This window comes from Modestobacter sp. SYSU DS0904 (genome assembly GCF_054051115.1).
Map to the genome: position 1 here is coordinate 1 of NZ_JBJHAQ010000019.1, position 57,671 is coordinate 57,671.

Here is a 57,671-nt window from a genome sequence, read left to right on the forward strand (position 1 = left end):
CGCCGCCGAGCCCGCCGCCCCCACCTCCTCCCGCCGGGCCACCCGCACCCCCCCCCGCCCGCCCCACCCGCGCCCCCCCCCCCCCCCCCCCCCCGCGGATCGATGCCCAACTGGTCCAGGACGGTGGTCAGCACCGCGAGGGCGTCGCAGCCGGTGGACAGGTGGCCGTCGACGCCGGCGACGTCGGCGGTGCCGGCCAGCCACACCTGGGTCGCACCGGCCGCCCGGAGCTCCTCGGCGAGGGCGGCGCCGGACTCGGCGTAGTCGCGGTCGGTGCCGCAGATGCAGGCCACCGTCGTCCCCGCCCCGGCGAACCCGGCGGCGCCGTCGCCGGACGGCGTCCGCAGCCCGCCGGCGGCGAACAGGTTGGTGGCGAAGCCGGCGCGGGCGGTGTGCCGGGCGACCGGGCCGAGCGTGGCCAGGTACACCCCCGGCCGGGGCTCGGTGGCCTCGACGGCGTCGCGCAGCGCCTCGAACCGCTCCGCGGTGCGCACCCGGGGCAGCCCGCCCGGCCCGGACGGCGGCCGCCCCGGGTCCGGCCGGCGGCTCGGCCGCACCTCCGCGGGGTCCGGGAACTCGGTGACGCCGGTGACCGCGTCGGTGCGGTGGGCGACGCGGTCCTGCCGGGCCGACCAGGCGGTGTCGATCCGATCACCGACCAGCCCGGAGGCCAGCGCGGCGGGCAGCCCGCCGGCCCGCTCCACCTCGGTGAACCAGGCCCAGGCGGCCTGGGCGACCGACTCGGTCAGCGCCTCGACGTACCAGGAACCGCCGGCCGGATCGAGGACCCGGCCCACGGACCCCTCCTCCAGCAGCAGGGTCTGGGTGTTGCGGGCGATCCGCCGGGCGAACGCGTCGGGCAGGCCCAGCGCGGCGTCGAACGGTTGCACGGTGACGACGTCGGCGCCGCCGACACCCGCGGCGAAGCAGGCGACCGTCGTCCGCAGCATGTTCACCGCCGCACCGTGCCGGGTGATCATCACGCTCGAGGTGACCGCGTGCTGGCGCATCGCCCGGTGCCCGGCGGCCACCCCGCTGGCCTCGCCCACCCGGTGCCACAGCCGGCGCGCGGCGCGCAGCGCGGCGATGGTGGTGAACTGGTCGACCCCGGCGGAGAGCCGGAACTCCAGCTGGCCGAACGCGTCCTCGACGCCCAGCCCGCCCTCGGTGAGCGCGCGCAGGTAGGCCACCCCGGCGGCGATCGCGCAGCCCAGCTCCTCCACCACCGACCCGCCCGCGTCGGCGAACACGGTGCCGTCGGCGACGACGGTGCGCCAGCCCGCGGGCGCGCGGCGGGCCAGCGCGGCCAGGCCGGTGAGGTCCTGCTGCTCCCCCGTGGCCGCCTGCACGCCCAGCGGGTCCAGCCCCAGCGAGCCGCCGGGGGCCGGCACCAGGCCGCTGTCCGTGCGCCCCTCGACCAGCGCCAGGAACGCCTCCGCCGCGGCCGCGCCGCCTTGCAACGTCACCGGGGCGAGGTCCAGGTAGACGTCGGCGAGCACCTCCCCGAGCGCCTCGACCGGGACGGCGCCCCCGCCCAGCACCAGCCAGAGCGAGGTGACGCCGTTCTCCAGGTCGGCGGCGATCGCCTCCCGGGTCCGCGCGACGTCGGGGTCGGCGTGCCGCTGCCGGACGTCCCAGCCGCCGGGCACGGTGAGCTCGCCGTCGGCGGCGGGCACCGAGGCGACCCGGGACCCGCGGACGAACGGCGGCAGCCCGGGCACCCCGACGGCGGCCGGCAGGTCGGCGACGTCCTCGGCGGTGTACAGCGGCGCGACCGACACCCCGGTGGCCACGGTCTGCCGCAGCGCGTCCTCGACCGGGTCGGGCAGCTCGCCGGCCCCGGACTTGCGCAGCACCCCGGCGACCAGCTCCCGCCACTGCTCCCGGGTGGCGTCCGGGAAACCCGCGGCGAGGGCGAGCTCCTCGGGTGTCTCCGGCTCGGCGGGGGGCGGCCCGGCCGGGCGACCCGCCTGCTGGTCGGGAGAGCTCATCGTCGGGTCCCCGCCTCTCGGGTGTGGCACAGCACGCGTCGACCCAAGCTCTACACGATCTACCGGGCCGGGTCACCCACGGGGACGGCGGCGTCGGCCGCGAGGGCGTGCAGCGCGGTGCGGCCCAGCAGCCGGATGCCGACGCCGATCGCCTGCTCGTCGACGTCGAAGGTGCCGCGGTGCAGGTCGAGCGGCGCCCCTCCGCCGTGCGTGCCCAGCCGGGCCAGCGCGATCGGCAGCACCTCGGCGAACCAGCCGAAGTCCTCCCCGCCCATGCTCTGCGGGGACAGCACGACGCCGTCGCCGCCCACGGTCTCGATCGCGGCCCCGCGCAGCAGCGCGACGCTTCGCGGGTCGTTGACCACCGGGGGGACGCCGCGCACGTACTCGATCGACACCCCGGCGCCGGAGCCGGTGGCCACCTCGGTGACCAGCCGGCGGACCAGGTCCTCCGCCTCGTTCCACACCGAGCGGTCCAGCACCCGCAGCGTGCCGCGGAGCGCGCCGGTCTGCGGGATGGCGTTCGCCGCGACGCCGGCGCTCACCGACCCCCACACCAGCGACAGGCTCGACCGCGGGTCGACCAGCCGGGAGAGCAGGCCGGGCACCTCGGTGACCACCCGGCCCAGCGCGTGCACCAGGTCGACGGTGAGCTGCGGGCGGGCGGTGTGCCCGCCCGGCCCGGTCAGGGTGACCTCGACCCGGTCGCAGGCGGCGGTGATCGCCCCGGTGCGCAGGCCCACCTGACCGACCGGCAGCGAGGGGTCGCAGTGCAGCGCGAACGCCCGGGTGGCGCCGGCCAGCACGCCCTCGTCGACGACCTCCAGGCCGCCGCCGGGCACCTGCTCCTCGGCCGGCTGGAAGACGCAGCGGACGGTGCCGGGCAGCCGGCCCTGGGCGGCGAGGGCCAGCGCGACGCCGAGCAGCACGGTGGTGTGCACGTCGTGCCCGCAGGCGTGGCAGAGCCCCTCGCGGGTGGAGCGGTAGGGCACGTCCTTGAGGTCGGCCAGCGGCAGGGCGTCGATGTCGGCGCGCAGCACGACGACCGGGCCGTCGGGGTCGCCGGGCACGTCGCAGACCAGGCCGGTGCCGGTGCGCAGCCGCCGGGGGCGCAGCCCGGCCGCGGTCAGCCGCTGCTCCAGGTGGGCGGTCGTCTCGTGCTCGGCGAACCCCAGCTCGGGGTGGGCGTGCAGGTGCCGGCGGACGGCGACCAGCTCCGGCTGGTGGTCCCGGGCCCAGCGGTCCAGCTGGGCGCCGGCGTCGTCCCGGGGTCGGGCCTCGCTCACCGCGGCTCCCCGGCGGCCGTCAGGCCTTCGGGGGTGGGCAGGCCGTCGCGCAGCTCGGCCACCAGGCTGTCGACGACCGGGTGCAGGTCGCCGCCGTGCGCCGCGGCGACCGCGCGCTGCCGCTGGTAGGAGGCGCCGGTGGCCAGCACTCGCCGGACGTCGAGCAGCTCGGCCTCGCAGTCCAGCTTGCGGGCGGTGGGCAGCAGCTCCTCGACCAGCTCGTCCAGCGCCTCCCGGACCGGCGCCACGGTGCCCTGCTCGTCGACGACGATCGAGGCGTCCAGGCCGTAGCGGACCGCGCGCCACTTGTTCTCCCGGACGATCCAGCCGGCCGGGGTGGGCAGGGTGTAGCCGCGGTCGAGCTGGGTGTCCAGCTGCTCGACCAGGCACTGGGCCAGGGCGGCGACCGCGCCGATCTCGTCGAGGGTGGGCAGCCCGTCGCAGATCCGCAGCTCGACGGTGCCGAAGTCCGGGTGCGGCCGCACGTCCCACCACACCTCGCGGACGCTCTCGATCGCGCCGGCGGCGACCAGCGTGCCCATGTACTCCTCGAATCCGGCCCAGTCGGTGAGCTGGTAGGGCAGGCCGGCGGTCGGCATGCCCTCGAAGACCTTGGTGCGCACCGAGGCCAGGCCGGTGTCGCAGCCGGACCAGAACGGGGACGACGCGGACAGCGCCAGGAAGTGCGGCACGTACTGCAGCAGCGCGTTGACGATCGGCATCGCCTTGTCCGGCGAGCGCACGCCCACGTGCACGTGGACGCCGAAGATCTGCAGCCGCCGGGCCGGCCACTGCATCCGCTCGACGAGCTCGGCGTACCGCTCCTTGGGCGAGATCTCCTGGGTGTCCCACCGGGTGTACGGGTGGCTGCCCGCGCACATCAGGTCCAGGCCGCGCCGGTCGGCCGCGGCGACGACCTCGGCGAGGGTGCCCGCGAGGTCGGCCTTGGCCTCGGCGACGGTGCTGCAGATCCCGGTGATGACCTCCACCGTCGACTGCAGCAGCTCGTGCTTGGCCTTCGGGTGCTCCTCGAGCCCCTCGGGGGTGATCTCGGCCAGGATCTCGGTGGCGCCGGAGGTCAGCTCGCCGGTCTGGCGGTCGACCAGCTGGAGTTCCCACTCCACTCCCAGGGAGGCGCGCTCGGACGAGTGGAAGGGGATCTGCACCCCGCGAGTCTAGGAGCGGGGTGGGCGGGCCGCCGGTCGTGCGAGCGGGTGCGGTGTCCGACCCGGTCCCTATGCTCGCGCAGGTGAGCGAGCCCACCGCAGCACTCCCGTCCGATCCCACCGCGCTGGCCGCCCGGGCCGCCGAGCAGCTGACCGCCGCCGTCGGCGGTGACCACGACGTCGCCGTCGTCATGGGGTCGGGCTGGGCACCGGCCGCCGACGCGTTCGGCGAGACGCTGGCCGCCGTCGCCATCGGCGATCTCCCCGGCTTCGCCGCCCCCACCGTCACCGGCCACGGCGGGGAGATCCGCTCGGTGCGGGTGGGTGACCGCAAGGTGCTGCTGTTCCTGGGCCGCACCCACCTGTACGAGGGCCGCGGGGTCGAGCCGGTGGTGCACGGGATCCGCACCGCCGCCGCCGCCGGGGTGCGCACCGTCGTGCTCACCAACGCCGCCGGCGGCCTGCGGCCCGAGCACCGGGTCGGCCAGGCGGTGCTGATCAGCGACCACCTGAACCTGACGGCGCGCTCGCCGCTGGTCGGCGCCACCTTCGTCGACCTCACCGACCTCTACTCCGCCCGGCTGCGGGCGCTGGCGAAGGAGATCGACCCGTCGCTGACCGAGGGCGTCTACGCCGCCCTGCCCGGCCCGCACTTCGAGACCCCGGCCGAGATCCGGATGCTCACCACCCTCGGCGCCGACCTGGTCGGCATGTCGACGGCGCTGGAGGCGATCGCCGCCCGGGCCGCCGGCATGGAGGTCGTCGGGCTGTCGATGGTCACCAACGCCGCGGCCGGGATCACCGGCGAGGCGCTGGACCACCTGGAGGTCCTGGCGGCGGGCAAGGCCGCGGCCGGCCGGCTCGGGGAGTTCCTCGTGCAGCTGATCGGGCGGAGCTCGTGACCGCGTCCTCCAGCGGGCCGGTGCTGGTGACCGGGGCCGCCGGCGGGATCGGCAGCGTGCTGCGCGGCGGCCTGCCCGAGCACGGCTGGGCGCTGCGCTGCCTGGACGTCGTCCCGGTGCCGGAGCCACGGCCCGGGGAGGAGCACCTGGTCGCCGACGCCGCCGACCTCGCCGCCGTCGCCGCGGCGGCTGACGGCGCCGGCGCGGTCGTCCACCTCGCCGGCGTGCTGGGCGAGTCGACCTGGGAGGCGATCGAGCGGTCGCACATCGAGACCACCCACGCCGTGCTCGAGGCCGCCCGCCGGGCCGGGGTCGGCCGCGTCGTGCTCGCCAGCAGCAACCACGCGAGCGGCTTCACCCCCCGGCCGGCCCACGGGCTCCTCACCGAGGCCGCGGCTCCGCCACGGCCGGACACGTTCTACGGCGTCGCGAAGGTGACCATGGAGGCGCTGGGCTCGCTCTACGCCGACCGGTACGGCCTCGACGTCGTCTGCCTGCGGATCGGCAGCGCCTTCCCGCGGCCGACGACGGTCCGCCAGCTGTCCACCTGGCTGTCCCCGGGTGACACCGTGCGGTTGTTCGACGCGGCGCTGCGCACGCCGTCCCCCGGCTTCCGCGTGGTCTGGGGCGTGTCGGCCAACACCCGCGGCTGGTGGGACCTGACCGCCGCCCGCGCGCTGGGGTACGCACCCCAGGACGACGCGGAGACGTACGCCCCGGCGTTGCTGGAGGTGCACGGCGAGCCCGACCCCCGCGACCCGGTGCACGGCCGGGTCGGCGGGGAGTACACCCTGCCGGACCTCGACGCCGACGTCGTCGCGGCGCAGACGGGGCCGGCCCAGCCGAGCAGTGGAGGACCCCGGTGACCCACTCCCCCGGCGTGCTGACCACCGCCCGCGACTGGGCCGACGACGACCCGCACGACGGCGACCGCGCCGAGATCGCCGCGCTGATCGAGGCGGCCGACACCGACGAGCTGGCCCGCCGCTTCGCCGGCCCGCTCACCTTCGGCACCGCCGGGCTGCGCGGCCCGCTGCGGGCCGGGCCGGCCGGGATGAACGCCGCGGTGGTCACCCGCGCGGCCGCCGGCCTGGGGGCCTGGCTGCGCGAGGCCGGGCACGCCGGCGGCGGGGTGGTGATCGGCTACGACGCCCGGCGCCGCTCCGACGAGTTCGCCCGGCTGTCCGCCGAGGTGCTCACCGGTGCCGGGTTCGCCGTCCAGGTGCTGCCCCGGCCGCTGCCCACCCCGGTGCTGTCCTTCGCCGTCCGGCACCTCGGCGCGGTCGCCGGGATCATGGTGACCGCGAGCCACAACCCGCCGCAGGACAACGGCTACAAGGTCTACCTGGGCGACGGCGCGCAGCTGGTGCCGCCGGCCGACCGGGAGATCGAGGCGGCGATCGCCGCCGTGGGGTCGCTGCGCGCGCTGCCGCGCGGCGACGACTGGTTCACCTGCTCCGACGACGTGGAGGCCGACTACGTGGCCGCGGTCGTCGACGCGCTGGAGCCCGGCCGGGTGGCGCTGGCCGACCGGCAACGGCTCACCGTCGCCTACACCGCGATGCACGGCGTCGGCTCGGCCACCACCCGCCGGGTGTTCGAGGCGGCCGGCTTCGGGCCGCTGCACACCGTGCCGCAGCAGGACCTGCCCGACCCGGCCTTCCCGACCGTCGCCTTCCCCAACCCGGAGGAGCCGGGCGCGGTCGACCTGCTGATCGCCCGCGCCGAGCAGGCCGGTGCCGACGTCGCGATCGCCGAGGACCCGGACGCCGACCGCTGCTCGGTGGTCGTCGGTGGGCGCCAGCTGACCGGTGACGAGGTCGGCGTGCTGCTGGGCGACTGGCTGCTGCGCCGGGGCGTACGCGGCACCTACGCCAACTCACTGGTCAGCGGGTCGCTGCTCGGTGCGCTGGCCGGCGCGCACGGGGTGCCGTTCGAGCAGACCCCGACCGGGTTCAAGTGGATCATCCGGGCCGGTTCGGCCGGGGCGCCGCTGGTGTTCGGCTACGAGGAGGCGCTCGGCTACGCGGTGACGCCCGGCGTGGCGCACGACAAGGACGGCATCTCCGCGGCGCTGGCGGTGGCGCTGCTCGCCGCCGAGCTGCGCGCCGACGGGCGCACGCTGACCGACCGGCTCGACGAGCTGGCGGTGGAGCACGGGCTGTTCGCCACCGGGCCGCTGTCGGTGCGGGTGGAGGACCTGTCGGTCATCGCCGGGGCGATGGCCCGGTTGCGCGCCCGGCCCCCGGCGCAGCTGCTCGGCCGGGACATCGAGGCCCGCGACCTGGCGGACGCCGACCCGCCGGTCGACGCGGTGCGGCTGACCGGGGACGGCGTCCGGGTGGTCGTGCGGCCCAGCGGCACCGAGCCCAAGCTCAAGGCCTACCTGGAGACCGTCGTCCCGGTGGCCGACGCCGCCGGGGTGCCCGCCGCCCGGGAGCGCGCCGCGGCGGAGCTGGACCGGCTGCGCACCGAGATGTCCGCCGCGCTGGGGCTGTAGCCGGCCGTCCCGCCGCCGGTCCCCGACCGCCAGGCGCCCCCCGTCTCACCCCCGGGGGCGAGGGCAGCGCACAGCCGGACGTGCCACCCTGGCGGACTCACGTCCGCGCCCAGCCCCTGGAAGGCCTCTTGTCCGTTCTCGACCAGACCACGGCCCCACCGGGCACGACGCCGGGCCGGACGGCCCGCCGCCCGGAGGTCGACGGGCTCCGCGCCCTGGCGGTCACGCTGGTCGTGGGCTACCACGTCTTCAGCGGCCGGGTCTCCGGCGGCGTCGACGTCTTCCTGGTGCTCACCGGCTTCTTCCTCGTCCTCACGCTGAGCGGGCAGTTCCGGCGGGACGGCCGCGTGCGCCCGCTGGCGACGATCAGCCGGACGGTGACCCGGCTGCTGCCCACCGCGCTGCTGGTGCTGGCCGTCACCGCCGTCGCCGCGGCGGTGGTGATGCCACCCACGCGCTGGCGGGAGGTCGCCACGCACCTGGTCTCCGCGGTCACCTTCACCGAGAACCACCGCCTGGTGCAGGAGGCGGTCGACTACAGCGCCAGCAACGCCACCGCCAGCCCGGTGCAGCACTTCTGGTCGCTGTCCATCCAGGTGCAGGTGCTGCTGGTCGTCCCGCTGGTGGTGGCCGCCGGGGCGTTCCTCCTGCGGCGGGCCGGCGGCGGGCACCTGGGGCGGCCGGTCGCGGTCGCCGCCGTGGCCGCCGTCACGGCCGCCTCGTTCGCCTGGTCGGTGATCAGCACCCGGGCCGACCAGCAGGTGGCCTACTTCTCGACGCTGCCCCGGCTGTGGGAGCTGGGCGTGGGCGCGCTGGTGGCCCTGCTGCTCGCGGCGGTGCGGCCCGGACCCCGTACCGCCCTCGTGCTGGGTTGGGGCGGGGTCCTCGCGCTGATCGCCTGTGGCGCGGTGCTCGACGGCGCCCACCTGTTCCCCGGCTGGGCGGCCGCGTGGCCGGTGGCCTGCGCCGTCGCCGTCCTCCTCGCCGGCGGTGGCGGAGGGCGGGCCGGGGTCCACCGGCTGCTGTCCCGGCCGTTCGCCGCCTGGCTGGGGCAGCGGTCCTACGCCCTCTACCTGTGGCACTGGCCGGTGCTGGTGCTCTACCTGGTGCACGCCGACCGCGATGCCCCGACGCCCGGCGGCGCCGCCGCGGTGATCGTCGCGTCGGTGGTGCTGGCCGACCTGACCCACCGGGTGGTCGAGCTGCCCGCCACCACCCGGCTGCGCGCCTGGCGCCCCGGGCTGGCGCTCGCCGTGGTGACCGCGTGCACCCTGCCGCTGCTGACCGCGGGGGTCGGTTTCACCGCCTGGCTCGACCGGCAGGCCGGCCAGCTGGCCCAGCTGGCCGAGCACCCGTCATACCCGGGTGCGCTCGCGCTGCGCGGGGCGGTGCCGGCCACCGGTGGACTGACCGGGGTGGAGCCCCTGCCGTCGCTGACCGTGATCCGGGACGACTGGCCCACCCTGGACGGCGCCCGGTGCACGACCGAGCAGTTCGCCGCCGACCCGGTGCCCGCCGAGACCGACGTGTGCGTGCTGGGCCCGGACGACGCCGAGCGGCGCATCGTGGTCGTCGGTGACTCGCACGCCGCCCAGTGGCTGCCCCCGCTGGCCGCCCTCGCCACCGACCGCTCCTGGCAGCTGCACTCGATCGTCCGCGGCGGCTGCAACCTGTCGACGGAGTCCGAGTTCATCCAGGAGGGCTGGCCGGGCTACGAGGAGTGCGCGGCCTGGCGCTCGCACCTGGTCGACCGGATCAGGTCACTGGAGCCGGACCTGGTGGTCACGCTGGGCACCCGGACCGGGTACGGCCCCGAGGAGGAGTACCTGCCCGCGGGCTTCGTCGCGGCCTGGGAGCAGCTCGCCGAGGCAGGGATCACGGTGCTGGCTATGCGGGACACCCCCCGGCACGTGGAGGACGTCCCCGACTGCACCGCGCGCTGGGGTGACACGGCCACGCAGTGCGAGCTGGCCCGCTCCGCCGCCTACACCGAGGGCCTGCTGGAGACCGCCGCCCCGGAGCTGCCACCGGGAGTGCACCTCGTGGACACCAGTGACTGGTTCTGCACCGACACCACCTGCCCACCGCTCGTCGGCAACGTGCGCGTCCACCTCGACGGCGGGCACGTGACCGCCACCTACATGCGCAGCATCGCGCCGCTGCTCGAGGAACGGCTCCGCACGACGATCGGCTGGTGACCCGCCCGCCCATGCGGCGTGCGGGCCGCTCCGGTCAGCGGTAGCTCAGCGGGTAGTCCGGCTCCGGCACCCGCTCACCGGCCGGGGGCGGGCCGTAGTCGTTGGTGCGCTCCTCCCCGGGCAGGAACCCGAGCTGAACCAGCAGGACCAGGCCGCCCACCAGCGGGATCAGCCCGATCAGCAGCCACCAGGCCGAGTGCCCCCGGTCGTGCAGACGGGTCACGTTCGAGGAGATCGACGGCACGAGGAGCACCAGCCAGACCACCGGCAGGACGATCCCCGGGCTGAACTCCGCGCTGACGCTCGTCGCCGTCGTGGTGGTGCTGGTGACCTCGCTGAAGCCGAACGCGAAGTCCGCCGACATCGCCAGAACGGTGAGCACGAGGATGGGCAGGACGTACGCAAGCCAGTAGGTGCGGCGGCTGATCCGGCCGCGGGACACGTACCACCGGGCGAACTCCACAGCACCTCACCGTCGTCGCGGACCGAGCCGCCCGGGGCGGCCGGCGGCCCATCATGACGGTCACGCGGGGTCGGGTCTGTCCCCCGGCGGGGTGACACGCTCAGGTCGGCGGCGGCCCGTACCGGTTGGGCCGCGGCTGGGTGCCCAGGAAACCGCAGGTGACCAGCAGGACCAGCCAGCCGATCCCCGGCACCAGCGCCCACAGCAGCCACCAGGCCGAGTGGTCGCGGTCGTGCAGGCGGGTCACGGTCGAGGCGACGTTCGGCACGGCCAGCAGCAGGGCGGTGACGGCGGTGACCGGCCCGCCCTCCTCGGGGAAGAACCACACCAGGTCGGCGACGTCGGCCTGGTCCGGGCGGTCGGTGAACCGCGGCCAGCTGCCGGGGAACCAGTGGGCGTCCACGACCGACGCGGCGACGCCGATCAGCGCGAACAGCAGCACGTAGCGCAGCCACCAGTCGCTGCGCCGGATCCGCCCGGTGGGGACGTACCAGGCGGTGGGGCCGGCCCGGCCGTCGTTGCCGCTCACGCGCTGACGGTCTCCCGGCAGCCGCTGGCCAGGGCCTGCTGGGCGGCCTCGAGCACCCGGACGACGTCCCGGCCGAAGGCCGCGTCGCACGGGTGGGCGCCGCCGGTGAGGGCAGCGGCCTGCAGCTCGTCGACGGCGACCCGGTGCGCGGCGACCGCGGTGTCGGACTCCGGCAGCAGCACCAGCCGGCCGGCGTCGCCGTGCACCCACACGTCGATGCCCGAGGACAGCCCCGCGGCGGTGTGCGACAGCGTGACGGTGCTGGCCCGGCCCTCGTCGTGGCCGAGGACCAGGTGCACGGTGTCGCCCTGCCCGGCGCCGGCCTGCACGGTGCGCACCGGCCCGAGCGTCGGGACGAGGAGGGCGAGCGCGTGCGGGCCGACGTCCCACAGGGCGCCGTGCTGCCGGCGCCAGGCGGAGTCGAAGGGCCCGCCGGCCAGCGAGCCGAGCCAGGTGACCGCGCCGCCGGCCAGCGTGGTGCGGCTCGCCTCCTGCAGCCAGGTGGAGGTCGCCGTCCGGAAGCGGTTGGTGAAGAAGACGACCGAGGCGACGCCGGCGGTCTCGACCGCCGCGACCACCCGCTCGGCGGCGTCGAGCGTCAGCCCGACCGGCTTCTCCAGGAGCAGGTGCCGGCCCGCGGCGGCGGCGCGCTCGGCCAGCGGCACCTGCACGTCGGGCGGGACGGCGAAGCTGACCGCGTCGACGTCGGCGAGCAGCGCGTCGAGGTCGTCGGTGCCGGCGACGTCGAACTCCGCCCCCACCGCCTTGGCCTTGGCCAGGTCGCGGCCCCAGACACCGACGAGCTCGGCGCCGGGGTGCTCCGCCAGGGAGGCGGCGTGCACCGTGCGCGCCCAGTGACCGGTGCCGAGCACCCCGAACCGCATGTCAGACGGCGCCGAACTGGCGGTCGCCCGCGTCGCCGAGGCCGGGGACGATGTAGGCGTTCTCGTCCAGGCCCTGGTCGATGCTGGCGGTGAAGACGCGCAGCGGCAGGCCGCTGCTCTCCAGCCGCTCGAGGCCCTCGGGGGCGGCGAGCACGCACAGCACGGTGATGTCGGTGCAGCCGCGGTCGGTGAGCAGGGTGCAGCAGTGCACCAGCGAGCCACCGGTGGCCAGCATCGGGTCGAGGACGAAGACCGACCGGCCGACGAGCGACTCCGGCAGCGAGGCCATGTAGGCCTCCGGCTGGAAGGTGACCTCGTTGCGGGCGAGGCCGACGAAGCCCATCTGGGACTCCGGCAGCATCCCGTGGGCGGTGTCGGCCATGCCGAGGCCGGCGCGGAGCACCGGGACGATCAGCGGCGGACCGGCCAGCCGGTAGCCGATGGTGTCGGTGACCGGGGTGGTGATCGACTCCTCGGCGATCTCGAGGTCACGGGTGGCCTCGTAGACCAGCATCTGGGTCAGCTCGCGCAGGGCGGCGCGGAACGCGGCGTTGTCCGTGCGCTCGTCCCGCATCCGGGACAGGCGGGCGCGGGCGATCGGGTGGTCGACGACGGTCAGCTGCACGGCGCACACCGTATCGGCCCCCCGGTTCACCGCCGGCAGCTGAGCCGGGCGGTGACCTCGCGGCCGGCTGGTGGTCCGGGTCCCGCTGCGCACCACCGGCACCGGGCCCCAGCAGGTCCACCGCGCGACAGACCGGCGCACCGCTGGCAGGGTCGGCCTCGTCGCGCCCCGGCCGACCGTCGAACCGGGCGGCGTCCGTCTCGAACACCCTGGAGTCCGACCATGCCCGCTGCCCCGATCGCCGTCACCGGGTCCACCGGCCACCTCGGCGGCCGCGTCGCTCGGCTGCTGGCCGACGCCGGGGTGCGCCAGCAGCTGCTGGTCCGCGACCCCTCCCGCGCGCCGCAGCTCCCCGGGGCGACCGTCGCCCGGGCGCCGTACGGCGACCGCGGGGCGGTGCGCGATGCGCTCGCCGGCGTGTCGGTCGTGCTGATGGTGTCGGCCTCGGAGACCGCCGACCGGGTCGACCAGCACCGCACCTTCCTCGACGCGGCGGTGGAGGCCGGGGTGGAGCACCTGGTCTACACGTCCTTCGAGAGCGCCGCGCCGGACGCGACGTTCACCCTGGCCCGCGACCACTGGGCGACCGAGCAGCACGCGCGCGAGATCGGGCTGCCGGCCACGTTCCTCCGCGATCAGCTGTACCTGGACTCGCTGGTGGAGTTCGTCGGTCCGGACGGCGCGATCCGCGGGCCGGCCGAGGACGGCCGGGTGGCTGCCGTGGCCCGGGACGACATCGCGGACGCCGCGGTCGCTGTCCTCCGCGACCCGGTTCCGCACGCCGGCCGGACCTGGTCGCTGACCGGACCCGAGGCGCTGACGCTCCACGAGGTGGCCGCCACGATCAGCGCGGTCACCGGCACCGCAGCCCGCTACGTCCCGGAGACCCTCGACGAGGCCTACGCCTCCCGGGCGTCCTACGGTGCGCCGGACTGGCAGGTCGAGGCCTGGGTGTCGACCTACACCGCGATCGCGGACGGTTCGCTGGCCGGCGTCACCGATCACGTCGCCGAGCTCACCGGCCACCCGGCGCGGTCGATGGAGCAGGTGCTGCGGGCCCGGCGATGACGGCCGGTCGGGCTCCGCGAGCCCCTGGCCGGCGGGTGCGGGGTGGGCCGGCAGGGCGCATCGCGACGTGGTGTCGATGCCCGTGACCGTCGGGCCGCTTCCGTCGTCCGCGACCGGGGAGCTGCTGACGTTGCAGCGCGCGGCGTACGTGAGCGAGGCGCAGCTGTACGACGACGTCCGCCTGCCGGCGCTGACGCAGACCCTCGACGAGCTGACCGTCGAGTTGGCCGCCAGCGCGTGCGTGGCCGCCTGGTCCGGTGCACGACTGGTCGGGGCCGTCCGAACCCGGGAGGACAGCCGACTGCTGCACGTCGGCCGACTGGTGGTGGCACCGGACCAGCAGGGGCTCGGGATCGGCAGCCGGCTGCTGGTGGCCGCGGAGGCCGGCACCTCCTGTGCCCGCGCCACGCTGTTCACCGGGTCCCGGAGCGAAGCCAACCTGCGGCTGTACCGCCGCCACGGATACGCCGAGACCCGGCGGGAGGAGCTGCGCCCCGGGCTGGAGATCGTGCACCTGGGGAAGGATCTGGGCTGAACCCCGCGCCACGCGCCGGCCGAACGGGCAGGGTGGCGACATGGTCCGAGCACCACGCAGTCCCACTGGCCGTGCACTGGCGACGGTCGGGGTCCTCGCCTTCTGCAGCTGGGTCACCTTCGTGGCGATCGAGATCGCCACCGTGCCGGAGCCCGGAGCAGCCTCGGTCGACGCCCTGGCCACGCAGGTCGCCTCGTCGCTCGCGCAGCGGGACGCCGACACGTTCCAGGCACTGGTGGTCGACGACGCCCCGGCGGACTACGCCGAGCAGCTCTTCGCCTCGCTCCCCTCCGCCGGCAGCGGTCTGGAGGCCGTGGTCGAGAGCTCCGGCCGGGCTGACGTGATCGTGGTGGCCGACCCAGCCGGCCGCGGGACCTGTCTCGCCTGGCAGGTGGTGCCCGACGACGAGCGGTACCTCCTCGGCGTCGTCCCACCGCTCACCGGTTGCAGCCAGCGCTGACAACGGCAGCCCTCGGCAGCACAGCCGGGGCCGTCGGCGGCACAGCCGGCAACGTCAGGTGAGCGGTGGTCCGAGGAGGATCTCGGTGCCGTCGGGGCGCCAGGTGCGCCAACGGCCGTCGGGTTGTCGCTCGACCCGGAACCCGTGGTGGACCTTGGTGTGGTGGCGCTCGCACAACAGCGCCGAGTTCTTCAGGTTGGTCTCGCCGCCGTGGAGCCAGTGGATGAGGTGGTGCACGTCGGCCCACCAGTGCGGGGCGCCGCACCCGGTGAACATGCAGGTCCTGTCCCGCGCGACGACCGCGCGGCGCAGGGCGGGGGTGACCACCCGGTGCTTGCGGCCCAGGTCCAGTGGCTCGCCGTCGGGGCCCATCACGATGCGCGAGACCACCGCGTCACAGGCCAGCCACCGCGCCCGGGCGGCGGAGATGCTCGCCCCGAACCCGGTCTGCCCGGCCCCCGGGCCCGTGGCGGGGTCAACCAGGTCCTCGACGTCGATCCCCAGCACCACGTGCGGCTTCTCCGTGCGCAGCGTCGGCAGGCCACCGGCGGCCAGGGCGTTGTCGCACAGCTGGATCAGCGCATCGGCCTGCTGCTGCGCGCGGGTGCGGGTGTCGCCCTTCGGCCGGTTGGCCTGCACGATCGACTCGATCGCCGCCCGTACCTTCTCGAACCCCACGGCATCCGCATCAAACCGGCCACTGCCCGAACCATCGGCATGCCGGACCAGGCTCAGCCGCCGGCCCTCGGTGGGATCGGGCTCCGGGCCGTCGGGGTCCAGCGCCTCTTCGAATGCCTGCACCGCAGCGACCAACGACTGGTGCGGCGACTCGGCCGCCACCTGCGACCAGACCTGGTCGAAGGCGCCCAGGTCGATGCCCTGCTCCGCGGCCTTCGCGACCTCACCGGGGCCGACCTTCTCCGCCACCACGTTCACCTGCGCCGCGCTCACCGCACCCGCGGCGAACCCCGCTGCCAGCACCGGGAAGGACTCCAGCACCCGACCGGCCCGCACGATCCGCGACGCCTCGGCCGGCGCCACGCGCACGTGCCCGATCAACCACGACCGCGTCGACTTCAACCCATCGCGCTCCGCGGCCTGGGTCACCTCCGCGTGCCGCACTGTGCGCGTCAACTCCGCCGATGCGCGATTGACCAGCTTCACCAAGAAGGCGGTCCGGTCGAGCACCTGACCGTCGGACAACCCGTGCAATCCCGAACCAGCCAGCGCGTCCAACGCCGCGCCCAGCTCGCCCAGGCCCACCGCCGGCAACTCCGCAACCACGTTCGGAGCAAGCACATCCGGATCGGCGTCCAGCGTCGTCGAGCCGCTCACGGACACCTCCCCACCGATTCGAACATGTGTTCTAAGTCTAGCGGGATCCGGACCACCGGACCAGCCGAATCCGCAGCTCAGGCGCTTGTGCACAGATCCAATCAACCGCTTGACAGGCGGCCGGCGCCGGCTCTGACACCCGTCCGGGGCACCGCGCGAGAGTGAGCACCGGAGACCTGTCGGTACGCAGTGGAGAATGCCCGGCATGACCCACGTGCTCGACCCGAACGCGCTGGCCGGGTCCGGCGGCGCCCCGGGCACCCCACCCGACCCGTTCGCCGACGTGACCCGCTCGGACGACGCCATCCGCGCCTTCCTCCACGGACTCCCCGGCGTCGACCAGGTGGGCGCGCAGCAGCGGGTCGCCGTGCTCGGCACCCGCTCGATCAAGAGCACCGCGAAGGCCTGGGCGATCGACACCGCGATCTCGATGGTCGACCTGACCACCCTCGAGGGCGCCGACACCCCCGGGAAGGTGCGCAGCCTGGCCGCCAAGGCCCGCCGTCCCGACCCGGAGGACCTCACCTGCCCGTCGGTCGCCGCGGTCTGCGTCTACGGCGACCTCGCGGGCGTGGCGAAGGAGGCGCTGGCGGGCACCGACATCAACGTCGCCGCCGTCGCCACCGCCTTCCCCAGCGGCCGCGCCAGCCGGCGGGTCAAGATCGCCGACGTGGAGGACGCCGTCGCGAACGGCGCCGACGAGATCGACATGGTCATCGACCGCGGGGCGTTCCTCTCCGGCCGCTACCTCGACGTCTTCGAGGAGATCGTCGCGGTGAAGGAGGCCTGCGGCCCCGCGCACCTGAAGGTCATCCTGGAGACCGGCGAGCTGGTCACCCTGGACGCCGTCCGCCGCGCCTCCTGGCTGGCGATGCTCGCCGGCGGCGACTTCATCAAGACCTCCACCGGGAAGGTCTCCCCCGCCGCCACCCTGCCGGTCTGCCTGGTGATGATGGAGGCGGTCCGCGACTTCCGCGCCGCCACCGGCCGCCAGGTCGGCGTCAAGCCCGCCGGCGGCATCCGGACCACGAAGGACGCCGTCAAGCACCTGGTGCTGGTCAACGAGACCGCCGGGCCCGACTGGCTGTCCCCGGACTGGTTCCGCCTCGGCGCCTCCAGCCTGCTCAACGACCTGCTCCTGCAGCGCCAGAAGCTCCGCACCGGCCACTACTCCGGCCCCGACCACGTGAGCGTGGACTGATGTCATCCCCCACCCAGCCCGCCTCGAGCCCCTTCGAGTACGCGCCGGCACCGGAGTCCCGCTCGATCGTCGACCTGAAGCCCAGCTACGGGCTGTTCGTCGACGGTGAGTTCACCGAGGGCACCGGCACACCGCTGAAGACGGTCAACCCGGCCACCGAGGAGGTGCTGAGCGAGGTCGCCGTCGGCACCGAGGAGGACGTCGACCGCGCCGTCCGCGCCGCCCGCCGCGCCTTCACCCGGGTCTGGGGGCCGATGCGCCCGGCCGACCGGGGCAAGTACCTGTTCCGCATCGCCCGGCTGCTGCAGGAGCGGGCGCGGGAGTTCGCCGTCCTGGAGAGCCTGGACAACGGCAAGCCGATCCGGGAGAGCCGGGACGTCGACGTCCCGCTGGCCGCGGCGCACTTCTTCTACCACGCGGGCTGGGCCGACAAGCTGGAGCACGCGGGCCTCGGCCCGGCCCCGCGGCCGCTCGGCGTGGCCGGTCAGGTCATCCCGTGGAACTTCCCGCTGCTGATGCTGGCGTGGAAGGTCGCCCCGGCGCTGGCGGCGGGCAACACCGTGGTCCTCAAGCCCGCGGAGACCACCCCGCTGACCGCGCTGCTGTTCGCCGAGGTGTGCCAGCAGGCCGACCTGCCGCCCGGCGTGGTCAACATCGTGACCGGCGCCGGCCAGACCGGCCGCGCCGTGGTCGCCCACCCCGACGTCGACAAGGTGGCCTTCACCGGCTCCACCGAGGTCGGCCGGGAGATCGCCCGCTCGGTCGCCGGCACCGGCAAGCGGCTCACCCTGGAACTGGGCGGCAAGGCCGCCAACATCGTCTTCGACGACGCCCCGGTCGACCAGGCCGTCGAGGGCATCGTCCGCGGCATCTTCTTCAACCAGGGCCACGTCTGCTGCGCGGGTTCCCGGCTGCTGGTGCAGGAGTCGGTGCACGACGAGGTGGTCGCGGCGCTGCAGCGGCGGATCGGCACGCTGCGGGTGGGCGATCCGCTGGACAAGAACACCGACCTGGGCGCGATCAACTCGGCCGAGCAGCTGGCCCGGATCCGGGAGCTGTCGGAGATCGGCGAGGCCGAGGGGGCCCAGCGCTGGCAGCCGGTGTGCGACCTCCCCGACCGCGGGTTCTGGTTCCCCCCGACGATCTTCACCGGCGTCTCGGCGGCGCACCGGATCGCCCGTGACGAGGTCTTCGGGCCGGTGCTGTCCGTGCTCACCTTCCGCACCCCCGACGAGGCGGTGGCGAAGGCCAACAACAGCACCTACGGGCTGTCGGCCGGCATCTGGTCGGAGAAGGGCTCCCGGATCCTGAAGATCGCCGACCAGCTGCGGGCCGGCGTGGTGTGGGCCAACACCTTCAACGAGCTCGACCCGACCTCGCCGTTCGGCGGCTACAAGCAGTCCGGCTACGGCCGGGAGGGCGGCCGGCAGGGCCTGGCCGCCTACCTCTCGACGGGAGACGCTCGATGAGCGAGCTTGCGAGCTCATGCATGGACACGGCGACGCGAACGCGCCCGACGAGCGCCAGCGAGGAGTGCAAGTGAGTGATCGGCTGACCGTGCGCAAGACCTACAAGCTGTACCTGGGCGGGGCGTTCCCCCGCTCGGAGTCCGGCCGCACCTACGAGGTGCACGACGCCAAGGGCCACTTCCTGGCCAACGCCGCCTGGGCCTCCCGCAAGGACGCCCGGGACGCCGTCGTCGCCGCCCGCGGCGCGTTCGGCAAGTGGTCCGGCGCCACCGCCTACAACCGCGGCCAGGTGCTCTACCGGGTCGCCGAGGTGATGGAGGGCCGCGCGGCCCAGTTCACCGAGGAGGTGGCCGCCGGCGAGGGGATCTCGACGGCCAAGGCGCGGGCGGCGGTGGACGCCGCCATCGACCGCTGGGTCTGGTACGCCGGGTGGACCGACAAGCTCGCCGCCGTGCTCGGCAGCAGCAACCCGGTCGCCGGTCCCTACTTCGGCTTCTCCACCCCGGAGCCGACCGGGGTGGTCGCCGTCCTCGCCCCGCAGCGCAGCTCGCTGCTCGGCCTGGTCAGCGTGCTCGCGCCGGTGCTCGCGGGCGGCAACACCGCCGTCGTCGTCTCCGCGAAGGAGCGCCCGCTGCCGGCCATCACCCTCGGCGAGGTGCTCGCCACCTCCGACGTCCCCGGTGGCGTGGTCAACCTGCTCACCGGCGACGCCGCGGAGATCGGGCCCTGGCTGGCCGAGCACGCCGACGTCGACGCGATCGACCTGGCCGGCGCACGCAACCCGCTGGCGATGGAGCTGGAGCGCTCGGCCGCCGGCACGATCAAGCGTGTCCTGCGGGCCTCCGCGGAGGAGCCGGACTGGACCGCGGACCCCGGTCTGGGCCGGATGACACCCTTCCTGGAGACGAAGTCGGTGTGGCATCCCATGGGGGTGTGAGCGCAGCCGCGCTCGACCGGGCAGGATGGGCGGGTGGCCAGGCCCAGCATCGTCCCCATCGCACTCACCCTCGACGACCGCACGGGCTACACGCTCTGGGCGCCCCCCTGGGAGGAGGACGGCGAGGAGTGGCAGGCGTTCCTCGGCAGCACGGTCGACGTGCCCGCCGACCTCAACGACGACGACCCTGAGGACGGCGTCACCAAGGCCGTCGTCCACCTGTTCCCCTCCCCCGCCGCCCTCGCGGCCTTCTGCCGCACCAGCACCGACCACGACCTCGCCGACCACCCGGTCTGGCCGGTCGTGGCCGGGCTGGACGCCGGCGACCTGACCCCCGACGAGGACCACCGGTTCGACCTCGACGGCGTCTACGACGTGGTCGCGGAGAACCCGGACCGCTGGGCCGTCGACGAGCTGGCCGCCGTCGTCGACGTCGTCGGCCGCATCGCCGAGTGCTGCGACACCGCCGATGACGACGACGACGTGCTCGACGACGACGAGACCGAGTTCGAGTCGGTCGCCGAGCTGGTCTCCCGCCCGGAGGTGGCCGCGCTCCCCCTCGGCGTGCAGGCGTTCCTCGGCCGCACCGGCGAGGAGTCCTGGCTGCGGCTGGGCACCGCGATCGACGAGCTCTGGGAGGACGTGCTCGAGGAGCTCGACGACCACCTGGACTGGACCGGCGCCGGCCGGGTCTCCCCGGACGACTACCCCTCGGCCGCCGAGGAGGCCGAGGCCCGCGCGGCGGAACCGGACGACGAGGACGAGGACGACGACGTCGACCTGCTCGACGAGGACGACGACGCCCGCACGGCCGGGGCGAGCGCCCAGCGCCAGCCGGCCGGTTCCACGGCCGCGGAACCGGGCGTGGCGACCACCGGCACGCGGGCCATCCGCGGGGGCAGCCGGCTGACCGCCAGCCCCGCCGCGGTCGCCGCCGCCCAGGAGTTCTGGGAGGCGGTCGGCATCCTGCCCGTCGAGCTGGTCGTCCCCGAGGGCGCCGGCCTGACGCTGCGCTGCTACGTCGAGGACCGCGCCCGGTTCCTCGGCCGGGACGGCCAGGTGTTCCTCTTCCCCTCCCCGGTCGAGCTGGCCCGCTTCTGCGCCTCCGACGAGCGCCACGACCTCAGCGGCATCGCCTCCTGGCCGGAGGTGGCCGACACCGACGTCCTGCCGCTGCCGGCCGACCAGGACCGCTACGACCTGACCGCCCTCGCCGAGGTGCTGCGCGAGGTCGCCGGCGGCGCGGGCGGGCTGGCCCAGCACGAGGTGCTGGAACAGCCGGTGGAGGGTGTGCGGGACCTCGCCGAGTACGCGGGGCTCACCCGGGTCGAGGAGCTGCTCACCGGGGACACCCCGCTGGGTCGCGCCGTCGCCCGCAGCGAGTCCGAGCCGGCGGCGCCGCTGCCCGCCCCGGACGCCGCCGTGCTGGCGAGCACCTGGGACGAGGTCGTCACCGAGGTGACCGGGGTCCTGCGCTTCCGCGAGCAGCCCGAGTAACCCGGGAACGACCAACGGCCGGCCCCCGCAGAGCGGGAGCCGGCCGTTGGTCGTTCAGCTGGGCCTAGAAGGAGCGGGCCGGGCGCGAGGGCCGACCGCCGGAGCGGTGCCCCTCGCTGGAGCCGCGGTAGCCACCGGGGCGCCGGTCACCGCCGCCGGAACGATCCCGATCGCCGTAGGAGCGCTCGCCCGAGGGGCGGTCTCCGTACGAACGATCGCGGTCGCCGGAGGGGCGGCCAGCCGCACTGCGATCCCGATCGCCGTAGGAGCGCTCGCCCGAGGGGCGGTCTCCGTACGTGCGCTCGCGGTCGCCGGCGGGACGACGCGGGCCACCGCGGTAACCGCCAGGGCGCTCACCGGAGGGCCGACGCCCGCCGGAGCCACCGGCCGGACGGCGCGACTCGCGCACCGGACGGACGATCGGCTCCACGAAGGTGCCACCGGCGACCAGATCGCTGATCGCGGCGTCGCCCGGACGGATCCGGGTGACCTGCGGCTCGATCTTGGCCTGGCGGAACCGCCGCTTGGACTGACCCACCTGGTCGGGCAGCAGCAGGGAGACGACCACACCCGCGGCACCGGCGCGCGCCGTGCGGCCGGAGCGGTGCAGGTAGGTCTTGTGGTCGGCCGGCGGGTCGTAGTGCAGGACCAGCGACACGTCGTCGACGTGGATGCCACGCGCGGCGACGTCGGTGGCCACCAGCACCGGGCTGCGGGCGTCGGTGAAGGCCTCCAGGGCCCGACGCCGCGCGGACTGCGGCAGCCCGCCGTGGATCGGCTCGGCGGAGATGCCGACGGCCTGCAGGTTGCCGGCCAGCCGGTCGGCGCCGTGCTGGGTCCGCACGAAGATGATGATCCGGCCCGGACGGGCGGCCATCGCCTCGGTGACCTTCAGCTTGTCCGGGAAGGACACGCTGTAGGCCAGGTGCTCGGCCTGCGGGCCGCTGTCCTCGGCCTTCGCGACCTCGTGCCGGGCCGGGTTCTTCAGGTAGCGGCGGACCAGGGTGTCGACCTCGCCGTCCAGGGTGGCCGAGAACAGCAGTCGCTGGCCGTCGGGGCGGGTCTGGTCGAGCAGCTCCTTGACCACCGGCAGGAAGCCGAGGTCGGACATGAAGTCGGCCTCGTCGATGACCGAGACGACGACCTCGGAGAGGGTCGTCTCGCCCTGGTTGATCAGGTCCTGCAGCCGGCCGGGGGTGGCGATGAGCACGTCGACGCCACGGCGCAGCTGCTGGATCTGGCGGTACATCGAGGCACCGCCGTAGACGGCGGCCAGCTGGACGCCGTTGGACTGCCCCAGCGGAGCCAGGTTGTCGTGCACCTGCTGGGCCAGCTCGCGGGTCGGCACCAGGATCAGGCCACGCGGCGCGCGACGGCCCTGCTGGGCGTCGGCACCGAGCCGGGCCAGCAGCGGCAGCCCGAACGCGAGCGTCTTGCCCGAGCCGGTGGCGGCCTTGCCGAGCACGTCGCGCCCGGCGAGGGCGTCCGGCAGCGCGGAGGTCTGGATGGCGAACGGGTGGCGGATGCCCTTGCGCTCCAGCGCGGTGACCAGCGGCTGGGGCAGACCCAGCTGGGCGAAGGTCGGGCCGGTGGGCTCGGGGGCCGCCTCGGCCGCGGCGGGCGCAGTGACCTGGAGGTCTGCGGCCGGGGCCTCGAGGGAGGTGTTCTCAGGGGTGGTACGGGTGTCGACAGAGTCGAACGAGGACAAGCGGGGACTCCGATACAGATCGGTGCGCGTCCCGTGGTGATGCCGGGCGCCGGGTGACCGGCGCCCACACTGGTGATCGCCGCCGTCTGCGATGACGCGTGATCTGCACGGATGCGCTGTGCCCGGGCAGGACCGCCCGGGAGGATGACCGGCACACTCACCGGCACGTCCAGGTTAGCAGCGGAACGGCCGCCGGCATTCCCGGGTGCCCCGGGTTCCCCCGGCCGGGGGTCAGCCGCGCACGGCGGCGAAGCCCGGGCGGACCACCTCGGTGAGCAGCCGGGCGCGCTCGGCCGGGTCGACGAACGCGCCGGTCAGGGCCCGTTCGGCGACCGTCTGCACGTCGTCCCACCCCCAGCCGAAGGTGTCCACCACCGCGGTCAGCTCGCTGCTCGCCGAGACCCCGCTCATCAGCCGGTTGTCGGTGTTGAGGGTCACAGCGAAGCCGGCCCGGTGCAGCCGGTCGACCGGGTGGTCGGCCAGCGAGGGGTAGGCGCCGGTCTGCACGTTGGACGACGGCGCGACCTCCAGCGGCACCTGCGCGTCGCGGACCCGCTGCGCCACCGGGCCGAGCGGGCCGTCGACCGGCACCTCGTCGGCGATGCGCACCCCGTGGCCAAGCCGCTCGGCGCGGGCGCCGTCGAGGGCGGCGACGATCGAGCCGATCCCGGCGGCCTCCCCGGCGTGCACGGTGCGGTGCGCCCCGGCGCGGTCCAGCACCGCGATCGCCTCCGGGATGCGGTCCGGCGGGAAGCCGTCCTCGGGCCCGGCCAGGTCGAAGCCGACCACGCCGGCGCCGGCGAACCGGACCACCTGCTCGGCGACCTCCACCCACCGGTCGGCCTGCCGCATCGCGCACAGCAGGGTGCCGACGACGATCGGCGTCCCGGCGGCCACGGCCTCCCGGCTGCCCAGGGCGTAGCCGTCGAGCATCGCCTCCACCACGGCCGGCAGCGCCATGCCCTGCTCGGTCAGCAGCTCGGGCGCCATCCGGACCTCGGCGTAGACGACGCCGTCGGCGGCCAGGTCGAGGGCGGCCTCCCGGGCGACCCGGTGCACGGCCTCGGGCCGCTGCATCACCGCGACGGTGTGCGCGAACGTCTCCAGGTAGCGCGGCAGCGACCCCGAGTCGGCGGCCTCGCGGAACCAGCGGCCCAGCGCCGCGGGCTCGTCCGCCGGCAGGCCGCGGTACCCGGCCTCGTCGGCCAGCTCCAGCACCGTCTGCGGCCGCAGCCCGCCGTCCAGGTGGTCGTGCAGCAGCACCTTCGGCGCACGGACGAGGTTCTCGGCGGTCAGCTCAGCAGGCACGAGTGGAACGTAACCGACCGCGACACGGGGGCCACCGCCCAGCCGGGGACGGGGACGGACTCCGCCCGTCAGGGCGTCCGGGTCCGGGTCGCGGGGCCGGAGGCTCCCGACCAGGACCCGGGGAACGGCTCAGTGCAACCGGGGCACGGCACCTGGCCGCGGTGCGGCCCGGAGGGTCGCCATGTCACGGGCTCAGCTCTGCCAGCGGAAGGTGCGCACGCACAGCACCAGCCCGACGACGCACCAGATCCCGAGCACCAGCGCGACCCGGCCGAGCTCCCAGCTGCCGGCCGGCTCCTGCGCGGCCAGGGCGTCGGGGAGGAAGACCGACCGCAGCCCCTGCGCCATCCACTTCAGCGGGAACAGCGCGGCGATCGTCTGCAGCCAGGTGGGCACCTCGCTGAACTGGAAGAACACCCCGGAGATGAACTGCAGCACCAGCGCGATGGGGGTGACCGTGGCCGACGCCGACCGGCCGTTGCGGGCCAGGCTGGAGACCGCGATGCCCAGCAGCGTGCAGGCCGCCGAGCCGAGTCCGGCGACCCAGAGGAAGGTGAGCCAGTCGGCGCCGGAGGGCAGCGCGACGTCGTAGAACGCCACCCCGATGACCAGCAGGATCACCACGATCGCCACGGTGACGACGAGGACCTGCACGACCTTGCCGACGAAGTAGGCGCTCTTGGGCATCGGCGTGCCGGCCAGGCCCTTGAGCGTGCCGTCGGACCGCTCGGTGGCGATGCTGATCGCCATGTTCTGCAGGCTGGCGCCGAGGATGCCGGCGGCGATCACCCCGGCCATGAAGTACTGGGTGAAGCTGACCCCGGCGCCCAGGTCGTAGTCGAGCACCGCGCCGAAGACCAGCAGCAGGATCACCGGGAACATCAGCGTGAAGACGACGGACTCACGCTGCCGGAAGAACTCCTTGAGCTCGACCCCGGCCCGGGTCCGGCAGACGCTGCCGATCGACGGGAGGCGGCGTTCGGTCGTCGCGGTCATGCGGGTTCGCCGATCATCTTCAGGTAGACGTCCTCGAGCGTGGGGCGGGCGACGGCCAGGTCGGGCACCTCGCCGGGGAACCGGGCCGCGAGCTCGGCCACGAACGCCGTCGGCGTGGCGGTCTCGGCCACCCGCCGCCTGCCGGCCTCGGTCCAGCTGACGACGGCGGGGGCCGTGCCCCGCCCGCCCAGCTCGGCCGGCACGGCGACCTCGACCAGCCGGCCGTGGGCGATCACCCCGACCCGGTCGGCCAGCTCCTCGGCCTCGTCCAGGTAGTGGGTGGTGAGCAGCATCGTGGTGCCGAGGTCGCGCAGCGAGCGGATGAGCGACCAGAACTGCCGGCGCGCCTCCGGGTCGAAGCCGGTGGTCGGCTCGTCCAGGAACAGCAGCCGGGGGCGGCCGACGATGCCCAGCGCGACGTCGAGCCGGCGGCGCTGGCCGCCGGAGAGGGTGCGGCCGCGGGAGGCGGCCTTCTCGGTGAGCCCGACCAGCTCGAGCACCTCGTCGGGGTCGCGGGGGTCGGCGTGGTACGAGGCCTGGGCGCGCAGCAGCTCCCGGCAGGTCAGCTGGCTGTCGCCCGCGCCGGACTGCAGCACGATGCCCAGCTCGCCCTTCCAGGCCCGCCCCCCGGCGGCCGGGTCGACGCCGAGCACCCGGACCTCACCGCCGTCGCGCCGGCGGTAGCCCTCCAGCACCTCGACGGTGGTGGTCTTGCCGGCGCCGTTGGGGCCGAGCAGCGCGAAGATCTCCCCGCGCCGGATGTCCAGGTCCAGGCCGTCCACCGCCGTGCGCTCGCCGTAGCGCTTGACCAGGCCCCGCACCGAGATGGCGGCGTCGGGGTCGAGCGGCGTCTCCGTGACCACCGCCGCGCCCGTGCCGGGGGTGGGGAGGAGCGAGTCCTTCTGCACGAGGGGACAGTGTCCTCCTCCCACCTGTGCGACCGGGCGCGGGCCCGTGGTCAGCCCGTGATCCGGTCGATCAGCAGCGGGAGCGGCCGGTCGTCGGTGTCGACGCCGACGGCGCCCTCCAGCGCCTCCAGCGCGCGGGGGATGCGGGCGGCGTCGTCGGTCTGCAGCTCCAGCAGCGGCTGCCCGGCGGTCACCTGCTCCCCCACCCCGGCGTGCCAGACCACGCCCGCCGCGGCCGACACCGGGTCCTCCTTGCGGGCACGCCCGGCGCCCAGCCGCCAGGCGGCGACCCCGAGGGCGTAGGCGTCCAGCCGGGTGAGCGTGCCGGTCGCGGGGGCGGTGACCACGTGCCGCTCGGCGGGCCGGGGCAGCGGCGCGTCCGGATCGCCGCCCTGGGCGGCGATCATCCGGCGCCAGGTGTCCATCGCCCGGCCGTCGGCGAGCGCGTCGGCGGGGTCGACGTCGTCCCGCCCGACCCCGGCGAGCATCTCCCGGGCCAGCGCCAGGGTGAGCTCGACGACGTCGGCCGGCCCGCCGCCGGCGAGCACCTCCACCGACTCGGCGACCTCGACGGCGTTGCCGGCCGAGCGGCCCAGCGGGCGGTCCATCGCGGTGACCAGGGCGACGGTGCGCACCCCGGCGGCCTCGCCGAGGCCGACCATCGTGCGGGCCAGGGTGCGGGCGTCGTCGGGGTCGCGCATGAACGCACCCGACCCGGTCTTCACGTCCAGCACCAGCGCGTCGGCGCCCTCGGCGATCTTCTTGCTCATGATCGAGCTGGCGATCAGCGGGATCGACTCGACCGTGCCGGTGACGTCGCGCAGCGCGTAGAGCACCTTGTCCGCCGGGGCGAGGTCGGCGCCCGCGGCGCAGATCACCGCGCCGACGTCGCGCAGCTGCTGCACGTACTCGGCGTCGGTGAGCGAGGCCCGCCAGCCGGGCACCGACTCCAGCTTGTCCAGCGTGCCGCCGGTGTGCCCGAGGCCGCGGCCGGACAGCTGCGGCACGGCCACCCCGCAGGCGGCGACCAGCGGTGCCAGCGGCAGGGTGATCTTGTCGCCGACGCCGCCGGTGGAGTGCTTGTCGGCGGTGGGCCGGCCCAGCCCGGAGAGGTCCTTGCGGACGCCGGAGTCGATCATCGCCTGGGTCCACGCGGCGAGCTCGTCGCCGGACATCCCCCGGAAGAAGACGGCCATGAGCAGCGCGCTCATCTGCTCGTCGGGCACCAGGCGATCGGTGTAGGCGCGGATGACCCAGCGGATCTGGTCCGCGGTCAGCGGCCGCCCGTCGCGCTTGGCCCGGATGACGTCGATCGCGTCGAACGGCTGGGTCATCGGGACGCCGCCGCTGCTCCGCCGGCCGAACGCGTGGCGGCAGCCGTGAGGTCGTCGGGCCCGAACGCGTCGGGCAGCACCTCGCTCATCGGCACGATGCCCAGCGACACGGTCTCGATGAGCATGTCCCGCCCGCCATGCTCCCAGAGCAGCTGCCGGCACCGCCCGCAGGGCATCAGCGGCTGCCCGTCCCCGCCCACGCAGGCGACGGCGACCAGCCGGCCGCCGCCGGTGCGGGCCAGGTCGCTGACCATGCCGCACTCGGCGCACAGGCCCAGCCCGTAGGAGGCGTTCTCCACGTTGCAGCCGGTGACCACCCGGCCGTCGTCGACCAGCCCGGCCACCCCCACGGGGAACCGCGAGTAGGGCGCGTAGGCGTGGCCCATCGCCTCCCGCGCCGCAGTGCGCAGCGCATCCCAGTCGACGTGCATCAGTGCTCTCCTCGTCGGTAGACCAGCCCGTCGGCCTTGGGCATCCGCAGCCGCTGGGAGGCCAGCGAGAGCACCAGCAGCGTGGTCAGGTGCGGGGTGAAGGAGACGATGCCCTCGGGCAGCTCGTCGATGGTGAGGAAGCCGGCCAGCGCGGCCGCGCCGAACGCCGCCGCGATCACCGCCTGCACGTACCGGCGCCGGGTGGCCTGCCAGATCGCCACACCGACGAGCAGCACGGCGATGAGCAGCAGCAGGGCGACGACGGCGGTCGGGCTGCGCAGCTGGAGCGCGTCGGAGAACCCGAACAGCCCCGCACCGGCGGCCAGCCCCCCGGGCCGCCAGTTGCCGAAGATCAGCGCCGCCAGGCCGATGAAGCCGCGGCCGCCGGTCTGGCCCTCGCGGTAGATGTTGGCGACGAAGACCAGGAAGACCCCGCCGAGCCCGGCCAGGGAGCCGGAGATGATCACCGCGATGTACTTGAGCCGGTACACCGGCACGCCCAGGGAGTCCGCGGCCGCCGGGTTCTCCCCGCAGGACCGCAGCCGCAGGCCGAAGGCGGTGCGCCACAGCAGCAGGTAGGTGGCGGGCACGAGCAGCACGGCGAGCACGGTGAGCACGCCGACGCCGCTGGTGAACCCGCGCAGGATGCCGGCCAGGTCGGAGACGAGGAACCAGTGCTGGTTCTCCAGGTCACCCAGCAGGTCCGGGCCGGAGGAGAGCACCGGCAGCGAGAAGCTCGGCGGCCGGCTGGCCAGCGCGGGTGACTGGGTCACCCCGCCCCCGGCCGGGTTGTCGCTGAAGACCAGCTCGGAGAGGAACCGGACGACACCGCCGGCCAGGATGTTGATCGCCACGCCGGAGACCACGTGGTCGACGCCGAAGGTGACCGTCGCGATGGCGTGCAGCAGTCCGCCGACGGCACCGAAGACCGCGCCACCGATGAGCGCCCCGGCCCAGCCCCACTGGTAACCGGCCCAGCCGGCCCCCCAGGTGCCGAGGATCATCATCCCCTCGAGGCCGATGTTCACCACACCGGCCCGCTCGGCGAACAGCCCACCGAGGGCGACCAGCCCCAGCGGGACGGCGAGCAGCAGCGCGGCGGAGAACGTCGAGGACGACGTCAGCGCCTGCTCACCGGAGACGACCCGGACCGCCGAGACGAGCACCAGCAGCCCGACCAGCAGCCAGGTGATCCGCCGCGCCCGGCCGCCGCCCAGCAGCAGCTCGGTGACCGGCCCCCGGCTCGGGGCGGACGACGTCGTCGTCGCGGTGCTCACTGCTGGCCTCCTCGGGTTCCGTCGGCGGCGCCGCTGCGCACGCCGGGACCGGTGCCGGTACCGACGGAGGCACCGGGGTCCGGCGGCGGGCCGCCGGGGCCCTGGCCGCCGTCCGTGCTGCCGTCACCGCTGGTCGGCGGGACCGCCTGGCTGCCGCCGCGCTCGGCCTGCCGCCGGGTGATCCGGCGGGCGATCTCGTTCGCGACGACGACGGCGAGCACGATCGTGCCCTGGATGATCGTGACCACCGAGGCGGGGATGCCCTCGAACTGCAGCGGGATCGCGGCCCGGTCCAGGAAGCCGAACAGCAGCGCGCCGAAGGCGATGCCGATCGGGTTGTTGCGGCCCAGCAGCGCCACCGCGATGCCGAGGAAGCCCAGCCCGGTGGTGAACTCCGTGCCGTAGTGGTGCGCGCTGCCGAGCAGGTCGGGCAGGCCGATCAGCCCGGCCACCGCACCGGAGATGAGCATCGTCTTCAGCACCATGCCGCGGGCGTCGACGCCGCTGGCGGTGGCGGCCGACGGCGAGATGCCGGTGGCGCGCAGGTCGAAGCCGAAGCGGGTGCGCCGGACCAGCACCGCGATCACGATCCCGGCGACGGCGGCCACCAGCAGGAAGCCGTAGAGCTCCGAGCGCGGCTCGGCCAGCCCCAGCGCCCCGAAGACGCCGTTGAGCCCGGGGAACCACCCCGATTCGGGGATCTCCGCGGTGGTGATGATCGAGGCGCCCGGCTCGCTGCCCCGCAGCGGCCCGGTGAGCAGGTAGGACGCCAGCCCGAGCGCGATGAAGTTCAGCATGATCGAGCTGATCACCTCGCTGACGCCCCGGGTGACCTTCAGGACGGCGACGATGCCGGCCCAGAAGGCGCCGACCAGCATCGCGACCACGATGATCAGCAGGATGTGCAGCGGGGCCGGCAGCGCGACGGCGGCGCCGGCCGCGGCGGCGAGGATGGTGGCGAGCCGGTACTGGCCCTCCACGCCGATGTTGAACAGCCCCATCCGGAAGGCCACCGAGACGGCCAGGCCGGCGAGGAACAGCGGCACCGCCCGGTTGAGGATGACGACCATCGCCTGGGTCTGCTGCGACGGCGAGTCACCGAAGTCGAGCATGACCTCCAGCGCGGTCAGCGGGTTCTCCCCGATGAGCACGATCACCAGCGCGGAGATGACCAGCGCGACGACGATGGCCAGCACCGGCGCCAGCAGGGTGGCGCCCAGACGGCGGACGGCGCTCACGCGGCACCCGCCGTGCCGTCAGCGGCGCCGGTCATGTGCCCACCGAGCTCCTCCGGGGTCAGCCGGGCCGGGTCCAGCGAGGCGACCAGGCGCCCGCGGAGCATGACGTGCAGCGTGTCCGACAGTCCGATCAGCTCGTCCAGGTCCGCCGAGACCAGCACGATCCCCATCCCCTCCGCGCGGGCGTCCTTGAGCAGCTCCCAGATGACCGACTGGGCGCCGACGTCGACGCCCCGGGTCGGGTGGGCGGCGATGAGCAGCCGCGGCCGGGCGCTCATCTCCCGCCCGACGATCAGCTTCTGCTGGTTGCCGCCGGACAGCGCCATGGCGGCGGTGTCCGGGCCGGGTGCCCGGACGTCGTACTCGCGCATGATCCGCTCGGTGTCGGCGCGGGCGCCCTTGCGATCGATGAACGCGCCCTTCACCGCCGGCGGGCGGGTCTGGTGGCCGAGGATCCGGTTCTCCCAGAGCGGGGCCTCCAGCAGCATGCCCTGGCGGTGCCGGTCCTCGGGGATGAAGCCCAGCCCCTGCTCCCGGCGGTGCCGGGTCGACCAGCCGGTGATGTCGTCGGCGCCGAGCAGCACTGCGCCGGCGCTGAGCGGCCGCAGGCCCATGATCGCCTCGACGAGCTCGGCCTGGCCGTTGCCCTCCACGCCGGCGATCCCGACGACCTCGCCCTCGTGGACGGTGAGCGACACGTCGTCCACCGCGGGCCGGCCGCCGGGCGTGGCGACGCTGACCCCGCGCAGCTGCAGCACCGGGGTCTCCCGGACGGTGGAGTCGCGCTTCTGCGCGGTGGGCAGCTCGGCGCCGACCATCAGCTCGGCCAGCTGCCTGGCCGTCGTCGTCCGCGGGTCGGCCTCGCCCACGGTGGTGCCCCGGCGGATCACCGTGATCGCGTCGGCGACCTTGCGGACCTCGTCGAGCTTGTGGGAGATGAAGATGACGGTGAGGCCCTCGCGCTTGAGCTCGGCGAGGTTGCCGAACAGCTCGTCGACCTCCTGGGGCACCAGCACCGCCGTGGGCTCGTCGAGGATCAGCGTGCGGGCACCGCGGTAGAGCACCTTGGCGATCTCCACCCGCTGCCGGTCACCGACGCCGAGCTCCTCGACCAGGGTGTCGGGGTCCAGCCCCAGGGCGTAGGCGTCGGAGATCTCCCGGATCCGGCGCCGCGCCTCCGCGCGGTCCAGCCGGCCGCCCTTGGTGGGCTCGCTGCCCAGCACCACGTTCTCCAGCACGGTGAAGTTGTCGGCCAGCATGAAGTGCTGGTGGACCATGCCGATCCCGGCGTCGATCGCGTCGGCCGGGCTGCGGAAGGTGACCGGGCGCCCGTCGACGAGGATCTCGCCCTCGTCCGGGCGGTGCATGCCGTAGAGGGTCTTCATCAGCGTCGACTTGCCGGCGCCGTTCTCCCCGACGATGGCGTGCACCTCGCCGCGGCGGACCCGCAGCTGGATGTCGGAGTTGGCCACCACGCCGGGGAAGCGCTTGGTGATGCCGCGGAGCTCGACCGCGAGCGGGGCCGACTCGGTCAACGGAACTCCTCGGGGGACCGGCGTGGTGGCGCGGGAGGTGCTCCCGACCGCAGGTCTTGCGGCCGGGAGGTGGTTCTCGGGCGTCGTCGTCCGACGCGCAGACGGTACACACGGAAAACGGCGGGCTCGGGGGCGTGTACCGCCTCCGAGCCCGCCGCCGCCCGCGGTCCTGAGACGCGTGGTGCTCAGGACGAACGCGTCACGGAGTGGTGGGCACCGTGATCTCGCCGTCGATGATCTGCTGGCGGTAGTCCTCGATCACGTCGGCGATGTCGTCGATGTAGCCACCCGAGGTGGACAGGCCGACGCCGTCGGACTCCAGGTCGTAGACCACGTCCGTGCCGCCCTCGACCTCGCCCTCGGCGAAGGACAGGATGAACTCCTCCACCGCGTTGTCGACCCGCTTGAGCATGGAGGTCATGATCACGGCCTGCTGCTCCGGGGAGCCGAGCTGCCACTGGTCGGAGTCGACGCCGATCGCGCGGTTGCCGGTCTCGACCGCGGCCTGGAAGACGCCCTCACCTGAGCCACCAGCGGCGTGGAAGACGATGTCCGCGCCGTTCTGGTAGAAGCCCTGGGCCACGCTGTAGCCGCGGTCCGGGGCGCCGAATCCGCTGAAGTCACCGGCCGGCGACAGGTACTGGCTCTGGATGGTGATGTCCGGGTTCACCGCGCGGGCCCCGGCCTCGTACCCGGCCTGGAACTTCTCGATCAGCGGGCTCTGCACGCCGCCGACGAAGCCGATGTTGTCGGTCTCGGTCTTCGACGCCGCGGCCACCCCGGCGAGGAAGGAGCCCTCCTCCTCGGCGAAGAGCAGGCCGGTGACGTTGTCGCCCTTGGCGCCGTCGGCGTTGGAGCCGTCGACCTGGGCGAACGTGGTCTCCGGGAAGTCCGCCGCCACCTCGCCGATGATCTCGTCGTAGTTGAAGCCGACGGCGATCACCGGGTCGTAGCCCTGCTCGGCCAGCTGGGTGAGCAGCTCGCCACGGTTGGACGCGTCGTCGTTCGGCGAGAGCGTCTGGACGTTCTCCTCCATCGACAGGCCGAGCTCCTCGACGGCGGCCTCGACGCCGGCGTAGGCGGAGTCGTTGAACGACTTGTCGCCCCGGCCGCCGGTGTCGTAGGCGAGCCCGATCATCAGCTCGTCACCGCCACCGCCACCGCCAGCGCCGCCACCGCTGCCGCTGTCGGTCTCGTCGCTGGCGCAGGCCGCCAGGGCCATGCTGCCGGCCAGCAGCAGCGCCGCGGCCTTCATCCCACGCACTCGGCGCAAGACGGTCTCCTCTCTCATGGGCCCGGTCGATCTGATCGACTGGACCCCGGTGCCAGATGGTGTTCCGAGCTCCGTCGCCGGCCCCGACCCGGTGACCGGGCGGCGCGACGACACCCCCGGGACGCTAGCTCCGGGTGCCGCGGGTGCGGTCCCCGGGCAGCGGATAGAGATGGGATCGTTGCCTACGGGCAACACCGGGCGCACACCCCGAACCCCCGGTGAGACGGCGCCCACACCGGGCTCCCCGGCGCGGCCGGGTTAGCGTGCCCGTCATGCGCCACCCGACGCCCCCGGCCCGGCTCCGTGACCAGGTGACCGGCGCCGGCGCCGCCGTCCGGTCCGCCGTCGCCGGCGCCCTGGTCGTGGGTGCCACGGTCGTGGCCGCGGTGCTCGGCCCGGCCGGTGCCCCCGCCCGGGCCGAGCCCGCCCGGCCCACCGTCGACCCGACCGCCCCCACGCCCACCATCCCCCATGTCGCGGGCCCGCCCCAGGGCAGCGCCGCGGACGGCAGCACCGTCGGCGGGGAGGGGCTGGACACCCGCGGGGTGGTCACCGCCGAGGGCGCCCCGCCGCTGCCGGAGGGGATCGACGCGCACGGCTGGCTGGTGGCCGACGCCGGCACCGGCCAGGTGCTGGGCGCCCGCGACCCGCACGGCCGCTACTACCCGGCTAGCACCATCAAGACCCTCACCCTGCTCACCCTCGCCCCGCAGCTCGACCCGGCCCAGGTCGTCGTCGCCACGGTCGAGGATGAGGCGATCGAGGGCAGCCGGGTGGGCCTGGTGCGCGACGGGCAGTACCCCGTCGACCTGCTGTTCCGGGCGCTGGTGATGCAGTCGGGCAACGACGTGGCCAACGCCCTGGCCCGCGCCGCCGGTGGCGTGGCGCCCACGGTCGCGGCGATGAACGCCACCGCGGCCCGGCTGGGGGCCTCGGACACCGTCGTCGGCACGCCGTCCGGCCTGGACGTCGCCGGGCAGTCGTCCTCGCCCTACGACCTGGCGCTCTTCCTGCGGGAACTGGTCGCCGACCCGTACACCCTCGACGTGCTGCAGACCCGGATCGCGCAGATGCCCCCGGCGCCGGGGTACGAGGGCTTCCAGATCCAGTCGCAGAACGCGCTGCTGGCGGACTACCCCGGGACGCTGGGCGGCAAGACCGGCTTCACCGACGCCGCACGGCACACCTTCGTGGCCGCGGCCGAGCGCGACGGCCGCCGGCTGGTGGTCAGCCTCATGCAGGCCGAGCGCCGCCCGGTGCACGAGCAGGAGCAGGCCACCCGGCTGCTCGACTGGGGCTTCGCGACCCCGCCCACGGTCGACGCGCCCGGCCGGCTGGTCGACCCGGACGAGCCGGAGCCGACCGCGTCGGCCACCCCGACCCGGGCCACCCGGACCGCATCCCCGGCCCGGGCCGCCGCCGCACCGCCGGCCACCGCCGCCCCCGCCCCGGTGGCGGAGGAGAGCAGCCCGCTGGTGCCCGCGGCCCTGGCCGTCGCCGCGGTGCTCGTGGTCCTGGCCACCGTCGTCGGCCGGCGACGGGCCCGCCGTCCGGTCAGCCGTCCCGTCGCCCCCGCCGACGACGGGTCAGCAGCCGGGTCCCCACCGCGCCCGCCAGGGCACCGGCGCCCAGCAGCCCCACCGCCGTCCGCACCGGGGACACCCCCGGGCTCGTCGCCGGGGTCGTCGCCGGGGACGCCGCGGTCGGGACACCGGGACGAGCCTGGGCCGGGGGTCCCGGGTCCGGCGCGCTGACCACCGACCGCACGTGACCGGCGGCGATCCGCTCCTCCTCGATGGCCGGGATCGTCGCCGTCCACGCGGCTGTGTAGAACGCGAACCGGAAGACCACGTTCAGCCAGACGATCAGGCCGACGATCCCGCCGAAGGTCTGCGCGGTGACGTTGCCGGAGATGACCGTCAGGTAGAGGTTGCCGGCCACCTTGAGCAGCTCGAAGCCGACCGCGCCGAACACCGCGCCGGGCAGCAGCCGGCGCCAGCCGAACGGGTTGTCCGGCACGCCCCGCAGCAGCCACAGGAAGACCAGGGTGTCCCCGACCAGGGCCAGCACGATGGCCACCGCCGCGGTGACCAGCCCGATGCCGGGCACGGTGTCCAGGCCCAGCAGGCCCAGCACCCAGGTGGAGGCCGACGTCGCACCGGTGGTCAGCGCGATGCTGAGCGCCCCCGCCACCCCGAAGCCCAGCAGGCCGCCGACGTCCCTGACCCGGTCGGTGAAGAAGGCCGGCGGGTCGGGCTGGCCGCGCCAGACGACGTCCATCCCCACCCGGATCTTGTCCATCGCGCGCAGCCCGATGACCAGGAAGACCAGCAGGGCGACGACGCCGAAGGTGGCGGCGCTGTCGAGCGCCGCGGCCGCCTGGTCGGCGAGGTCGGCACCGGTCGACCCGGGCACCGCCTCGCGGATGCCGGAGACGAGCTGCTCCTCCAGCACCGGGTTGCCGCGCAGCACCAGCCCGGCGACGGCGGCGACGAGCAGCAGCACCGGGAACAGCGCGAGGAAGACGTAGTAGGTGACCCCGGAGGCGAGCAGGTCGGCCTGCACCCGGTTGTAGTGGCCGCCGGCGTGCACCAGGTGGTCCAGCCACCCCCACCGGTCCCGGCCCCGGCGGAGCAGCCGGCGCGCGGCGTCCGCCAGCCGGGTGAAGGGGTTGCCCCCAGCCGGACCTCGCCCCGGACCGTCGGCGCGGTCGGGCGTCGTCCTGGGCTCGGTCACCGGACCGAGTCTGCGGGCTGCCGATCGACCGCGCGCGCCGACCGGCGGGCGCTCCGCCCGGTCGCGCCGCAGGTCAGCGGGGTGCGCCGGTGAGCGGGTACTCGCGGGCGACCGCCCAGGCGCCGTCCGGGAGCTGCTCGAACTCGGTGAACGAGACCACCCGGAAGTCCGCACGCACCTCGGCCAGGCCGGCGTGCGCGAGGTCGAGCATCTCGCCCGGCACGTCGTGCGCGACGGTGACGTGCGGGTGGTACGGGAACGCCAGCGGCCGGGCCAGCGGACCGGTGCGGACGTCGGTGGCGATCAGCTCGCAGTCGGCGACGCCCCGCTCCACGGCGACGAAGACGACCTCCGAGACCGGCCGGAACGTGCCGGTGCCGGACAGGCGCATGTCGAACGGCGGATGGCTGGCGGCCACCTGCGCCAGGTGCGCGCTGATCGCCGGGCGGTCGCCGACCGCGACCTCGGTGGGCGGGAGCAGGGTGACGTGCGGGGGCACCAGGCTCGCCTGCGGGTCACCGCACTTGCCCCGCCACTCGACCAGCAGCTGCGCCCACGGTTCCGGGATCGACACCACCACGCCCAGCACGGCGGTGTCGGCCGGCACCTCGCGCTCCGCCGGGGGGCGGTGCACGAAGGTGTCGTCGGCGCGCAGCGGTCGGTCGGTCACGCCGGCGTGCCCCCGACCGGGGCCAGGAAGCCCACCCGCTCGTAGACCGTGGCCAGCGTGGGGGCGGCGACCGCACGGGCGCGGGCGGCACCGGCGGCCAGCACCCGCTCCAGCTCGGCGGTGTCGGCCAGCAGCTCGGCGGTGCGCTGCTGCACCGGGGCGAACGCCTCGGTGACGACGTCGGCGAGCTCCTTCTTCAGGTCGCCGTAGCCGCGACCGGCGAAGTGCTCCTCGAGCTGAGCGGTGCTCTGCCCGGACAGCGCCGAGTGGATGGCCAGCAGGTTGGTGACCCCCGGCTTCTCCACCGGGTCGGCGACGACCTCCCGGCCGGTGTCGGTGACCGCCGAGCGGATCTTCTTCGCCGTCACCTTGGGGTCGTCGAGCAGGTTCACGCAGCCGGCCGGCGGCAGGCTCTTGCTCATCTTCTTGTCCGGCGACTGCAGGTCGAGCACCTTCGCCGCCCCCGGGGGCACGTAGGCCTCCGGGATCGCGAAGGTCTCGCCGTACCGGCCGTTGAACCGGGTGGCCAGGTCGCGGGTCAGCTCCAGGTGCTGGCGCTGGTCCTCGCCCACCGGCACCCGGGCGGCCTGGTACAGCAGGATGTCGGCGGCCTGCAGGACCGGGTAGGTGAACAGCCCGACCGACGTCGCCCCGGCGCCCTCGCGGGTGCTCTTGTCCTTGAACTGGGTCATCCGGCTGGCCTCGCCGAACCCGGTCAGGCACTGCAGCACCCAGGCGAGCTGGGCGTGCTCCGGCACGTGGCTCTGCACGAACAGGGCGCTGCGCTCGGGGTCGACGCCCAGCGCGAGCAGCTGCGCGGCGGAGACCAGCGTGCGCCGGCGCAGCACCGCCGGGTCGGGCTGCTCCGCGGTGATGGCGTGCAGGTCGACGACGCAGTAGAAGGCGTCGTGGTCGTCCTGCAGCGCCACCCACTGCCGCAGCGCACCCAGGTAGTTGCCGAGGTGGAACGAGTCAGCCGTCGGCTGGATGCCGGACAGCACGCGGGGAGCAGGCACGCCCTTCATCGAACCACGCGCGCCACCGGGGTCCGGTCAGGTGTCCGCGCCCTCGGCCCCCGCGCTGGTCAGGACGGCGTCCAGCGCGCCGAGGAAGACGTCGTCCTCCTCCGGCGTCCCGACCGTCACCCGCAGCCCCTCACCGGCGAACGGCCGGGTGATCACCGCCTGCGACTCCAGCGCCGCGGCGACCGCCGCGGTGCGCTCGCCCAGCGGGAGCCAGACGAAGTTGGCCTGGCTGTCGGCGACCGGCAGGCCCCGCTCGCGCAGCGCCGCGGTCAGCCGGTCCCGCTCGGCGACGACGGCGGCGCAGCGGTCGCGCACCTCGTCCTCGGCGGCCAGCGCGGCCACCGCCGCGGCCTGGGCGATGCTGGAGACGCTGAAGGGCACGTGGGTCCGGCGCACCGCGTCGGCGACGGCCGGGTCCTCGGCCAGCAGGTAGCCCACCCGCAGCCCGGCCAGCCCCCACGCCTTGGAGAAGGTGCGCAGCACCGCGACGTTCGGCCGGCCACGCATCAGCTCGACCCCGTCGGGCACGTCCGGGTCGGTGACGAACTCCCGGTAGGCCTCGTCGAGCACGACCAGCGTCGTCTCGGGCACCGCGTCGAGGAACCGCTCCAGCTCCGCCCGGCGCACCGCCGTCCCGGTGGGGTTGTTCGGGTTGCAGACCAGCACCAGCCGGGTGCCCTCGTCGACCACCGCGGCCAGCGCGTCGAGGTCGTGGGTGTCGGCGGCGCCCCCCGGCGTGCCGGGCACCAGCGGCACCTGCTGGGCGCGGGCGCCGGCCACCTGGGCCAGCAGCGGGTACATCTCGAACGACCGCCAGGCGAACGCGATGCCGGTGCCCGGGTCGTTGTAGGCCTGGGTCAGCTGCTGCAGCACGGTGACCGCCCCGCAGCCGGTGGCAACCTGACCGGGCGCCACGCCGTAGCGCTCAGCCAGGGCCGCGATGAGCAGCGTCGCGCCGTTGTCCGGGTAGCGGTTGGTCTCCCCCGCCGTCATCGCGATCGCCGAAAGCACCCCCGGCAGCGGCGGGAAGGCCACCTCGTTGCTGGCCAGCTTGACCGCGCGCGGGACGCCGATCTCCCGGGCCAGGTCGGCCGGGTTGCGGCCCGGTCGGTAGGCCGGCATCGCGGCGACCGCGGAACGTGCGCTGACCACGGGACTCCTCCTCGTACCGGTGCGGGGACCGCACCTGTCCAGGCTTCCCGGCGTGCGCGTGTCTAGGCTCCCGGGCATGCGCGTTCTCGTCACCGGCGGAGCCGGGTACATCGGCAGCGTAGTCACCGCGGCCCTGCTGGCCGAGGGCCACGAGGTCACCGTGCTCGACGACCTCTCGACCGGGCACGCGGACGCCGTCCCCGACGGCGCGCGCCTCGTGCAGGCCTCGCTGCACGACTCGGCCCCCGTGCTCGCCGAGGTCCGCCCCGAGGCGGTGCTGCACTTCGCGGCGAAGAGCCTGGTCGGGGAGAGCCAGCAGGCCCCGGAGCTGTACTGGGAGAACAACGTCGGCGGGTCGCTGGCCCTGCTGGAGGCGATGCGCGCCGCCGGCTGCCGCCGGATCGTCTTCTCCTCCACCGCGGCCACCTACGGCGAGCCCACCGAGGTGCCCATCCCGGAGACCGCGCCGACCCGGCCGACCAACACCTACGGCGCCAGCAAGCTGGCCGTCGACGCGATGCTCACCAGCTACGCGGTGGCCCACGACTTCGCCGCGGTGAGCCTGCGCTACTTCAACGTGGGCGGCGCCGCGTACGGCCGCGGGGAACGGCACGCCACCGAGACGCACCTGATCCCGATCGCCCTGCAGGTCGCCGCCGGCACCCGCGAGGCGCTCACCGTCTACGGCGAGGACTACCCGACGCCCGACGGCACCTGCATCCGCGACTACGTGCACGTGCAGGACCTCGCCGCCGCCCACCTGCTGGCCCTGCCGGCGCCGGCGCCGGGCGAGCACCGGGTCTACAACCTGGGCAGCGGCAGCGGTTTCTCGGTGCAGGAGATGGTCGACGCCGTCCGCGAGGTCACCGGGCACGAGCTGCCGGTGGTCGTGGGCGCCCGTCGGGCCGGCGACCCGGCCCGGCTGGTGGCCAGCTCCGCCCGGATCTCCGACGACCTGGGCTGGCGGCCGGTGCACACCGACCTGCGGGAGATCGTCGGCGACGCCTGGGCCTTCGTGCAGCAGCGCGGCCAGGTTCAGCAGCGCGGCTAGGTGCCGGACTCGGCGGCGGCGCCCTCGGCGTCCTCCGGCTCGGGCGCGGCACTGACCCCGATGCGCGCGATCCGCCGTCCGTCCAGCTCCAGCACCGTGAGCGTGCGGCTCTCGACCTCGACGACGTCGCCCAGCACCGGCAGCCGGCCCAGCGACGCCAGCAGGTAGCCGGCGACCGTCTCGTAGGGACCCTCGGGCAGCTCGAGGCCGGTGGCCTCGGCGAAGTCGTCGAGGTTCAGCAGCCCGTCGAGCTCCTGCGGGCCGCCGGTGGGCTCGACGTCCTCCGCGGCGACGTCGACGTCGTACTCGTCGTAGATGTCGCCGATGACCTCCTCGATCAGGTCCTCCAGCGTGACGATGCCGTCGGTGCCGCCGTACTCGTCGACGACGATCGCGAAGTGCCGGTTCTCCCGGCGCAGCTCCGAGAGCGCGGTGAGCACCTTCGCGGTGCCCGGGAGCTGCTTCACCTCGCGGGAGAGGTCGGCCACGGTGGCCGCCCGCCCGGCGGGGTGGCTGGGCAGGAACAGGTCCCGGACGTGCACGAAGCCGATGACATCGTCCTCGCCCCGGCCGACCACCGGGTAGCGCGACCAGCTCGAGTCGGCGACCTGCTTGGCCGCCCGGCTCGCGGTCGTCGACCCGTCCAGGAAGTGCACCTCGGTGCGCGGGGTCATCACCTCGCGCACCTCCCGGTCACCGGCGCGGAACACCTCGTCGATCAGCCGCCGCTCGTCGCTGGACAGCGACTCGTGCGCCGCGACCAGGTCGCGCAGCTCCTCCTGGCTGATCGACTCCCCGCTCACCTTGGGATCACCACCGAGCAGCCGGACCAGCAGGTCGGTGCTCTTGGACAGCAACCAGATCACCGGCCGGAAGAGCTTGGCGATGGCGTTCAGCGGCGCGGCGACGACGAGGGAGAACCCCTCGGCCCGCTGGAGGGCCAGCCGCTTGGGGGTCAGCTCACCGACGACCAGCGACAGGTAGCTGATCGCGATGGTGACCAGCACGAACGCCAGCGGCTCGGCCACGTTGGGCTGGACACCGCGGCCGACCAGGACGTCGCTGAGCGGCCCGGACAGCGTGCTGGCCCCGAAGGCGGCCGAGAAGAAGCCGGCCAGGGTGACCCCGACCTGCACCGCGGCGAGGAACCGGTTCGGGTCGGCGAGCAGCTTGTTCAGCGCCTGCCCCCGCCGGCCGGTGTCGGCCAGCGCGCGGACCTGCGACTCCCGGAGGGAGACCAGCGCGATCTCGGCACCGGAGAACGCACCGCCGACCAGCACGAAGCCGAAGACCATGACGATGTTGAGCCAGACGTCGCTCACGAGCGGCGTGTTCCTCCAGATGCAGGGCGGCGGCAGGGATCTGCCGGCGTCAGCGGACCACGGTAGTGGCCGGACCCGCGACGAGTCCTCCCGCCGGAACCCGCCCCCCTCCCCCGGGTGTTCCCCGCGCCGACACGCCGGTGACTCTGCGTCTCCGGCTACCCTCCGTCGGGTGACGTCCGAGATCCGCTGCTGAGGACCGGTCGTGCCTCCCCACCCCGCCCGCCCGTCCCTGCTGCGACGCCTGGACGCCGCGCTGTCCCGGCCGGCCCACTGGCGTGGCCGGTCGCTCTGGACGCCGCTGCTGCTGGCCGCCGTCCTGGTGCTGGTCGCCTCCACCGCCACCGTGGTGCAGGGCGTGGTGTCCTCGCAGCCGATCGCGACCGCCGCGGGGGCCCCGCCGCCCCGGCCGGCGGCCACCCCGGCACCCGGGAACGCCACCGACGTCCCGGCCGACGCCGGCGCCCCGGCGCAGGACGTGGCGGAGACCGCTGTCCCCGAGACCGCGGCGCCACCGGCCGCCGGATCCGCGCCGCCCGCCGCGCCGGAGGCGGAGGTCCCGGGCTCCGCGCCGTCCGCACCCGCGCCGGCGCCGGTGCCCGCTCCCGCACTGGCCCCGAAGCCCGCGGCCGCCCCTGACCCCGCGCCGTCCCCTGGTTCCCCCCCGGCCCCGGTGCCCGCGCCGGTGGCGGCCGCCGCGGTGGGCACGGAACAGCAGGTGCTCGACCTGGTGAACGCCGAGCGCGCGACGGCCGGCTGCCCGGCCGTCGTCGCGGACGGCGCCCTCGCCGGGGTCGCCCGTGCGCACAGCTCGGACATGCGCGACCGGGACTTCTTCTCCCACGTCGACCCCGACGGCCGCGACCCCTTCGCCCGCGCCCGCGCGGCCGGGATACAGAGCGCCCGGGCGGAGAACATCGCCTACGGCCAGCCGGACGCCGCCGCGGTGATGACCGCCTGGATGGCCAGCCCCGGCCACCGCGCGAACATCCTGAACTGCGACCTGCGCACCCTCGGCGTCGGCGTGGCCGCCGGCTCCGGCGGCCCCTGGTGGACCCAGCTCTTCGGCTCCTGACACCCCGCCCGCGTGATCGTCCGCCCGCCGAGACCGGGCTGAGCGCTGTCTCGCGCAGCGGATGACCGCGCTCAGCCCGGGGTGATCACGCCAGCGCGTCGGTCAGCCGGGCGAGCAGCAGGTCCGGACGGCGCAGGTCGACGGCGGTCACGAACAGCACCCGCCAGCCGGCCGCGGCGAGCGCGGTGAGGCGCAGGCGGTCCCGGCCGAACTGGCCCGGTTCGGCGTGCCAGGCGCCGTCGTACTCCAGCGCGAGCCGCCGCTCGGGCCAGGCGAAGTCGACGCGGGCCACGAAGCGCCCCGCGGCGCGGACCTCGAACTGGGCCACCGGCGACGGCAGCCCGTGCGCCGCCAGGAGCAGCCGCAGCCGGGTCTCCTGCGGCGACTCGGCCCGCCCGTCGGCCGCCGCCACGGCCCGGCGGGCGCGGGCCATGCCTCGGCACGTGGGCAGGGCGGCGACCGCAGCCCGCACCGCGTCGAGCTCCACCGCCCCGGCGTGCACCAACTGGTCGAGCAGCACCACGGCGTCCACCGGCGCCTCCAGGCGGGCCACGTCGACGGCGGTCCGCAGCCCGGAGGTCCAGCGCAGGAAGGAGCCGCGACCGACGACGTCGTGCGCCAGCGGCGCGGTGCGCACGACGACCCCCGGCTGGGGGTCCCAACGGGTCCCGGGCGGCACGGTCACGTCGACCGGGTCACCGGGGCCGGCGGCACCAGGCACGCCCAGCAGGTCGGCCGCGGTCCGCCCGGCCAGGGCGGCGGCCCCCGGCATCACCAGCGCCACCCCGCGGGCGTGCAGCCGGTGCACGTCGGGCTCGGCGGCGTCGGCGTAGACGTCCGAGCGGAGGCGTCGCCACGCGCTGCTGCGCAGCTGGGCGTTCGTCAGCAGCCCCTGCTCGACCGCCCAGGTGCCGCGGAAGACCCGGCCTCGCAGCAGCGGTGGGCGGTGTGGCGGCCGTGGCACGCGGGGAGCGTGCCGGAGACGTCGCCCCGACCGCTGCCGCCGTCCACAGGCATGATCACCACGGGCTCAGCAATGTCTCACCACCCGGATGACCGCGCTCAGCCCGATCTCGTCGCAACCATCACGCCCCATCAACGCGGGACGGCCCCCGCGACCAGTGGTCGCGGGGGCCGTCCGGGCAGCGCAGCTTCTTCAGGCCATCACTACGACAGCTGTCGTCAGGCCATGGCCTTCTGCAGGTTGCTGTCGATGGCCGCCAGGAACTCCTGGGTGGTGAGCCACGGGCTGTCCTTGGAGATCAGCAGCGCCAGGTCCTTGGTCATCTGACCGCCCTCGACGGTCTCGATGCAGACCTTCTCCAGCGTCTCGGCGAACCGGGTCACCTCGGGGGTGCCGTCCAGCTTGCCGCGGTGGGCCAGGCCCCGGGTCCAGGCGAAGATCGACGCGATCGGGTTGGTCGAGGTCTCCTTGCCCTGCTGGTGCTGGCGGAAGTGCCGGGTGACCGTGCCGTGCGCGGCCTCGGCCTCGACCGTGCGGCCGTCCGGGCTGGCCAGCACCGAGGTCATCAGGCCCAGCGAGCCGAAGCCCTGCGCCACGGTGTCGGACTGCACGTCACCGTCGTAGTTCTTGCAGGCCCAGACGTAGCCGCCCTCCCACTTGAGCGAGGCGGCGACCATGTCGTCGATCAGCCGGTGCTCGTAGGTGATGCCGGCGGCCTTGAACTTGTCGGCGAACTCGGCCTGGAAGGTCTCCTCGAAGATGTCCTTGAACCGGCCGTCGTAGGCCTTGAGGATCGTGTTCTTCGTGGACAGGTACACCGGGTAGCCGCGGTTGAGCCCGTAGTTCAGCGAGGCGCGGGCGAAGTCCCGGATCGACTCGTCGAGGTTGTACATCGCCATCGCCACGCCGCTGCCCGGGGACTGGAAGACCTCGTGCTCGATCGGCGCGGAGCCGTCCTTCGGCGTGAAGGTCAGCGTCAGCGTGCCCTCGCCGGGGAACCGGAAGTCGGTCGCCCGGTACTGGTCGCCGTAGGCGTGCCGGCCGACGATGATCGGCTTGGTCCAGCCGGGCACCAGCCGCGGCACGTTCGCCATGATGATCGGCTCGCGGAAGATGACGCCGCCGAGGATGTTGCGGATCGTGCCGTTCGGCGAGCGGTACATCCGCTTGAGGCCGAACTCCTCGACCCGCGCCTCGTCCGGGGTGATCGTGGCGCACTTGACGCCCACGCCGTGCTGCTTGATGGCGTTCGCGGCGTCGACGGTGATCTGGTCGTCGGTGGCGTCGCGCGACTCCATGCCCAGGTCGTAGTACTCGAGGTCGACGTCCAGGTACGGGAGGATCAGCTGGTCCTTGATGAACTGCCAGATGATCCGGGTCATCTCGTCGCCGTCGAGCTCGACGACCTTGCCCTCGACCTTGATCTTGCTCACGTGTTCGCTATCCCCTTCTGCAGCTCTGACCGGCGTGGTCAGAGGTCGACGACATCGGCCTGCTTGGCGCGCACGGCCTCGGCGGCCTCGCGCAGGCCCGCCAGCTCACTGTCGGTCAGGTCGCTCTGCACGACCCGCCGCACTCCTCCACGGCCGATCTCGGCCTCGACCCCCAGGTAGACCCCGGAGATGTCGTACTCGCCGTCGACCCAGGCGCACACCGGCATGACCGCCCCGGCGTCCTCGCGCACCGCGCGCGCCATCCGGGCGGCCGCCGCGGACGGGGCGTAGTACGCCGAGCCGGTCTTCAGCAGCGCCACGACCTCGGCCCCGCCGTTGCGGGTGCGGTCGACCAGGTGCGCGATCCGGTCGGCGGGCAGCACCTCGGCCAGCGGGCGGCCGTCGACGGTGCAGCGCGAGGGCACCGGGACCATCGTGTCGCCGTGCGACCCGAGCGTCAGGGTGCGCACCGAGCCGACCGGGACCCCGCACTCCTCGGCCACGTTGTTGGTGAACCGGGCCGTGTCGAGCATCCCCGCCTGCCCCATGACCCGCGCCTTCGGGAAGCCGGTGGCCAGCTGGGCCAGCGCGGTCATCTCGTCGAGCGGGTTGGAGACCACGATGACGACGGCGTCGGGCGAGGTGCGGGCGACGTTCTCCGCGACCGAGCGGACGATGCCGGCGTTGGTCTCGATCAGGTCCATCCGGCTCATGCCGGGCTTGCGCGGCAGACCGGCGGTGATGACGACGATGTCGGAGTCCTCGGTGCCCGCGTAGGAGCCCCCGCCGACCCCGACGACGCGGGTCTCGAAGCCCTCGACCGGCCGCGACTGGTTGATGTCCAGCGCGAGGCCCTCGGGCTTGCCCTCGACGATGTCGGTGAGCACCACCGTCTCGAAGAGGTCGTACTCCGCCAGCCGCAGCGCTGTGGTGGAGCCGTAGAAACCGGCGCCGACGACGGTCACCTTGCCCTGCCGGTCCCGGTCAGCCATGCCCGCCAACCTAGCCCCGGACCTGCCCGCGGGGCCATGCGGGGCGCCCCGCAGGGGTCAGTCGGCCGGGATCGCCAGCGCGGTGACCGCGACCGTCAGGCCCACCAGGAGGCTCAGCGCGACGTCGACCCGGCGGCTGCGCACCGCCAGGAACCCGATCCGGCGGGCCGGCAGCAGCAACCGCAGCAGCCCGGCACCGATCATGGCCAGGCCCATCACCACCAGGCCGCGGCGCCACTGCTCGAGCGCCACCAGCCCCAGGCCGACGCCGACCACCGCGATGACCAGCAGCAGCGGCCACTGCCGGAGGAACCCGGCCAGCAGCGGCCGCCGCCGGTACAGCGGTTCGCGGGCGGGGGCCGGCCGGGTCACGCCGAGAGCACCTCGGCGGCGGCGCCCTGCTCGGCGGCGAGGACGACGTTGGCCAGCAGCATCGCCCGGGTCATCGGCCCGACCCCGCCGGGGTTCGGCGCGACGGAGCCGGCGACCTCGCGGACGTCGGCGGCGACGTCGCCGGCGATCTTCCCGTCGACCCGGCTGACGCCGACGTCGAGCACCGCGGCCCCCGGCTTCACCATCTCCCCGGTGATCAGCCCGGGCACCCCGGCGGCGGCGACCACGACGTCGGCGTCCCGGGTGTGCGCCGCGAGGTCGCGGGTGCCGGTGTGGCAGAGGGTCACCGTGGCGTTCTCGGTGCGCCGGGTGAGCAGCAGGCCCAGCGGCCGGCCGACGGTGATGCCGCGCCCGACGACCACGACCTCGGCTCCGGCGAGCGGGACGTCGTGGCGGCGCAGCAGCTCGACGATGCCCAGCGGCGTGCAGGGCAGCGGGCCGGGCACCCCCAGCACCAGCCGGCCCAGGTTGGTGGGGTGCAGGCCGTCGGCGTCCTTGGCCGGGTCCATCCGCTCCAGCACCTCGCTCTCGTCGATCCCCCGCGGCAGCGGGAGCTGGACGATGTAGCCGGTGCACGCCGGGTCGGCGTTGAGCTCGTCGACCACCGCCAGCACGTCGGTGAGCGTGGCGTCGGCCGGCAGCTCGCGCTGGATGCTGGCGATGCCCACCTCGGCGCAGTCGGCGTGCTTCGCCGAGACGTACCAGCGGCTGCCCGGGTCGTCGCCGACCAGCAGGGTGCCCAGCCCCGGGCGCCGGCCGGCCGCCGCGAGCGAGGCCACCCGCCCGGTGAGCTCCGCCCGGATCGCCGCCGCCGTCGCCTTGCCGTCCAGAGTCGTCGCCACCACGTCGTCAGTCTGCCGCACGCCCGCTCCCCCTAGGCTCCGGACACCAGGAGCTGCGCGGGGCGACCCGCGCGCGAGGAGGAACGATGAGCGAGCCCGACAGCCGGTCCCGGCAGCCGTCGTGGGACGCGGGGCCGACCACCAACGGCAGCTCCGCGTGGCGGGCCGACGGCCGGCCCTCGCAGCCGCTGGCCGACCGCCCCACCGAGGTGGTGCCCACGGAGGACCGCTGGCAGGACACCGGGGGGCAGGAGACCGGGGGCAGCGGCCCGGCGACGACCTGGCCGCAGACCGCCCCGGTCCCCGTCCAGCAACCGCCCCACGAACCGGCCGGCGACGAGCCGGACGGCTCCTGGCGGACCGGCTCCACCGGGGCCGGCGCCACTGCTGCCGGCCCGATCTGGACCGACGAGGAGCCCGGCCCGGCGGACCCCGGCGGCCGGCCGGTGGCGTGCCGCCGCCCGGACACCCTGGCCGGCCTGCTGCTCCTGCTGGCCGGCGTGGTGGCCGGGCTCAGCCTGCTGGTGGTGTGGGTGAACGGTGGCGGTACCGGCCTGGAGCTGGTGCAGACCGGCCTGGACGACCTGGGCGACGACGCCGGCCGGCTGGCCGAGGACCTGACCTGGGCCCCGCTCGCCGTGGTGTTCGGCGGGGCCGTGCTCTTCGTGCTGGGCCTGCTGCTGTTCGTGCCGGCCCGGACCCACCGCTTCCTCGGCGGGCTCGCGCTGGTGGTGGCCCTGGTGGTCGCGGCCGGCGTGCTGGTGCCGCTCGCCGACGCGAACTGGGACCTGCAGCGCTGGGCGGTCGGCGCCTGGTTCGCCGCCGCCGCCGCGGCACTCGGCGTGCTCGGCGGCCTCAAGGCGCTGGTCACCGGGCCGCGCACCCGCGGGTGAAGGACCCCGTCCTCCTCGGGACGGGGCCGTGGCGGGTCAGTCGGCGACCAGCGCCCCGTGGGCGCGGGCGAACGTCACCGCCTGGACGACGTCCAGCCGCACGCCGGTGACGTCGAAGCCGTGCCAGTTCACCCCGTCGGTGTCCGCGCCGCGCAGGTCCGCCCCGCGCAGCCTGGTGCCCTGCAGGCGGGCGTACCGCAGGTCGGCCCGGGTGAGGTCGGCCTCGCGCAGGTCGGTGTCGGTGAGGTCGGCCTCGACCAGCTTCTGGCCCGAGAGGTCGACGCCGGACAGGTCGACCCCGCGCAGCGACGAGTAGCTCCAGTCGGTGTCCGCGGTGGTCATCGGGCGCAGCGTCGCGCCGGGGAACTGCGAACCGGTGAGCTTGCAGCCGGACCAGGTGGTGCCGGAGAGCGTCGCCCGGTCGAAGCGGCAGGAGAGGAACGCCGTCCCCTCGTGCCGGGCGCCCGACATCGCCACGCCGGTGAGCAGGCACTGCTCGAACACGCAGCGCACCGTGACCAGCTCGGCGAACGAGGCGTCGTCGAAGCGGCAGTCGAGGAAGGTGACCCGCTCCAGCCGGGCCCAGTCCCACTCGACCCCGGCGAGGTCCTCGCCCTCCCAGACGGTGTCCGGCTCGGGTGGGCCGAGCTGTGGCCGGGTGTTGCGGATCGCCATCAGTGCGCGAAGTGGCGGGTGCCGGTCAGGTACAGCGTCACCCCGGCGGCCGCCGCGGCGGCGACCACCTCGTCGTCGCGCAGCGACCCGCCCGGCTGCACCACCGCACGCACCCCGGCGTCCAGCAGCACCTGCAGCCCGTCGGCGAACGGGAAGAACGCATCGGAGGCGGCCACCGACCCGGCGGCCCGCTCCCCCGCCCGCGCCACGGCGAGCCGCGCGGAGTCGACCCGGTTGACCTGGCCCATGCCGACGCCCACGGTGGCCCGGTCGCTGGCCAGCAGGATGGCGTTGCTCTTCACCGAGCGCACGGCCCGCCAGGCGAAGACCAGGTCGTCGAGGCCGGCGGCGTCCAGCGGCTGGCCGGTGGCCAGGGTCCAGCTCGTCGGGTCGTCGCCGGCGGCGTCGATCCGGTCGGCGGTCTGCAGCAGCAGCCCGCCGCTGACCGGGCGCAGCTCGACGGTCAGCCGCGGGGCCTCGGGCATCCGCAGCAGCCGGACGTTCTTCTTCTGGGTGAGCAGACCCAGGGCGTCCTCGGTGAACGACGGCGCGACGACGACCTCGGTGAACACCTCCGAGATCTGCTCGGCCAGGGTCAGGCCGACCTCGCGGTTGGCGGCGATCACCCCGCCGAACGCCGAGACCGGGTCGCAGGCGTGCGCCTTCCGGTGCGCCGCGGCGATGTCCGCGCCGACGGCGATGCCGCAGGGGTTGGCGTGCTTGATGATCGCCACGCACGGGTCGCGGTGGTCGTGCGCGGCCCGCCAGGCGGCGTCGGTGTCGACGTAGTTGTTGTAGGACATCTGCTTGCCGTGCAGCTGCTCGGCGTCGGCCAGCCCGGGCTGGCCGCTGCGGTACAGCGCCGCCCCCTGGTGCGGGTTCTCCCCGTAGCGGAGGACGTCGGTGCGCTCCCAGCTGCCGCCCACCCACTCGGGGAAGCCGCTCTCGTCGTCCGGGGAGAGCACGTTGCCCATCCAGGAGGCGACCGCGACGTCGTAGGCGGCGGTGTGCCGGAAGGCCTCGGCGGCCAGCTGCTGCCGCTGCGTCAGCGTGAACCCACCGGCGCCGACCGCCTCGACGACCTCCTCGTAGCGGCCCGGGTCGACCACGACGGCGACCGACGGGTGGTTCTTCGCCGCGGCGCGCACCATCGCCGGGCCGCCGATGTCGATCTGCTCGATGCACTCGTCCGGGGAGGCGCCGGAGGCGACCGTGTCGCTGAACGGGTAGAGGTTCACCACGACCAGGTCGAAGGCGGCGATGCCCAGCTCCTCGAGCTGCGCCAGGTGCGCGGGCTTGCGGCGGTCGGCCAGGATGCCGGCGTGCACCGCCGGGTGCAGCGTCTTGACCCGGCCGTCGAGGCACTCGGGGAAGCCGGTGACCTGCTCGACGGGGGTGACCGGCAGCCCGGCGGCGGCGATCCGCGCCGCGGTGGCGCCGGTGCTGACCAGCTCCACCCCGGCCTCTACCAGGCCGCGGGCCAGCTCGTCGACGCCGGTCTTGTCGTAGACGCCCAGCAACGCGCGGCGGACGGGGGTGCGGTCGGTCATCGGGTGCTCTCCTCGATCGGGATGGCGGGAGTCGGTTCGACGGGGATCGGCGCGCCGGTGGCCAGCGCGGCCACGGTGCGCACCAGGAGCTCGCGCTCGACGGTCTTGATCCGTTCGTGCAGGCTCGCCTCGTCGTCGTCGGTGTGCACCGGGACGGGGCGCTGGGTCAGCACCGGGCCGGTGTCCAGGCCGGCGTCCACCAGGTGCACCGTCGCGCCGGTGGTGCCGACGCCGGCGGCCAGGGCGTCGCGGACGGCGTGCGCGCCGGGGAAGGCGGGCAGCAGCGCCGGGTGCGTGTTGACCACCCGGCCGTCGAAGGCCGCCAGCACGGCCGGGCCCAGCAGCTTCATGAAGCCGGCGGAGACCACCCAGTCGGGACGGCGCGCGGCCAGCTCGGCGGCCAGCGCCCGGTCCCAGGTGGCGCGGTCGGGGTGGTCGGGCAGGGCGACGACGAAGGTGTCGATCCCGCGGTCGGCGGCGAGGGCCAGCCCAGCGGCGTCCGAGCGGTCCGCGCCGACGGCGACGACCTCGGCGGGGTAGCCCGGCTCCTCGGTCGCGGCGAGCAGGGCGGCGCACAGCGAGCCCGCTCCGGACAGCAGGACCACCACGCGCGCGCGGGCACCTGGCGTCCCCGGGACGGCGGATGCGTCAGCGGGCACGTCCGCAGACCCTAGTGGCCGGGTCGGGAGGGCAGCGCCGACGGGTCAGGAACGGGCACGCCAGCGGGTGACGGCGGCGCTGACGACGGCGGCGATCCCGGCCTGCGCCGCGACCGCCAGCCCGGTGGCCAGCGGGGGCGCGCCGACCTCGGCCAGGGCGGCGTCGCCGAGTGCGCCGCCGGCCACGAACACCCACAGCCCGGTGACGACGCCGACGCCGACCCCGGCGACGACGCCCCACAACGCGGCGGTCACCGCCCCGCCATCGCCGTCCTCCAGCCGGCGCCCCAGCGCGATGCCGGCGACCAGCCCGGCGAGCGCGGGCAGCGCCTGGGACAGGAACGCCACCAGCGGCACCGCCTGGGTGTCGGGCAGCGCGGCCAGCAGCGGCAGGGCGGGCACCGGCCCGAGGGTGACGCTGCCGACCGAGACGAAGGTGCCCGACCCGACGACGAACCCGGGTCCTGCGGCCAGCCCGGCGACCGCGGCGAGGGCGTTGGGCAGCAGCAGCAGGCTCAGCCCGGCCAGCCCGGCCGCCCCGGCGCTGGCGCCACCGAGCCCGGTGACCATGGCGGCGGCGCCGTCGACGTCGGAGGCCAGGGCGACGGCGAGCACGGCGGCGCACCCGGCGGCCAGCGCCAGGGTGCCGGCCGCGACGGCGCGCAGCACGGCCCGGGCCGGTCCGGGGAACCGGTCCAGCAGCTCCCCGCCCAGCGGCGAGTCGCGCAGCACCCCCGCGCCGCCGCCGAGCAGCGACAGCACGCCCGCGCCCACCAGCGGCCGGACCATCCCCACCGCCGCGTCGGGCGTGGTGACCAGCGCGGTGACCAGCCCGGTCGTGCCGACGTGCACCGCGACCACCACGGCCAGCACGCCGGTGACCGACCGGGGCGAGTCCAGCTCGCGTACCGCCACCACCGAGCCCGCCGCCCGGGCCAGCCCCCAGGCGATGCCCGCGGTGACCAGCAGGGGGGCGATCCGGATCGGCCCGGAGGGGAGTTCGACCGCCGCGCCCTGCGCCAGCAGCCACAGCTGGCCGGCCACCCGCGCCGAGAAGCCCACCGGGAGCCCGCCGTCGGGGTCGAGGGTCTGCACCACGAGGAGCGCGAGCCACAGCCCGAGCAGCCCGGTGACCGGCACCGCGAGGGCGGTGGCCACCGCGAGCCAGCCGGTGGCGGGGCCGCGCCGTCCGCCGGTGCCGCGTGACCCGAGGGGCAGGCGGGACAGCAGGGACGTCACCTCCCCACTCTCGCAAGCGACGTCACCGGATCTGCGGCGCACGCGCCGGGGGAGGCCATCTCACACGACGGCGGTCAGCCGGTCCCGGCGGCCGTGCTCCCGCCGGGCTGCTCCGGACGGTGCCCGGGCTCCGGCGGGGGCTCCCCGCCCGCCGGACCCGGTTGCGGTGCCGGCGGCTGGGGTGGGGCGGGCGTCCAGGCCGGCGGTCCCTGGTACCCGCCGGGCTGCGCGGCCGGGGCGGTTCCGTACGGCGGCGGCGCCCCGTAGCCCGCCGGCCCGTACCCCGCCGGCCCGTACCCCGGCGGCGCGCCGTAGCCCGCCGGCCCGTACCCCGGCGGCCCGTACGGCGGCGGCCCCCAACCCGGGCCGCCGGGCGGCGGCTGGGGAGCGCCGACCCACCCGGTGGGCGCGGCGCCGGCCGCCCGCAGCTCGGGGAGCAGCCGGGAGATCGTGATCACCAGCAGCGCCGCCGAGGTGAGGAAGGCCAGCAGCCCCATCAGCGTGAAGCCGACGTCGAAGGTGGTCAGCCACTCGGTCAGCGTGATCAGGAAGGCCAGCGCGGCGAGCCCGGCCGGGACGACGCCGCGCGGGAACGGCACCCGCACCTCGCGGAAGGCCGGCAGCACGCTCCACACCGAGGCCGCCAGCAGGAGCACCAGCGCGAAGGTCAGCCACGGCGAGCGGAACCCGTTGACCGACATGCCGGGCGCGCTGTAGCCGAAGCCGAGGTCGTACCCCGGCACGCTGAACCACGGCACGCTGAGGAACACCAGGTAGAGCAGCGTCCCGGCCGGGACGGCGAGGTCGGCCCAGCCCAGCACCCGGAGCCCGGGCCGGCGGCGGGGCTCCGGGGCAGGGGCCGCCGGGTCGCCCGGCGGCTGCTCGGGACCACTGGACGTCATCGCTGCGGCTCTCCTCGGGTGCGTGGCGGGGTCCCCCGCATCGTCCCCCACCCCGGAACGCCGCTGCCCGGCACCTCGGGCGAGGTGCCGGGCAGCGGCGGCAGAGGGGCCTCGATCAGCCCCCGACGATCTCCCGCATCAGCAGCGCGGTCTCCGACGGGGTCTTGCCCACCCGGACGCCGGCGGCCTCGAGGGCCTCCTGCTTGGCCTGGGCGGTGCCGGCCGAGCCGGAGACGATCGCGCCGGCGTGGCCCATCGTCTTGCCCTCGGGCGCGGTGAAGCCGGCGACGTAGCCGACGACCGGCTTGGTCACGTTGGCCTTGATGAAGTCCGCGGCCCGCTCCTCGGCGTCGCCGCCGATCTCGCCGATCATCACGATCGCCTCGGTCTCCGGGTCGTCCTGGAACGCCTGGAGGCAGTCGATGTGGGTGGTGCCGATGACCGGGTCACCGCCGATGCCCACGGCGGTGGAGAAGCCGATGTCGCGCAGCTCGTACATCATCTGGTAGGTCAGCGTGCCGCTCTTGCTGACCAGGCCGATCTTGCCGGCCTTGGTGATGTTCGCGGGGATGATCCCGGCGTTGGACCGCCCGGGGCTGATCAGGCCCGGGCAGTTGGGGCCGATGATCCGGGTGGTGCCGCCCTGGGCGTGGGCCCAGAAGTAGGTCGAGTCGTGCACCGGGATGCCCTCGGTGATCACGACGGCGAGCCCGATCTGGGCGTCGACGGCCTCGATGACGGCGCCCTTGGCCCCGGCCGGCGGCACGAAGATGACGCTGACGTCGGCGCCGGTCTCCTTCATGGCGTCGGCGACGGAGCCGAAGACGGGGACGCTGGCACCGTCGAAGTCGACGGACTCGCCGGCCTTCTTCGGGTTGACGCCACCGACGATGGCGGTGCCGGAGGCGAGCATGCGCTGGGTGTGCTTGCGCCCCTCGGAACCGGTCATGCCCTGGACGATGACCTTGCTGTTCTCGGTGAGGAAGATCGACATCTCTGCGGGGTCCTGTTCAGGCGGGGGCGGTCAGAGGGCGGCGAGCTCGGCGGCCCGGCGGGCGGCGCCGTCCATCGTGTCCACCACGGTCACCAGCGGGTGGTTGGCGTCGGCGAGGATCCGCCGGCCCTCCTCCACGTTGTTGCCGTCGAGCCGGACGACCAGCGGCTTGCTGGCCTCGTCGCCGAGCTGGCCGAGGGCTGCGACGATGCCGTTGGCGACGGCGTCGCAGGCGGTGATCCCGCCGAACACGTTGACGAAGACGCTCTTCACGGCCGGGTCGGAGAGGATGATGCCCAGCCCGTTGGCCATGACGTCGGCCGAGGCACCGCCACCGATGTCCAGGAAGTTCGCCGGGCGGACGCCGCCGAACTCCTCACCGGCGTAGGCGACGACGTCCAGGGTGCTCATGACCAGGCCGGCGCCGTTGCCGATGATGCCGACCTCGCCCTCGAGCTTGACGTAGTTGAGGTCCTTGGCCTTGGCCGCGGCCTCCAGCGGGTCGGCGGAGGCGGCGTCCTCGAGCGCCTCGTGCGCGGGGTGCCGGAAGCCGGCGTTCTCGTCGAGGGTCACCTTGGCGTCCAGCGCGAGGACCGTGCCGTCGGGCGCCTTGGCCAGCGGGTTGATCTCGACCAGCGTGGCGTCCTCCTTGCTGAAGACGTCCCACAGCTGCACCGCGATGGCGATGACCTGGTCGCGCACCTCGGCGGGGAAGCCGGCGGCGTCGACGATCTCGGCGGCCTTCTGCGCGTCGACGCCGACGGAGGCGTCGACGGGCACGCGGGCCAGCGCCTCGGGGCGCTCGACGGCGAGCTGCTCGATCTCCATGCCGCCCTCCTTCGAGGCCATCGCCAGGAAGGTGCGGTTGGACCGGTCGAGGAGGTAGGAGAAGTAGTACTCCTCGGCGATGTCGCTGGCCTGGGCGACCATCACGCGGTGGGTGATGTGGCCCTTGATGTCCAGCCCGAGGATGTCCTGGGCGCGCGCCCTGGCCGTCTCGGGGTCGTCGGCGAGCTTGACGCCACCCGCCTTGCCCCGGCCGCCGACCTTCACCTGGGCCTTGACCACGACCGGCGCCGCGATCTCGCGGGCGATCGCCTCGGCCTGCTCAGGTGTCTCGGCTACGCCGCCGGGGAGCACGGGGACGCCGTGCGAGGCCAACAGGTCACGGGCCTGGTACTCGAAGAGATCCACGAGCAAGCACCGTAGACCGCCGCTCCGGCGGCCGCTCACGCACCCGGCCGCGAGTGCGGCGCATCACCCCGATCGAGTGTCCGCGGTCAGGCCCCGGCCGGGGCGCCGACGTGCTCGCGCACCCAGCTGACGATCTCCTGGGTGTCGGCGCCCGGGGTGAAGACCCGGGCCACCCCCAGGCGGGCCAGCTCCGACAGGTCGGCCTCCGGGATGATCCCGCCGCCGAACACGACGACGTCGTCGACGTCCCGCTCGCGCAGCAGTTCGGCGAGCCGGGCGAAGAGCGTGAGGTGCGCGCCGGAGAGCACCGAGAGGCCGACGGCGTCGGCGTCCTCCTGGACGACGGTCTCCACGATCTGCTCCGGGGTCTGGTGCAGCCCGGTGTAGACGACCTCCATGCCGGCGTCGCGCAGCGCGCGGGCCACCACCTTGGCACCGCGGTCGTGCCCGTCCAGGCCGGGCTTGGCGATCACCACCCGGATGCGCTCGCTCGTCACGCCGTGGACTCTAGGCCCCCCGACGTGTGCTGCGTCACTCCCCCGACGTCACCACTCGGACGTCATCACTCCGCCGTCACTGCTCCGCGGGGGCCGCCGTGCCGGCCCGCCACCGCGAGGCGACGACGGTCAGCCCGGCGAAGCCCAGGCCGACCAGCAGCAGGCCCATCCCGGGCACGGTCCACTCGACCTCCGGGCTGCGCGCGGCGTCCCGCATCCCGGCCAGCGCGGTGGTCAGGACGAACACGGTCAGCGCCAGCAGGCCGCCGACCGCGCCCAGCCGGGGGCGCAGCGACGGGGCGGTCACGGAGCACAGCAGCAGGGCACCGGCGAGCAGCAGCCCGCCGAGCAGCGCGAGCCCGGGCCGCTCCAGCAGCGCCTGCGGTCCTTCGACGGTCACCACCGTCTCCAGCCCGGTCACCGGGTCGGTCACCACGCGGTCCGGGACGTCGGCGGCGGGCAGCGCCAGGCAGAGCACCGCGCCGACGCCGAGCACCACCGCCGCGCCGGCCAGCACGGGCCGCACCGGGTCCAGCGTGCCGGCGTCCTCCATGACGGTGCGTCCCCACGCGACCAGGGCCACCGCACCGGCGAGCACGGTCAGACCCAGCGAGACGACGCCGAGCACCCACCCCGCGCCGGTCTCCACGGAGCTGGTGAGCACCCGCTCGCCGGCCAGCACCTCGATCGCGGGGCGGGCGGTGGAGCCGTGCCCCTGGTGCAGCTCGATGAGCAGCCGGCCGATCGCCAGCGACCCGCTCACCGAGGCGTAGGCCAGCCCGAGGCGCGGCACCCGGCCCAGCGCCAGCACCACCCCGACCAGCACGGCCACCACCGGGCCGAGCAGCGCCACCAGGGCATCGAGGGGGCCGGTGACGACGTTGATCGCCGTCCCGCCGACCGTCAGGTAGGTGGGGAAGACGCTCACGGCGCCGACCAGGCCGGCGAGCGCGAGGAGCACCCCGGCGACCCGGGCGGGCACGGGGACCGTCCCGACGACCAGCGGGTCGCCGGTGGCGCGCCCGGCCGGCCGCCGGGCAGGTCGGGCGGCACCGCCGGCCGCCCGGCGGGCGTTCGGCCGGCCGGCCCTGGAACGGGCGGGCGCGCGGTCGCGGGCGGGCACTGTTCCCCCTCGGAGGTCACTTGGGTCGGTCGTGTCACATGGCAGTTGTGTGACGTTCGGCACACGGGGGCATTACGGTGCGCGAACCGAGCACACCACGAGTGCACGCGGCGCCCCCGGCGCCGGGCCGGGACGGCGGAGGGAGATCAGGGTGCACCCCACCGAGCTGCCCTCCCCCTCAGCGTGGCACGCCGGTCCGACCGGAGCCGGCACCGACGTCCCGGACCCGGCGACGTCGACCCGCGCCGGGCTGCGGTGGCTGGTCAGCCCGACCGCGCTCACCGGCGGCCTGACCGAGCTGGCCTGGGTCGGCGCCCACGCCCTGCTCTACCCGCTCGGCGCCCGCACCGAACCGGTCCGGGCCGACGGCCGGTACCGGCCGGGCACCCAGCCCCCGGCGGTGCGCGCGCTGTTCGCCGACGACCCGCTGGCCGCGCGGATCCCGGTCGTGCTGGTGCACGGGCTGGTCGACAACCGGTCGGTGTTCGCGGTGATGCGGCGCAGCCTCCGGCGGCGCGGCTTCGCCCAGGTGGGCTCGTGGAACTACAGCCCGCTGGTGCGCGACGTGGCCGCCGCGGCGGAGGCGCTGGGCCAGCACGTCGAACGGGTGTGCAGCGAGACCGGGCACGACCGGGTGCACGTGGTCGGGCACAGCCTGGGCGGGCTGGTCGCCCGCTACCTGGTCCAGCGGCTCGGCGGCGATGCCCGGGTGGAGTCGCTGGTCACCCTCGGCACCCCGCACGGTGGCTCGCGGTGGGCCCGCGCGCTGCCGACGCCGCTGATCCGCCAGCTCCGGCCCGGGTCGCCACTGCTGCAGGAGCTGGCCCGGCCCGCGCCGGGGTGCCGCACCCCCGTGACCGCGGTCTACAGCGACCTCGACCAGGTCGTCGTCCCCTCCGCCGCCGGCCGGTGCGAGCACCCTGACCTGCAGGTCCGCAACGTGCTGGTCCGCGGGGTCGGGCACATGTCGCTGCCGATCCACCGCGGCGTCGTCGACGAGGTGGCCGCCACGCTCGCCGGGCACCGGGGCGCCACGCCTGCCGGTCCGGCCATCGCCGCCTGACGCACCACCCCTGGGTCACGTGTGGCGTGTGTCGTCACGCAATGCACAGTGTCGCGACACGTGCTGTCAGGTCGTTGTCCGGCCTCGGTGCCGTCGTTAGCGTCCGGAATGACATCGATGGGATTCCCCCGGAGACGTCGTCGCACAGACCGTGCGCAGCCCGGTCGCCCTCC

52 protein-coding genes and 1 pseudogene are annotated in these 57,671 nt (G+C 75.0%); 16 read left to right on the forward strand and 37 right to left on the reverse strand.

Annotated elements, in window-relative coordinates:
* From ACI79U_RS13240 to ACI79U_RS13250, 3 genes are all read right to left on the reverse strand, one after another.
* Positions 1-1,991: methylmalonyl-CoA mutase subunit beta (locus ACI79U_RS13240; RefSeq protein WP_457072803.1), on the reverse strand; the 1,991-nt coding region annotated here is incomplete at its 3' end.
* Positions 1,992-2,050: 59 nt separating this feature from the next.
* Entirely contained in the window at positions 2,051-3,277 is a 1,227-nt protein-coding gene (locus ACI79U_RS13245) for an amidohydrolase (protein ID WP_457063632.1), read from the reverse strand.
* The gene (locus ACI79U_RS13250) at positions 3,274-4,443 is read right to left on the reverse strand and encodes a glutamate--cysteine ligase (RefSeq protein WP_457063634.1); all 1,170 of its coding nucleotides are present in this window, start codon (positions 4,441-4,443) and stop codon (positions 3,274-3,276) included. Before ACI79U_RS13250 ends, ACI79U_RS13245 begins: the two co-directional genes overlap by 4 nt.
* 83 nt (positions 4,444-4,526) lie before the next feature.
* Between ACI79U_RS13250 and ACI79U_RS13255 the strand changes: the two genes are divergently transcribed.
* From ACI79U_RS13255 to ACI79U_RS13270, 4 genes are all read left to right on the forward strand, one after another.
* The gene (locus ACI79U_RS13255; RefSeq protein WP_457063636.1) at positions 4,527-5,345 is read left to right on the forward strand and encodes a purine-nucleoside phosphorylase; all 819 of its coding nucleotides are present in this window, start codon (positions 4,527-4,529) and stop codon (positions 5,343-5,345) included.
* Positions 5,342-6,211 (forward strand): NAD-dependent epimerase/dehydratase family protein, encoded by an 870-nt coding sequence (locus tag ACI79U_RS13260; RefSeq protein WP_457063638.1) that lies wholly within the window; start codon positions 5,342-5,344, stop codon positions 6,209-6,211. The genes ACI79U_RS13255 and ACI79U_RS13260 overlap by 4 nt, the downstream gene beginning before the upstream one ends.
* Positions 6,208-7,845, forward strand: a complete 1,638-nt coding sequence (locus tag ACI79U_RS13265) for a phospho-sugar mutase (protein WP_457063641.1) — start codon at positions 6,208-6,210, stop codon at positions 7,843-7,845. The genes ACI79U_RS13260 and ACI79U_RS13265 overlap by 4 nt, the downstream gene beginning before the upstream one ends.
* Before the next feature lie 128 nt (positions 7,846-7,973).
* A complete protein-coding gene (locus ACI79U_RS13270; RefSeq protein ID WP_457063643.1) occupies positions 7,974-10,043 on the forward strand; it encodes an acyltransferase family protein in 2,070 nt (689 codons plus the stop codon).
* Positions 10,044-10,077: 34 nt separating this feature from the next.
* On the opposite strand, the gene ACI79U_RS13275 is transcribed toward ACI79U_RS13270, so the two are convergent.
* The 4 genes from ACI79U_RS13275 to upp form a co-directional block, all read right to left on the reverse strand.
* Positions 10,078-10,506 (reverse strand): DUF805 domain-containing protein, encoded by a 429-nt coding sequence (locus ACI79U_RS13275; RefSeq protein ID WP_457063646.1) that lies wholly within the window; start codon positions 10,504-10,506, stop codon positions 10,078-10,080.
* A gap of 100 nt (positions 10,507-10,606) precedes the next feature.
* Positions 10,607-11,035: a DUF805 domain-containing protein gene (locus tag ACI79U_RS13280; RefSeq protein WP_457063649.1), complete on the reverse strand. Its 429-nt coding sequence runs from the start codon at positions 11,033-11,035 to the stop codon at positions 10,607-10,609.
* The gene (locus ACI79U_RS13285) at positions 11,032-11,907 is read right to left on the reverse strand and encodes a Gfo/Idh/MocA family protein (RefSeq protein ID WP_457063651.1); all 876 of its coding nucleotides are present in this window, start codon (positions 11,905-11,907) and stop codon (positions 11,032-11,034) included. The genes ACI79U_RS13280 and ACI79U_RS13285 overlap by 4 nt, the downstream gene beginning before the upstream one ends.
* 13 nt (positions 11,908-11,920) lie before the next feature.
* Positions 11,921-12,544 carry a uracil phosphoribosyltransferase gene (gene upp / locus ACI79U_RS13290; RefSeq protein ID WP_457063653.1) on the reverse strand — a complete coding sequence of 208 codons (624 nt, stop codon included), beginning with the start codon at positions 12,542-12,544 and terminating at the stop codon, positions 11,921-11,923.
* 222 nt (positions 12,545-12,766) lie between these two features.
* Here upp and ACI79U_RS13295 point away from each other — a divergent pair, with 222 nt between their 5' ends.
* The 3 genes from ACI79U_RS13295 to ACI79U_RS13305 all read left to right on the forward strand — a co-directional run bounded on the left by ACI79U_RS13295 (position 12,767) and on the right by ACI79U_RS13305 (position 14,607).
* Entirely contained in the window at positions 12,767-13,612 is an 846-nt protein-coding gene (locus ACI79U_RS13295) for an SDR family oxidoreductase (RefSeq protein WP_457063656.1), read from the forward strand.
* 76 nt (positions 13,613-13,688) lie between these two features.
* On the forward strand, positions 13,689-14,147 hold the full coding sequence (locus ACI79U_RS13300) for a GNAT family N-acetyltransferase (RefSeq protein WP_457063659.1): 459 nt from the start codon (positions 13,689-13,691) through the stop codon (positions 14,145-14,147).
* A gap of 40 nt (positions 14,148-14,187) precedes the next feature.
* Positions 14,188-14,607: a hypothetical protein gene (locus ACI79U_RS13305; protein ID WP_457063662.1), complete on the forward strand. Its 420-nt coding sequence runs from the start codon at positions 14,188-14,190 to the stop codon at positions 14,605-14,607.
* A 54-nt stretch (positions 14,608-14,661) separates the two neighbouring features.
* Here the strand turns inward: ACI79U_RS13305 and ACI79U_RS13310 are convergent, their stop codons facing one another.
* Entirely contained in the window at positions 14,662-15,942 is a 1,281-nt protein-coding gene (locus ACI79U_RS13310) for a DUF222 domain-containing protein (protein WP_457063664.1), read from the reverse strand.
* Positions 15,943-16,147: 205 nt separating this feature from the next.
* Between ACI79U_RS13310 and deoC the strand changes: the two genes are divergently transcribed.
* From deoC to ACI79U_RS13330, 4 genes are all read left to right on the forward strand, one after another.
* On the forward strand, positions 16,148-17,143 hold the full coding sequence (gene deoC, locus ACI79U_RS13315) for a deoxyribose-phosphate aldolase (RefSeq protein WP_457063666.1): 996 nt from the start codon (positions 16,148-16,150) through the stop codon (positions 17,141-17,143).
* Positions 17,143-18,612: an aldehyde dehydrogenase family protein gene (locus ACI79U_RS13320; protein ID WP_457063668.1), complete on the forward strand. Its 1,470-nt coding sequence runs from the start codon at positions 17,143-17,145 to the stop codon at positions 18,610-18,612. Before deoC ends, ACI79U_RS13320 begins: the two co-directional genes overlap by 1 nt.
* Before the next feature lie 70 nt (positions 18,613-18,682).
* A complete protein-coding gene (locus tag ACI79U_RS13325; RefSeq protein WP_457063670.1) occupies positions 18,683-19,549 on the forward strand; it encodes an aldehyde dehydrogenase family protein in 867 nt (288 codons plus the stop codon).
* 33 nt (positions 19,550-19,582) lie between these two features.
* Entirely contained in the window at positions 19,583-21,046 is a 1,464-nt protein-coding gene (locus ACI79U_RS13330; protein ID WP_457063672.1) for a hypothetical protein, read from the forward strand.
* A 64-nt stretch (positions 21,047-21,110) separates the two neighbouring features.
* Here the strand turns inward: ACI79U_RS13330 and ACI79U_RS13335 are convergent, their stop codons facing one another.
* From ACI79U_RS13335 to ACI79U_RS13380, 10 genes are all read right to left on the reverse strand, one after another.
* Positions 21,111-22,754, reverse strand: a complete 1,644-nt coding sequence (locus ACI79U_RS13335; protein ID WP_457063674.1) for a DEAD/DEAH box helicase — start codon at positions 22,752-22,754, stop codon at positions 21,111-21,113.
* A gap of 231 nt (positions 22,755-22,985) precedes the next feature.
* Positions 22,986-24,062, reverse strand: coding sequence for an adenosine deaminase (locus ACI79U_RS13340; protein WP_457063678.1), 1,077 nt, complete (start codon positions 24,060-24,062; stop codon positions 22,986-22,988).
* 192 nt (positions 24,063-24,254) lie between these two features.
* Positions 24,255-25,058 carry an ABC transporter permease gene (locus ACI79U_RS13345; RefSeq protein ID WP_457063680.1) on the reverse strand — a complete coding sequence of 268 codons (804 nt, stop codon included), beginning with the start codon at positions 25,056-25,058 and terminating at the stop codon, positions 24,255-24,257.
* Positions 25,055-25,966, reverse strand: coding sequence for an ABC transporter ATP-binding protein (locus ACI79U_RS13350; protein WP_457063683.1), 912 nt, complete (start codon positions 25,964-25,966; stop codon positions 25,055-25,057). The genes ACI79U_RS13345 and ACI79U_RS13350 overlap by 4 nt, the downstream gene beginning before the upstream one ends.
* 50 nt (positions 25,967-26,016) lie before the next feature.
* Entirely contained in the window at positions 26,017-27,300 is a 1,284-nt protein-coding gene (locus ACI79U_RS13355) for a thymidine phosphorylase (protein WP_457063685.1), read from the reverse strand.
* Positions 27,297-27,731, reverse strand: a complete 435-nt coding sequence (locus ACI79U_RS13360; protein WP_457063688.1) for a cytidine deaminase — start codon at positions 27,729-27,731, stop codon at positions 27,297-27,299. Before ACI79U_RS13360 ends, ACI79U_RS13355 begins: the two co-directional genes overlap by 4 nt.
* Complete coding sequence (locus tag ACI79U_RS13365; RefSeq protein WP_457063691.1) at positions 27,731-29,008, reverse strand: ABC transporter permease; 1,278 nt, start codon at positions 29,006-29,008, stop codon at positions 27,731-27,733. Before ACI79U_RS13365 ends, ACI79U_RS13360 begins: the two co-directional genes overlap by 1 nt.
* Positions 29,005-30,246 (reverse strand): ABC transporter permease, encoded by a 1,242-nt coding sequence (locus ACI79U_RS13370; RefSeq protein WP_457063693.1) that lies wholly within the window; start codon positions 30,244-30,246, stop codon positions 29,005-29,007. Before ACI79U_RS13370 ends, ACI79U_RS13365 begins: the two co-directional genes overlap by 4 nt.
* Complete coding sequence (locus ACI79U_RS13375) at positions 30,243-31,781, reverse strand: ABC transporter ATP-binding protein (protein ID WP_457063695.1); 1,539 nt, start codon at positions 31,779-31,781, stop codon at positions 30,243-30,245. The genes ACI79U_RS13370 and ACI79U_RS13375 overlap by 4 nt, the downstream gene beginning before the upstream one ends.
* Positions 31,782-31,980: 199 nt before the next feature.
* A complete protein-coding gene (locus tag ACI79U_RS13380) occupies positions 31,981-33,045 on the reverse strand; it encodes a BMP family lipoprotein (RefSeq protein WP_457064233.1) in 1,065 nt (354 codons plus the stop codon).
* Positions 33,046-33,326: 281 nt separating this feature from the next.
* On the opposite strand from ACI79U_RS13380, the gene ACI79U_RS13385 reads away from it, so the two are divergent.
* Entirely contained in the window at positions 33,327-34,808 is a 1,482-nt protein-coding gene (locus ACI79U_RS13385; RefSeq protein WP_457063698.1) for a D-alanyl-D-alanine carboxypeptidase family protein, read from the forward strand.
* Between the two features lie 61 nt (positions 34,809-34,869).
* Here the strand turns inward: ACI79U_RS13385 and ACI79U_RS13390 are convergent.
* From ACI79U_RS13390 to hisC, 4 genes and pseudogenes are all read right to left on the reverse strand, one after another.
* A pseudogene (locus tag ACI79U_RS13390) lies at positions 34,870-35,964 on the reverse strand (YihY/virulence factor BrkB family protein); the annotation flags it as partial.
* Positions 35,864-36,460, reverse strand: a complete 597-nt coding sequence (locus ACI79U_RS13395) for a 2'-5' RNA ligase family protein (protein ID WP_457063700.1) — start codon at positions 36,458-36,460, stop codon at positions 35,864-35,866. The gene ACI79U_RS13395 and the pseudogene ACI79U_RS13390, both read right to left, overlap by 101 nt.
* Complete coding sequence (gene trpS / locus ACI79U_RS13400; protein WP_457063703.1) at positions 36,457-37,485, reverse strand: tryptophan--tRNA ligase; 1,029 nt, start codon at positions 37,483-37,485, stop codon at positions 36,457-36,459. The genes ACI79U_RS13395 and trpS overlap by 4 nt, the downstream gene beginning before the upstream one ends.
* Positions 37,486-37,512: 27 nt before the next feature.
* A complete protein-coding gene (gene hisC, locus ACI79U_RS13405; RefSeq protein WP_457063705.1) occupies positions 37,513-38,637 on the reverse strand; it encodes a histidinol-phosphate transaminase in 1,125 nt (374 codons plus the stop codon).
* Between the two features lie 76 nt (positions 38,638-38,713).
* Between hisC and galE the strand changes: the two genes are divergently transcribed.
* Positions 38,714-39,688, forward strand: coding sequence for a UDP-glucose 4-epimerase GalE (gene galE, locus ACI79U_RS13410; RefSeq protein WP_457063708.1), 975 nt, complete (start codon positions 38,714-38,716; stop codon positions 39,686-39,688).
* On the opposite strand, the gene ACI79U_RS13415 is transcribed toward galE, so the two are convergent.
* Positions 39,685-41,010 carry a hemolysin family protein gene (locus ACI79U_RS13415; RefSeq protein ID WP_457063710.1) on the reverse strand — a complete coding sequence of 442 codons (1,326 nt, stop codon included), beginning with the start codon at positions 41,008-41,010 and terminating at the stop codon, positions 39,685-39,687. The genes galE and ACI79U_RS13415 overlap by 4 nt on opposite strands.
* A 205-nt stretch (positions 41,011-41,215) precedes the next feature.
* On the opposite strand from ACI79U_RS13415, the gene ACI79U_RS13420 reads away from it, so the two are divergent.
* Entirely contained in the window at positions 41,216-42,085 is an 870-nt protein-coding gene (locus tag ACI79U_RS13420) for a CAP domain-containing protein (protein ID WP_457063713.1), read from the forward strand.
* Between the two features lie 85 nt (positions 42,086-42,170).
* Here ACI79U_RS13420 and ACI79U_RS13425 read toward each other — a convergent pair whose 3' ends face one another.
* From ACI79U_RS13425 to ACI79U_RS13445, 5 genes are all read right to left on the reverse strand, one after another.
* Positions 42,171-43,049, reverse strand: a complete 879-nt coding sequence (locus ACI79U_RS13425) for an endonuclease domain-containing protein (protein WP_457063715.1) — start codon at positions 43,047-43,049, stop codon at positions 42,171-42,173.
* Positions 43,050-43,267: 218 nt separating this feature from the next.
* Positions 43,268-44,482 (reverse strand): NADP-dependent isocitrate dehydrogenase, encoded by a 1,215-nt coding sequence (locus ACI79U_RS13430; protein WP_457063717.1) that lies wholly within the window; start codon positions 44,480-44,482, stop codon positions 43,268-43,270.
* Between the two features lie 38 nt (positions 44,483-44,520).
* Complete coding sequence (mdh, locus tag ACI79U_RS13435) at positions 44,521-45,474, reverse strand: malate dehydrogenase (protein ID WP_457063720.1); 954 nt, start codon at positions 45,472-45,474, stop codon at positions 44,521-44,523.
* Positions 45,475-45,531: 57 nt separating this feature from the next.
* Complete coding sequence (locus ACI79U_RS13440; RefSeq protein WP_457063722.1) at positions 45,532-45,846, reverse strand: DUF3017 domain-containing protein; 315 nt, start codon at positions 45,844-45,846, stop codon at positions 45,532-45,534.
* Positions 45,843-46,730 carry a bifunctional methylenetetrahydrofolate dehydrogenase/methenyltetrahydrofolate cyclohydrolase gene (locus ACI79U_RS13445; RefSeq protein ID WP_457063725.1) on the reverse strand — a complete coding sequence of 296 codons (888 nt, stop codon included), beginning with the start codon at positions 46,728-46,730 and terminating at the stop codon, positions 45,843-45,845. The genes ACI79U_RS13440 and ACI79U_RS13445 overlap by 4 nt, the downstream gene beginning before the upstream one ends.
* Positions 46,731-46,795: 65 nt before the next feature.
* On the opposite strand from ACI79U_RS13445, the gene ACI79U_RS13450 reads away from it, so the two are divergent.
* Positions 46,796-47,602 (forward strand): hypothetical protein, encoded by an 807-nt coding sequence (locus tag ACI79U_RS13450; protein ID WP_457063727.1) that lies wholly within the window; start codon positions 46,796-46,798, stop codon positions 47,600-47,602.
* A gap of 36 nt (positions 47,603-47,638) precedes the next feature.
* Here the strand turns inward: ACI79U_RS13450 and ACI79U_RS13455 are convergent, their stop codons facing one another.
* The 9 genes from ACI79U_RS13455 to ACI79U_RS13495 form a co-directional block, all read right to left on the reverse strand.
* Entirely contained in the window at positions 47,639-48,277 is a 639-nt protein-coding gene (locus tag ACI79U_RS13455) for a pentapeptide repeat-containing protein (protein WP_457063730.1), read from the reverse strand.
* Positions 48,277-49,827: a bifunctional phosphoribosylaminoimidazolecarboxamide formyltransferase/IMP cyclohydrolase gene (purH, locus tag ACI79U_RS13460; RefSeq protein ID WP_457072578.1), complete on the reverse strand. Its 1,551-nt coding sequence runs from the start codon at positions 49,825-49,827 to the stop codon at positions 48,277-48,279. Before purH ends, ACI79U_RS13455 begins: the two co-directional genes overlap by 1 nt.
* The gene (gene purN, locus ACI79U_RS13465; RefSeq protein WP_457063735.1) at positions 49,824-50,486 is read right to left on the reverse strand and encodes a phosphoribosylglycinamide formyltransferase; all 663 of its coding nucleotides are present in this window, start codon (positions 50,484-50,486) and stop codon (positions 49,824-49,826) included. The genes purH and purN overlap by 4 nt, the downstream gene beginning before the upstream one ends.
* A gap of 45 nt (positions 50,487-50,531) precedes the next feature.
* On the reverse strand, positions 50,532-51,725 hold the full coding sequence (locus tag ACI79U_RS13470; protein ID WP_457063738.1) for a cell division protein PerM: 1,194 nt from the start codon (positions 51,723-51,725) through the stop codon (positions 50,532-50,534).
* A gap of 74 nt (positions 51,726-51,799) precedes the next feature.
* Positions 51,800-52,627, reverse strand: a complete 828-nt coding sequence (locus ACI79U_RS13475) for a hypothetical protein (RefSeq protein ID WP_457063741.1) — start codon at positions 52,625-52,627, stop codon at positions 51,800-51,802.
* 115 nt (positions 52,628-52,742) lie between these two features.
* Positions 52,743-53,621: a succinate--CoA ligase subunit alpha gene (sucD, locus tag ACI79U_RS13480; protein WP_457063744.1), complete on the reverse strand. Its 879-nt coding sequence runs from the start codon at positions 53,619-53,621 to the stop codon at positions 52,743-52,745.
* A gap of 30 nt (positions 53,622-53,651) precedes the next feature.
* Positions 53,652-54,815, reverse strand: coding sequence for an ADP-forming succinate--CoA ligase subunit beta (gene sucC, locus ACI79U_RS13485; protein WP_457063746.1), 1,164 nt, complete (start codon positions 54,813-54,815; stop codon positions 53,652-53,654).
* An 86-nt stretch (positions 54,816-54,901) separates the two neighbouring features.
* Positions 54,902-55,312, reverse strand: coding sequence for a cobalamin B12-binding domain-containing protein (locus tag ACI79U_RS13490; protein WP_457063748.1), 411 nt, complete (start codon positions 55,310-55,312; stop codon positions 54,902-54,904).
* 76 nt (positions 55,313-55,388) lie between these two features.
* Positions 55,389-56,435 carry a hypothetical protein gene (locus tag ACI79U_RS13495; RefSeq protein WP_457063750.1) on the reverse strand — a complete coding sequence of 349 codons (1,047 nt, stop codon included), beginning with the start codon at positions 56,433-56,435 and terminating at the stop codon, positions 55,389-55,391.
* Between the two features lie 151 nt (positions 56,436-56,586).
* On the opposite strand from ACI79U_RS13495, the gene ACI79U_RS13500 reads away from it, so the two are divergent.
* Positions 56,587-57,498, forward strand: a complete 912-nt coding sequence (locus ACI79U_RS13500) for an esterase/lipase family protein (RefSeq protein WP_457063752.1) — start codon at positions 56,587-56,589, stop codon at positions 57,496-57,498.
* The last annotated feature ends 173 nt before the right edge of the window (positions 57,499-57,671 follow it).

Coding starts and splice junctions, on each gene's coding strand:
- ACI79U_RS13305 (WP_457063662.1), top strand. CDS start 14,188: ATGGTCCGAGCACCACGCAGTCCCACTGGCCGTGCACTGGCGACGGTC.
- ACI79U_RS13360 (WP_457063688.1), bottom strand. CDS start 27,731: ATGCACGTCGACTGGGATGCGCTGCGCACTGCGGCGCGGGAGGCGATG.
- trpS (WP_457063703.1), bottom strand. CDS start 37,485: ATGAAGGGCGTGCCTGCTCCCCGCGTGCTGTCCGGCATCCAGCCGACG.
- galE (WP_457063708.1), top strand. CDS start 38,714: ATGCGCGTTCTCGTCACCGGCGGAGCCGGGTACATCGGCAGCGTAGTC.
- ACI79U_RS13345 (WP_457063680.1), bottom strand. CDS start 25,058: ATGACCGCGACGACCGAACGCCGCCTCCCGTCGATCGGCAGCGTCTGC.
- ACI79U_RS13475 (WP_457063741.1), bottom strand. CDS start 52,627: ATGACGTCCAGTGGTCCCGAGCAGCCGCCGGGCGACCCGGCGGCCCCT.
- sucD (WP_457063744.1), bottom strand. CDS start 53,621: ATGTCGATCTTCCTCACCGAGAACAGCAAGGTCATCGTCCAGGGCATG.
- ACI79U_RS13355 (WP_457063685.1), bottom strand. CDS start 27,300: ATGACCCAGCCGTTCGACGCGATCGACGTCATCCGGGCCAAGCGCGAC.
- purH (WP_457072578.1), bottom strand. CDS start 49,827: ATGACCGACCGCACCCCCGTCCGCCGCGCGTTGCTGGGCGTCTACGAC.
- ACI79U_RS13455 (WP_457063730.1), bottom strand. CDS start 48,277: ATGGCGATCCGCAACACCCGGCCACAGCTCGGCCCACCCGAGCCGGAC.
- ACI79U_RS13320 (WP_457063668.1), top strand. CDS start 17,143: ATGTCATCCCCCACCCAGCCCGCCTCGAGCCCCTTCGAGTACGCGCCG.
- mdh (WP_457063720.1), bottom strand. CDS start 45,474: ATGGCTGACCGGGACCGGCAGGGCAAGGTGACCGTCGTCGGCGCCGGT.
- ACI79U_RS13295 (WP_457063656.1), top strand. CDS start 12,767: ATGCCCGCTGCCCCGATCGCCGTCACCGGGTCCACCGGCCACCTCGGC.
- ACI79U_RS13300 (WP_457063659.1), top strand. CDS start 13,689: ATGCCCGTGACCGTCGGGCCGCTTCCGTCGTCCGCGACCGGGGAGCTG.
- ACI79U_RS13450 (WP_457063727.1), top strand. CDS start 46,796: ATGAGCGAGCCCGACAGCCGGTCCCGGCAGCCGTCGTGGGACGCGGGG.
- deoC (WP_457063666.1), top strand. CDS start 16,148: ATGACCCACGTGCTCGACCCGAACGCGCTGGCCGGGTCCGGCGGCGCC.
- ACI79U_RS13385 (WP_457063698.1), top strand. CDS start 33,327: ATGCGCCACCCGACGCCCCCGGCCCGGCTCCGTGACCAGGTGACCGGC.